The sequence below is a fragment of the Pseudomonas retamae genome (assembly GCF_043496865.1).
GTDB lineage: Bacteria > Pseudomonadota > Gammaproteobacteria > Pseudomonadales > Pseudomonadaceae > Aquipseudomonas > Aquipseudomonas retamae.
The window spans coordinates 738,728-794,828 of record NZ_JBIEIL010000003.1 but is presented as its reverse complement, the minus strand read 5'-3'; the positions used below and the strand labels follow the sequence as shown (position 1 = coordinate 794,828).

Annotated in this window: 54 protein-coding genes (2 of these 54 cut by a window edge); 29 read left to right on the top strand and 25 right to left on the bottom strand. The window is 60.5% G+C overall.

All coding sequences use genetic code 11. The features are described from left to right. Positions 1-514 carry the final stretch of a GMC family oxidoreductase gene (locus tag ACGSLL_RS08755; RefSeq protein ID WP_394504928.1) on the top strand. It extends 1,271 nt beyond the left edge of the window, so only the last 514 of its 1,785 coding nucleotides appear in the window; its start codon lies beyond the left edge, outside the window; its stop codon occupies positions 512-514. A 12-nt stretch (positions 515-526) separates the two neighbouring features. Beyond that, entirely contained in the window at positions 527-1,828 is a 1,302-nt protein-coding gene (locus ACGSLL_RS08750; RefSeq protein ID WP_394504925.1) for a c-type cytochrome, read from the top strand. 64 nt (positions 1,829-1,892) lie between these two features. On the opposite strand, the gene ACGSLL_RS08745 is transcribed toward ACGSLL_RS08750, so the two are convergent. Then, on the bottom strand, positions 1,893-2,195 hold the full coding sequence (locus ACGSLL_RS08745; protein WP_394504923.1) for a hypothetical protein: 303 nt from the start codon (positions 2,193-2,195) through the stop codon (positions 1,893-1,895). 211 nt (positions 2,196-2,406) lie between these two features. Here ACGSLL_RS08745 and ACGSLL_RS08740 point away from each other — a divergent pair, with 211 nt between their 5' ends. The 3 genes from ACGSLL_RS08740 to ACGSLL_RS08730 all read left to right on the top strand — a co-directional run bounded on the left by ACGSLL_RS08740 (position 2,407) and on the right by ACGSLL_RS08730 (position 6,044). Continuing rightward, positions 2,407-3,462: a PA0069 family radical SAM protein gene (locus ACGSLL_RS08740; protein WP_394504921.1), complete on the top strand. Its 1,056-nt coding sequence runs from the start codon at positions 2,407-2,409 to the stop codon at positions 3,460-3,462. Positions 3,463-3,698: 236 nt separating this feature from the next. Then, complete coding sequence (locus ACGSLL_RS08735) at positions 3,699-4,427, top strand: carbonic anhydrase (protein ID WP_093096212.1); 729 nt, start codon at positions 3,699-3,701, stop codon at positions 4,425-4,427. A gap of 90 nt (positions 4,428-4,517) precedes the next feature. Beyond that, on the top strand, positions 4,518-6,044 hold the full coding sequence (locus ACGSLL_RS08730) for a SulP family inorganic anion transporter (protein WP_394504919.1): 1,527 nt from the start codon (positions 4,518-4,520) through the stop codon (positions 6,042-6,044). Between the two features lie 135 nt (positions 6,045-6,179). Here the strand turns inward: ACGSLL_RS08730 and ACGSLL_RS08725 are convergent, their stop codons facing one another. Continuing rightward, positions 6,180-6,830, bottom strand: a complete 651-nt coding sequence (locus tag ACGSLL_RS08725) for a hypothetical protein (RefSeq protein ID WP_093096227.1) — start codon at positions 6,828-6,830, stop codon at positions 6,180-6,182. Positions 6,831-7,199: 369 nt separating this feature from the next. Between ACGSLL_RS08725 and coxB the strand changes: the two genes are divergently transcribed. The 4 genes from coxB (at position 7,200) to ACGSLL_RS08705 (ending at position 11,587) form a co-directional block, all read left to right on the top strand. Beyond that, positions 7,200-8,327 carry a cytochrome c oxidase subunit II gene (gene coxB, locus ACGSLL_RS08720; RefSeq protein ID WP_394504915.1) on the top strand — a complete coding sequence of 376 codons (1,128 nt, stop codon included), beginning with the start codon at positions 7,200-7,202 and terminating at the stop codon, positions 8,325-8,327. Between the two features lie 82 nt (positions 8,328-8,409). After that, entirely contained in the window at positions 8,410-9,996 is a 1,587-nt protein-coding gene (ctaD, locus tag ACGSLL_RS08715) for a cytochrome c oxidase subunit I (RefSeq protein WP_332763733.1), read from the top strand. Positions 9,997-10,122: 126 nt separating this feature from the next. After that, the gene (locus ACGSLL_RS08710; RefSeq protein ID WP_394504913.1) at positions 10,123-10,674 is read left to right on the top strand and encodes a cytochrome c oxidase assembly protein; all 552 of its coding nucleotides are present in this window, start codon (positions 10,123-10,125) and stop codon (positions 10,672-10,674) included. 25 nt (positions 10,675-10,699) lie between these two features. Beyond that, positions 10,700-11,587: a cytochrome c oxidase subunit 3 gene (locus ACGSLL_RS08705; protein ID WP_394504911.1), complete on the top strand. Its 888-nt coding sequence runs from the start codon at positions 10,700-10,702 to the stop codon at positions 11,585-11,587. A gap of 182 nt (positions 11,588-11,769) precedes the next feature. On the opposite strand, the gene ACGSLL_RS08700 is transcribed toward ACGSLL_RS08705, so the two are convergent. Beyond that, positions 11,770-11,973, bottom strand: a complete 204-nt coding sequence (locus tag ACGSLL_RS08700; RefSeq protein ID WP_394504908.1) for a twin transmembrane helix small protein — start codon at positions 11,971-11,973, stop codon at positions 11,770-11,772. Between the two features lie 71 nt (positions 11,974-12,044). Here ACGSLL_RS08700 and ACGSLL_RS08695 point away from each other — a divergent pair, with 71 nt between their 5' ends. From ACGSLL_RS08695 to ACGSLL_RS08675, 5 genes are read left to right on the top strand one after another with little or no spacing between them, the layout of a single operon-like run. Beyond that, positions 12,045-12,785, top strand: coding sequence for an SURF1 family protein (locus ACGSLL_RS08695; RefSeq protein WP_394504906.1), 741 nt, complete (start codon positions 12,045-12,047; stop codon positions 12,783-12,785). Further along, the gene (locus ACGSLL_RS08690) at positions 12,751-13,344 is read left to right on the top strand and encodes a hypothetical protein (RefSeq protein WP_394504904.1); all 594 of its coding nucleotides are present in this window, start codon (positions 12,751-12,753) and stop codon (positions 13,342-13,344) included. The genes ACGSLL_RS08695 and ACGSLL_RS08690 overlap by 35 nt, the downstream gene beginning before the upstream one ends. 10 nt (positions 13,345-13,354) lie before the next feature. Further along, the gene (locus ACGSLL_RS08685) at positions 13,355-14,434 is read left to right on the top strand and encodes a COX15/CtaA family protein (RefSeq protein ID WP_394504901.1); all 1,080 of its coding nucleotides are present in this window, start codon (positions 13,355-13,357) and stop codon (positions 14,432-14,434) included. Beyond that, the gene (gene cyoE / locus ACGSLL_RS08680) at positions 14,422-15,321 is read left to right on the top strand and encodes a heme o synthase (RefSeq protein WP_394504898.1); all 900 of its coding nucleotides are present in this window, start codon (positions 14,422-14,424) and stop codon (positions 15,319-15,321) included. Before ACGSLL_RS08685 ends, cyoE begins: the two co-directional genes overlap by 13 nt. Beyond that, positions 15,318-15,953, top strand: coding sequence for an SCO family protein (locus ACGSLL_RS08675; RefSeq protein ID WP_394504896.1), 636 nt, complete (start codon positions 15,318-15,320; stop codon positions 15,951-15,953). Before cyoE ends, ACGSLL_RS08675 begins: the two co-directional genes overlap by 4 nt. A 288-nt stretch (positions 15,954-16,241) precedes the next feature. Here ACGSLL_RS08675 and ACGSLL_RS08670 read toward each other — a convergent pair whose 3' ends face one another. The 3 genes from ACGSLL_RS08670 to ACGSLL_RS08660 form a co-directional block, all read right to left on the bottom strand. Beyond that, positions 16,242-17,012: a MetQ/NlpA family ABC transporter substrate-binding protein gene (locus ACGSLL_RS08670; RefSeq protein ID WP_394504894.1), complete on the bottom strand. Its 771-nt coding sequence runs from the start codon at positions 17,010-17,012 to the stop codon at positions 16,242-16,244. A gap of 66 nt (positions 17,013-17,078) precedes the next feature. Further along, positions 17,079-17,789 carry a methionine ABC transporter permease gene (locus ACGSLL_RS08665; RefSeq protein ID WP_394505021.1) on the bottom strand — a complete coding sequence of 237 codons (711 nt, stop codon included), beginning with the start codon at positions 17,787-17,789 and terminating at the stop codon, positions 17,079-17,081. A gap of 5 nt (positions 17,790-17,794) precedes the next feature. Continuing rightward, positions 17,795-18,802: a methionine ABC transporter ATP-binding protein gene (locus tag ACGSLL_RS08660; protein ID WP_394504892.1), complete on the bottom strand. Its 1,008-nt coding sequence runs from the start codon at positions 18,800-18,802 to the stop codon at positions 17,795-17,797. A gap of 262 nt (positions 18,803-19,064) precedes the next feature. On the opposite strand from ACGSLL_RS08660, the gene katE reads away from it, so the two are divergent. Then, positions 19,065-21,206 (top strand): catalase HPII, encoded by a 2,142-nt coding sequence (katE, locus tag ACGSLL_RS08655; protein ID WP_394504890.1) that lies wholly within the window; start codon positions 19,065-19,067, stop codon positions 21,204-21,206. Positions 21,207-21,300: 94 nt separating this feature from the next. Here katE and ACGSLL_RS08650 read toward each other — a convergent pair whose 3' ends face one another. Genes ACGSLL_RS08650 through ACGSLL_RS08635 form a run of 4 tightly spaced genes read right to left on the bottom strand, consistent with a single transcriptional unit; the run spans position 21,301 to position 24,100 of the window. Continuing rightward, positions 21,301-22,014: a PA5502 family lipoprotein gene (locus ACGSLL_RS08650; protein WP_394504888.1), complete on the bottom strand. Its 714-nt coding sequence runs from the start codon at positions 22,012-22,014 to the stop codon at positions 21,301-21,303. A gap of 37 nt (positions 22,015-22,051) precedes the next feature. Next, the gene (gene znuB / locus ACGSLL_RS08645) at positions 22,052-22,840 is read right to left on the bottom strand and encodes a zinc ABC transporter permease subunit ZnuB (protein ID WP_090287957.1); all 789 of its coding nucleotides are present in this window, start codon (positions 22,838-22,840) and stop codon (positions 22,052-22,054) included. Further along, complete coding sequence (znuC, locus tag ACGSLL_RS08640) at positions 22,833-23,618, bottom strand: zinc ABC transporter ATP-binding protein ZnuC (protein WP_394504885.1); 786 nt, start codon at positions 23,616-23,618, stop codon at positions 22,833-22,835. The genes znuB and znuC overlap by 8 nt, the downstream gene beginning before the upstream one ends. Next, positions 23,618-24,100 carry a Fur family transcriptional regulator gene (locus tag ACGSLL_RS08635; RefSeq protein WP_090287953.1) on the bottom strand — a complete coding sequence of 161 codons (483 nt, stop codon included), beginning with the start codon at positions 24,098-24,100 and terminating at the stop codon, positions 23,618-23,620. Before ACGSLL_RS08635 ends, znuC begins: the two co-directional genes overlap by 1 nt. Before the next feature lie 66 nt (positions 24,101-24,166). Between ACGSLL_RS08635 and znuA the strand changes: the two genes are divergently transcribed. Next, positions 24,167-25,087 carry a zinc ABC transporter substrate-binding protein ZnuA gene (znuA, locus tag ACGSLL_RS08630; protein ID WP_394504882.1) on the top strand — a complete coding sequence of 307 codons (921 nt, stop codon included), beginning with the start codon at positions 24,167-24,169 and terminating at the stop codon, positions 25,085-25,087. A gap of 130 nt (positions 25,088-25,217) precedes the next feature. On the opposite strand, the gene ACGSLL_RS08625 is transcribed toward znuA, so the two are convergent. Continuing rightward, entirely contained in the window at positions 25,218-26,171 is a 954-nt protein-coding gene (locus ACGSLL_RS08625) for a homoserine kinase (protein ID WP_394504880.1), read from the bottom strand. A gap of 61 nt (positions 26,172-26,232) precedes the next feature. Beyond that, on the bottom strand, positions 26,233-26,523 hold the full coding sequence (locus ACGSLL_RS08620) for a DUF2782 domain-containing protein (RefSeq protein WP_024014988.1): 291 nt from the start codon (positions 26,521-26,523) through the stop codon (positions 26,233-26,235). Positions 26,524-26,597: 74 nt separating this feature from the next. Here ACGSLL_RS08620 and polA point away from each other — a divergent pair, with 74 nt between their 5' ends. Further along, positions 26,598-29,402, top strand: a complete 2,805-nt coding sequence (gene polA, locus ACGSLL_RS08615) for a DNA polymerase I (protein ID WP_394504878.1) — start codon at positions 26,598-26,600, stop codon at positions 29,400-29,402. Positions 29,403-29,803: 401 nt separating this feature from the next. Here the strand turns inward: polA and yihA are convergent, their stop codons facing one another. Further along, positions 29,804-30,451 carry a ribosome biogenesis GTP-binding protein YihA/YsxC gene (gene yihA / locus ACGSLL_RS08610; RefSeq protein WP_093096291.1) on the bottom strand — a complete coding sequence of 216 codons (648 nt, stop codon included), beginning with the start codon at positions 30,449-30,451 and terminating at the stop codon, positions 29,804-29,806. Positions 30,452-30,642: 191 nt separating this feature from the next. On the opposite strand from yihA, the gene ACGSLL_RS08605 reads away from it, so the two are divergent. From ACGSLL_RS08605 to ACGSLL_RS08575, 7 genes are all read left to right on the top strand, one after another. After that, positions 30,643-30,948: a c-type cytochrome gene (locus ACGSLL_RS08605; RefSeq protein ID WP_016772347.1), complete on the top strand. Its 306-nt coding sequence runs from the start codon at positions 30,643-30,645 to the stop codon at positions 30,946-30,948. A 30-nt stretch (positions 30,949-30,978) separates the two neighbouring features. Continuing rightward, positions 30,979-31,590 carry a c-type cytochrome gene (locus tag ACGSLL_RS08600; RefSeq protein ID WP_090287941.1) on the top strand — a complete coding sequence of 204 codons (612 nt, stop codon included), beginning with the start codon at positions 30,979-30,981 and terminating at the stop codon, positions 31,588-31,590. A 199-nt stretch (positions 31,591-31,789) separates the two neighbouring features. Beyond that, the gene (locus ACGSLL_RS08595; RefSeq protein ID WP_090287938.1) at positions 31,790-32,431 is read left to right on the top strand and encodes a thiol:disulfide interchange protein DsbA/DsbL; all 642 of its coding nucleotides are present in this window, start codon (positions 31,790-31,792) and stop codon (positions 32,429-32,431) included. 14 nt (positions 32,432-32,445) lie between these two features. After that, positions 32,446-33,324 carry an endonuclease/exonuclease/phosphatase family protein gene (locus ACGSLL_RS08590; RefSeq protein WP_394504874.1) on the top strand — a complete coding sequence of 293 codons (879 nt, stop codon included), beginning with the start codon at positions 32,446-32,448 and terminating at the stop codon, positions 33,322-33,324. Further along, positions 33,321-35,378: a GGDEF domain-containing protein gene (locus ACGSLL_RS08585; protein WP_394504872.1), complete on the top strand. Its 2,058-nt coding sequence runs from the start codon at positions 33,321-33,323 to the stop codon at positions 35,376-35,378. Before ACGSLL_RS08590 ends, ACGSLL_RS08585 begins: the two co-directional genes overlap by 4 nt. A 101-nt stretch (positions 35,379-35,479) precedes the next feature. Then, the gene (locus ACGSLL_RS08580) at positions 35,480-36,262 is read left to right on the top strand and encodes an N-acetylmuramoyl-L-alanine amidase (protein WP_394504870.1); all 783 of its coding nucleotides are present in this window, start codon (positions 35,480-35,482) and stop codon (positions 36,260-36,262) included. A 76-nt stretch (positions 36,263-36,338) separates the two neighbouring features. Continuing rightward, entirely contained in the window at positions 36,339-37,952 is a 1,614-nt protein-coding gene (locus ACGSLL_RS08575) for an EAL domain-containing protein (RefSeq protein WP_394504868.1), read from the top strand. A gap of 38 nt (positions 37,953-37,990) precedes the next feature. Here ACGSLL_RS08575 and ACGSLL_RS08570 read toward each other — a convergent pair whose 3' ends face one another. Further along, the gene (locus ACGSLL_RS08570; RefSeq protein WP_394504866.1) at positions 37,991-39,781 is read right to left on the bottom strand and encodes an ATP-binding protein; all 1,791 of its coding nucleotides are present in this window, start codon (positions 39,779-39,781) and stop codon (positions 37,991-37,993) included. 10 nt (positions 39,782-39,791) lie between these two features. Next, positions 39,792-41,138: a sigma-54-dependent response regulator transcription factor AlgB gene (gene algB / locus ACGSLL_RS08565; protein ID WP_093096334.1), complete on the bottom strand. Its 1,347-nt coding sequence runs from the start codon at positions 41,136-41,138 to the stop codon at positions 39,792-39,794. 429 nt (positions 41,139-41,567) lie between these two features. Here algB and ACGSLL_RS08560 point away from each other — a divergent pair, with 429 nt between their 5' ends. The 5 genes from ACGSLL_RS08560 (at position 41,568) to ACGSLL_RS08540 (ending at position 46,058) form a co-directional block, all read left to right on the top strand. Then, the gene (locus ACGSLL_RS08560) at positions 41,568-41,855 is read left to right on the top strand and encodes a hypothetical protein (RefSeq protein WP_394504864.1); all 288 of its coding nucleotides are present in this window, start codon (positions 41,568-41,570) and stop codon (positions 41,853-41,855) included. A 74-nt stretch (positions 41,856-41,929) separates the two neighbouring features. After that, entirely contained in the window at positions 41,930-42,094 is a 165-nt protein-coding gene (locus ACGSLL_RS08555) for a DUF1328 domain-containing protein (RefSeq protein WP_003177151.1), read from the top strand. A gap of 2 nt (positions 42,095-42,096) precedes the next feature. After that, positions 42,097-42,561 (top strand): inhibitor of vertebrate lysozyme family protein, encoded by a 465-nt coding sequence (locus ACGSLL_RS08550; RefSeq protein ID WP_258451040.1) that lies wholly within the window; start codon positions 42,097-42,099, stop codon positions 42,559-42,561. A 707-nt stretch (positions 42,562-43,268) separates the two neighbouring features. Then, complete coding sequence (gene gltP / locus ACGSLL_RS08545) at positions 43,269-44,600, top strand: glutamate/aspartate:proton symporter GltP (RefSeq protein ID WP_394504860.1); 1,332 nt, start codon at positions 43,269-43,271, stop codon at positions 44,598-44,600. A 228-nt stretch (positions 44,601-44,828) separates the two neighbouring features. Further along, positions 44,829-46,058, top strand: a complete 1,230-nt coding sequence (locus ACGSLL_RS08540; RefSeq protein WP_394504858.1) for a nucleoside recognition domain-containing protein — start codon at positions 44,829-44,831, stop codon at positions 46,056-46,058. Positions 46,059-46,173: 115 nt separating this feature from the next. Here ACGSLL_RS08540 and ACGSLL_RS08535 read toward each other — a convergent pair whose 3' ends face one another. The 10 genes from ACGSLL_RS08535 to ACGSLL_RS08490 form a co-directional block, all read right to left on the bottom strand. After that, positions 46,174-46,800, bottom strand: coding sequence for an ABC-type transport auxiliary lipoprotein family protein (locus ACGSLL_RS08535; RefSeq protein ID WP_394504856.1), 627 nt, complete (start codon positions 46,798-46,800; stop codon positions 46,174-46,176). Beyond that, the gene (locus tag ACGSLL_RS08530) at positions 46,797-47,735 is read right to left on the bottom strand and encodes an MlaD family protein (RefSeq protein ID WP_090287914.1); all 939 of its coding nucleotides are present in this window, start codon (positions 47,733-47,735) and stop codon (positions 46,797-46,799) included. The genes ACGSLL_RS08535 and ACGSLL_RS08530 overlap by 4 nt, the downstream gene beginning before the upstream one ends. A 1-nt stretch (position 47,736) precedes the next feature. Further along, positions 47,737-48,540 carry an ABC transporter ATP-binding protein gene (locus tag ACGSLL_RS08525; RefSeq protein ID WP_258451043.1) on the bottom strand — a complete coding sequence of 268 codons (804 nt, stop codon included), beginning with the start codon at positions 48,538-48,540 and terminating at the stop codon, positions 47,737-47,739. Then, positions 48,537-49,685 carry an ABC transporter permease gene (locus ACGSLL_RS08520; protein WP_394504853.1) on the bottom strand — a complete coding sequence of 383 codons (1,149 nt, stop codon included), beginning with the start codon at positions 49,683-49,685 and terminating at the stop codon, positions 48,537-48,539. The genes ACGSLL_RS08525 and ACGSLL_RS08520 overlap by 4 nt, the downstream gene beginning before the upstream one ends. Before the next feature lie 54 nt (positions 49,686-49,739). Further along, the gene (locus ACGSLL_RS08515; protein ID WP_394504851.1) at positions 49,740-50,768 is read right to left on the bottom strand and encodes a DUF5924 family protein; all 1,029 of its coding nucleotides are present in this window, start codon (positions 50,766-50,768) and stop codon (positions 49,740-49,742) included. Between the two features lie 88 nt (positions 50,769-50,856). Continuing rightward, complete coding sequence (locus ACGSLL_RS08510) at positions 50,857-52,257, bottom strand: M16 family metallopeptidase (protein WP_394504849.1); 1,401 nt, start codon at positions 52,255-52,257, stop codon at positions 50,857-50,859. A gap of 177 nt (positions 52,258-52,434) precedes the next feature. Further along, the gene (locus ACGSLL_RS08505; RefSeq protein ID WP_258451046.1) at positions 52,435-54,093 is read right to left on the bottom strand and encodes a Na/Pi cotransporter family protein; all 1,659 of its coding nucleotides are present in this window, start codon (positions 54,091-54,093) and stop codon (positions 52,435-52,437) included. Between the two features lie 317 nt (positions 54,094-54,410). Continuing rightward, positions 54,411-55,025 carry a hypothetical protein gene (locus ACGSLL_RS08500; protein ID WP_394504846.1) on the bottom strand — a complete coding sequence of 205 codons (615 nt, stop codon included), beginning with the start codon at positions 55,023-55,025 and terminating at the stop codon, positions 54,411-54,413. Positions 55,026-55,066: 41 nt separating this feature from the next. Continuing rightward, positions 55,067-55,702, bottom strand: coding sequence for a hypothetical protein (locus ACGSLL_RS08495; protein WP_394504844.1), 636 nt, complete (start codon positions 55,700-55,702; stop codon positions 55,067-55,069). Next, positions 55,699-56,101, bottom strand: the end of a protein-coding gene (locus ACGSLL_RS08490) for a DUF2515 family protein (protein ID WP_394504842.1). It continues 743 nt past the right edge of the window; 403 of the gene's 1,146 nt are visible here — the last part of the coding sequence; the start codon falls outside the window, past its right edge — the gene reads right to left on this strand; the stop codon is at positions 55,699-55,701. Before ACGSLL_RS08490 ends, ACGSLL_RS08495 begins: the two co-directional genes overlap by 4 nt.

Sequence of the window (56,101 nt, the reverse complement as noted above, 5' to 3'; positions counted from 1 at the left end):
GTGGAAACGCGCGACCGCCGATTACTACACCCATCAGGTGTCAATGGACGCCCACGGTGCGCATCAGTCCTACCGCGGCAACTACCTCGATCTCGACCCGGTGTATCGCGATGCCTACGGCCTGCCGCTGCTGCGCATGACCTTCGACTGGCAGGAAAACGACATCAAGATGAACCGCTTCATGGTTGAAAAAATGGGCAAGGTCGCGCAAGCGATGGGGCCCAAAGCGATTGCGGTGATCGGCAAGCAGGTCGGCGACCACTTCAACACGGCGTCCTATCAGACCACCCACCTCAACGGTGGCGCGATCATGGGCACCGATCCGAAAACCAGCGCGTTGAACCGTTACCTGCAGAGCTGGGACGTGCACAACGTCTTTGTTCCCGGCGCCTCGGCGTTCCCGCAAGGCCTGGGCTACAACCCGACCGGGCTGGTCGCGGCCCTGACCTACTGGTCGGCGAAAGCGATCCGCGAGCAGTACCTGAAAAACCCCGGCCCGCTGGTTCAGGCATAAGGAGCGATGACCATGAAAAATCTCGTTATCGCGACCCTGGCGCTGCTCGGTAGTGCCTGCCTTCAGGCAGCGGAAGTTGATCAGAATCTGATCAAACAGGGCGAATACCTCGCCCGCGCCGGCGACTGCGTGGCTTGTCACACCGCGAAAAACGGCAAGCCGTTCGCGGGCGGCCTGCCGATGGAAACCCCGATCGGCACGATCTACTCGACCAACATCACCCCGGACAAATCCGGCATCGGTGATTACAGCTTCGAGGATTTTGACCAGGCCGTGCGCCATGGCATCGCCAAAAACGGCAGCACGTTGTACCCGGCGATGCCCTATCCATCCTACGCACGGGTCAACCAGGCCGACATGCAAGCGTTGTACGCCTATTTCATGCACGGCGTGGCACCGGTCGCGCAGGACAATCAGGCCAGCGACATCCCGTGGCCGCTGAGCATGCGCTGGCCGCTGATGGGCTGGCGCTGGCTGTTCGCGCCGAAGGTCGAGGATTACACGACCACCTCGGACGATCCGGTGATTGATCGCGGTGCGTACCTGGTCGAAGGCCTCGGCCACTGCGGCGCCTGCCACACCCCGCGCGCCCTGACCATGCAGGAAAAATCCCTCAGCGCATCGGATGGCAAAACCATTCTCGCCGGCAGTGCGCCGCTGGAAGGCTGGATCGCCAAGAGCCTGCGCGGCGACCACAAGGACGGCCTCGGCAGCTGGAGCGAGGAGCAACTGGTGCAATTCCTCAAGACCGGCCGCAGTGATCGCAGCGCAGTGTTCGGCGGCATGAGCGACGTGGTCACCCACAGCATGCAATACATGACCGACGCCGACCTGACGGCCATCGCCCGCTATCTGAAGTCGCTGCCAGCCAGCGATCCCGCCGATCAGCCGCATCAGTACGATGAAAAAGCCGCCAAAGCGCTGTGGAACGGTGACGACAGTCAGCGAGGCGCTTCGGTGTACATCGATAACTGCGCGGCATGCCACCGCACCGACGGGCACGGCTACACCCGCGTGTTCCCGGCGCTGGCGGGCAATCCGGTGTTGCAGACGGATGATCCGACCTCGTTGATCCACATCGTCCTCAAGGGCGGCACGCTACCGGCCACGCACACCGCGCCATCGACCTTCACCATGCCCGGCTTCGCCTGGCGCCTGTCGGATCAGGAAGTCGCCGATGTGGTGAGTTTCATTCGGGGGAGTTGGGGTAACAAAGGCGCGCCGGTGAGCGCCAAAGACGTCGCCAACCTGCGCAGCAATGACATGGAAAGCATGTCGCCGAATGATCTTGGTCAAGTGACCAAGCATCAATAAAAACAAAACCCTGCATGAACTTTTCATGCAGGGTTTTTATTTAAAGCGTGACAGTAAATCCAACTTACGGATTGACGATACTCACATACGCCTTGGCCAGCGCGATCAACTTTTCCTGGTCATCGCTATCGATATCACCGTCGCCGTCTACATCATTTTTGTTGCTGCGAATAGTAAAGGTCTTGCCACGGTCAGCAGACACTGCGACCACGTAAGTCGAGTCAACCAGTGCCTCGGTGGGCAGCGCCTGCTCGGCGTTCCAGCCCAGTTCCTTGCGCGCCAGTTGCAGCGAAACAATGGTGTTGGGCTCGGAAGCATTGGGCAACATCATTTGCATGAAAACGCCACGTTGATTAAGAAACGACATAACACTAAATCCTTTTGTTTTTGTAACCCATCCTGGGTCCACCTGAGTGCCAAAGATTATCTGCGGCAACTTTGCACAACAACCGGGTATATGTATCGCCGGTTGTCTCTTGTTTGCGGATTGATACAGGCCGTGGCCTCATCGCTGAACGGTACTGGATCAGACACGCGTCACTCGGTACTGTATGCCCATACAGATCGAGAGCAGCATCATGATCACTCCACCGCCTCGCGGTCGCGGCACCGCTACCAACCCGCACAACCGCTTCGCGCCGAACCGATCGGTGGCCGAGGATGACGGCTGGTATCAGGAAGTGCCTGAAACGCAGAACACCGAGGTCCTGATCGAAACCGCAAAAACCATCATCACCCGCAATGCTTCGCCGGACTTGCCCTTTGACCGTTCGATCAATCCCTATCGCGGCTGCGAGCACGGCTGCATCTATTGCTACGCGCGGCCCAGCCATGCCTATTGGGACATGTCGCCGGGGCTGGATTTCGAAACCCGGCTGATTGCCAAGACCAACGCTGCGCAAGTGCTGGAAGAGCAATTGAGCAAGAAAGGCTATCAATGCGCGCCGATCAATCTGGGCTCCAACACCGATCCGTATCAGCCGATCGAACGCGAATACAAAATCACCCGGCAGACCCTCGAAGTGCTGCTGCGCTATCGGCATCCAGTGACCATCGTCACTAAAGGTTCGCTGATTCTGCGCGATCTGGATCTGCTGACCGAACTGGCGCAACAACGGCTGGTGAAAGTGATGATCAGCCTGACCACCCTGGATGACGAACTCAAACGCATCCTTGAACCTCGTGCCGCTGCGCCGAAAGCACGCTTGCGCGCGATCCGGGTGATGCGCGAAGCCGGGATTCCCGTTGGGGTGCTGTGTTCGCCGATGATTCCGATGATCAATGACAGCGAAATCGAAAGCCTGCTCAGCGAAGCCCACGCCGCCGGTGCGCAAAGCGCGGCGTACATGATGCTGCGCCTGCCGCTGGAGGTGGCGCCACTGTTCGAGGAATGGCTGGCCGCACATTATCCGCAACGCGCCGCCCATGTCCTGAGCCTGATCCGCCAGAGCCGTGGCGGCGAACTCTATGACAGCCGTTTCGGTGCGCGCATGCGTGGCGAAGGGGTTTTTGCCGATCTGCTCGCGCAGCGTTTTGCCAAGGCCATCAAGCGACTTGGTTTGAAGCATCGCGAAGGTTACGACCTCGATTGCACCGCCTTCTGTCCGCCGGGTCGCCAGATGTCGCTGATTTAGCGACAATTGACCCAGGGTTGTGGGTTGGAATCCTTCTGCCGACATTGCTCTGTCACGTTTTTTGTGACCTGGAACACACGTTCTAGAGCGTTTGATTCAGTTTGAGTTAAGTTTCGGCAGCTACCTTGTTCATCGAGTGACTGACGGGTCGGGATGACCCGGATGGTTTAAACAGCCACTGGCTTCATACCGGAATACCGGGGAAGACTCCCTGAATCCGCCAAAGAGGATGAATCATGAGTGACAAGGATAAACAGTCGTTGGCTGCCTCGGCGCAAAGCCCAGAAGCGGAATCCGCCGATGCAGCACTGCGACAGATCGTTGATGGCTTTTTACGCTTTCATCATGACGTTTTTCCCCAGCAGGAAGAACTGTTCAAGAAACTCGCGACGGCCCAGGCGCCCAAGGCGATGTTCATCACCTGCGCGGACTCGCGCATCGTTCCCGAGCTGATCACCCAGAGTTCGCCCGGCGATCTGTTCGTGACCCGTAACGTCGGCAACGTCGTGCCGCCCTACGGGCAGATGAACGGCGGCGTTTCCACCGCTATCGAATACGCGGTGCTGGCGCTTGGCGTGCAGCACATCATCATCTGCGGCCATTCCGATTGCGGCGCCATGCGTGCGGTACTCAACCCGGACAGCCTGGAAAAGATGCCCACGGTCAAAGCCTGGCTGCGCCACGCTGAAGTGGCGAAAACCATGGTGCACGACAACTGCAACTGCACCGACGAAAAAGAAAGCATGCCGATCCTCACCGAGGAAAACGTCATCGCCCAGCTGCAGCACTTGCGTACCCATCCTTCGGTAGCCTCGCGCATGGCGAACGGTCATCTGTTCATCCATGGCTGGGTCTACAACATCGAAACCAGCGAAATCAAAGCTTACGACGCAGATCAGGGTCGTTTCCTGCCGCTCGACGGCAGCCATCCGATACCGGTCGCGACGCCCAAAGCGCGCTTCTAACTCTTCCTAAACATCTGTGTGGTTTGACGCCGGCCGCTGATTCAGCGGCTCGGCCTCGCCACGCCTGAAGAAAACTTCGGGAGAATCGCCATGCGTGCGGCTCAATTGAAAGCGGTGTTGCCCCGGGAGCTGCTCGCTTCCGTGGTTGTATTTCTGGTCGCCCTGCCGCTGTGCATGGGTATAGCGATTGCCTCAGGGTTGCCGCCGGCCAAAGGTCTGATCACCGGGATCATCGGTGGTCTGGTGGTCGGTTGGCTGGCGGGCTCGCCATTGCAGGTCAGCGGGCCGGCGGCGGGGCTGGCGGTGTTGGTGTTCGAACTGGTGCGCCAGCACGGCATCGAGATGCTCGGACCAATTCTGTTGCTGGCCGGTTTTCTGCAACTGGTCGCCGGGCGCCTGAAGCTCGGTTGCTGGTTTCGGGTCACGGCGCCAGCAGTGGTTTACGGCATGCTGGCGGGGATTGGCGTGCTGATTGTGCTGTCGCAGGTGCATGTGATGCTCGACGCCAAGCCGCAACCGTCAGGGCTGGACAACCTCACGGCATTCCCGGCCGCCGTAGCGCAAGCCTTGCCGTCGTTTGGCTGGCAGGCCGGTCTGCTCGGGCTGGCGACGATTGCGGTGATGTGGCTGTGGGAAAAATTCCGCCCGCATTCGCTGCGTTTCGTTCCGGGTGCGCTGTTGGGTGTAGGCCTGGCGACGGCCGCGAGTCTGCTGCTGGCCTTGCAGGTCAAGCGTGTGGAAGTGCCGGCGAATCTGGCCGAAGCCATCGATTGGCTCAAGCCTGCCGACCTGATGAGTCTGGCCGATCCAACGCTGCTGATTGCCGCGTTCGCCGTAGCGTTCATCGCCAGCGCCGAGACCCTGTTGTCCGCCGCCGCGGTGGATCGCATGCACAGCGGCGTGCGCTCGGATTTCGACCGTGAGCTGTCGGCGCAGGGTGTCGGCAACATGCTCTGCGGGCTGGTCGGTGCGTTGCCGATGACCGGTGTGATCGTGCGCAGTTCGGCCAACGTTCAGGCCGGTGCGACCACGCGCTATTCGACGATCTTCCATGGCCTGTGGCTGCTGGCGTTCGTGCTGTTGCTGTCGAGTGTGCTGCAGAGCATTCCGGTGGCGAGTCTGGCCGGCGTGCTGGTCTACACCGGGTTCAAACTGGTCGACCTCAAGGCGTTTCGCCGCTTGGCTCGCTACGGGCGGATGCCGATGTTCACCTACGCCGCGACGGCGCTGGCGATCATCTTCACCGACCTGTTGACTGGCGTGCTGATCGGCTTCGGGCTGACCTTGCTGAAACTGGCGTTCAAGGCCTCGCGCCTGAAAATCAGCCTGATCGATCTGCCGCAGGACGGCGAAATGGAGTTGCGCCTGATCGGTGCGGCGACGTTCCTCAAGGTGCCGGCGCTGACCCAGGTGCTGAACACCATTCCCCACGGCACGACCGTGCATGTGCCGCTGAATAACCTGAGTTACATCGACCACTCGTGTCTGGAGTTGCTGGAGGAATGGGGCCGGGCGAATGCGGCGAAGGGCTCGAAGTTGTTGATCGAGTCGCGTGGGTTGAAGCGCAGGCTGGAAGGCAGGGTCAGGACCAATACCGGGATTGGTGCGGCCGGTTAGAACATCGGACCCGCGCAAAACCCTGTGAGAGCGAGCCTGCTCGCGAAAGCGGTGTGTCAGCCAACAGAGATGTTGAATGATCGATCGCATTCGCGAGCAGGCTCGCTCCCACATTGGTTTTATGACATATGGAAATTATGCAGCAGGCTGATCCAGCTCCAGCCCCACACCCAGTCGCCGGCTCATGCACGGCCAGCGTTTCCACGCGGCGCCGGTGTCCGGGCTGCTGAGTTTGTCGCGGTAGGCTTCTACCGACTCCAGGGCAAAACTTTCGTCGTTGAGCATTTCATCAATCGCGTGGTGCACCGCTTCGTCCAGTTGGTTGGCAAATGCCTCACCGATCAATTGGTGAGCAATCAGATTGGCGACCGTCATGTCCAGGGGGATCAGTGGCTGGCCGAAATGCTTGATATACAGGTCGTTGACCTCTTCGACAAAACGGTGCGCGAGATAGGCTTCGTCGAGCAGGCTGTCCAGGCCGACATGCCCGGCCATGATGGCCGGCGGCTGGAGGAAATACTGCTCGGCGATTTTCAGCACCGGTTTGATCTGCGATTCAATTCCCGCTTCCCTGGCGACTTCATTGGCTGCGTCCAGCAGGTCTGGTACTTCGTCGATGTAGGCGGCGACAAAACGCGTCAGCACACCGTTGGCGTCGGCTTCCGGCAACTGGATCGCCGGGTGCAGGTGAGGCAGCTTGCTTTCCAGCTGACGGGTCAGCAGGCCGGTATCCTTTTCGTGTTGTTGGGCTTTTTGGATCTGCTCGCGCAATGCGGCGGTGTTCATGAAAACTCCAGGAAACAAGGCAATGAAATAGGGAAGACATAACTTAGCTGGCTTACGAAAAACGCTAAGACGCATTTGTCATAATTATTTCATCCTTGATGCAGCTGCGTTATATCCATTCGCCACCACTCGTCTGCATCCTTCTCCATTCGTGCCCTCGAACGCAAGCCCGGGCTGTTTTAGATCATTTACGTGCGCGGGTTGCAATTTCCCGACGCTGTCTATACTCGCCAATGAATGGAGTTAGCTGATGACGCCCGACTGCACCCGCAGCAAGGCCCGGCGATTCAAGTTCGTAGTCTGATGCAGCCGCTCCCTTGCCGCAGGCGTATGCCGGCGGGATAACAAGAACGATAAGGGGAACCCGCAATGATGCGACATCCACATGTCTGGATGGGCCTCCTGTTGTGGTCGATATTCAGCCAGGCCAACGCGGCCTGGACGGTGAATATGGCGCCTGGAGCGACTGAAATCAGTCACGCAGTATTCGACCTGCACATGACCATTTTCTGGATCTGTGTGGTGATCGGGATCATCGTCTTCGGCGCCATGTTCTGGTCGATGATGGTGCACCGCCGTTCCACCGGCCAGGTCGCCGCAAAATTCCACGAAAGCACCGGCGTCGAAATCATGTGGACCGTCGTGCCGCTGCTGATTCTGGTGGCCATGGCCGTTCCCGCCACTGCAACACTGATCAAGATGTACGACACCAGTGAGCCGGATATCGATATCCAGGTCACCGGTTATCAGTGGAAGTGGCACTACAAATATCTGGGCCAGGACGTCGAATTCTTCAGCAACCTGGCCACCCCCGCCGAGCAGATCCACAACAAAGAAGCCAAGGGCGAGCATTACTTGCTCGAAGTCGACAAGCCGTTGGTGCTGCCGATCGGCGCTAAGGTGCGCTTCCTCGTCACCTCCGCCGACGTTATTCACTCGTGGTGGGTGCCGGCGTTTGCGGTCAAACGTGATGCGATTCCGGGGTTCGTCAACGAAGCCTGGACCCGTATCGACAAGCCCGGCCTGTACCGTGGCCAGTGCGCCGAATTGTGCGGCAAAGACCATGGCTTCATGCCGATCGTGGTCGAGGTCAAGGAGCAGGCCGACTACGAAAAATGGCTCGCCGAACGCAAGGCCGAAGCCGCGCAGCTCAAGGAGCTGACCAGCAAGGAGTGGACCCTCGACGAGCTCAAGGAGCGCGGCGACAAGGTCTACCACACCACTTGCGTGGCTTGTCACCAGGCCGAAGGCCAGGGCCTGCCGCCGATGTTCCCGGCGCTCAAGGGCTCGAAAATCGCCACCGGACCGATCAAGGATCACCTGGGCATCGTCTTCCACGGCAAACCCGGCACCGCCATGGCGGCGTTCGGCAAACAACTGTCGGAAGTCGACATAGCTGCGGTCGTGACCTACGAACGTAACGCCTGGGGCAACAACAAGGGCGACATGGTCACGCCTAAGGAAGTGCTGGAGCTGAAACAGGCGGAAAGCCAATGAGCCGGTCTATTGCGTACTTCGACAATCGCTCGGGGCCGCGTGCCCCGGCAAACCCCGTCCACTCACTTGAAGGAGACCGGCCATGAGCGCTGTCATCGATGACCACGGTCACGCCGACCACGCCCACGGCCCCGCCAAAGGCCTGATGCGCTGGGTGCTGACCACCAACCACAAGGACATCGGCACGCTGTACCTGTGGTTCGCGTTCTGCATGTTCCTGCTCGGCGGCTCGTTTGCCATGGTGATTCGCGCCGAGCTGTTCCAGCCCGGTCTGCAGATCGTCCAGCCGGAATTCTTCAATCAGATGACCACCATGCACGGCCTGGTGATGGTCTTCGGCGCGGTGATGCCGGCGTTCGTCGGCCTCGCCAACTGGATGATCCCGCTGATGGTCGGGGCGCCGGACATGGCCCTGCCACGGATGAACAACTTCAGCTTCTGGCTGCTGCCGGCGGCGTTCCTGCTGCTGGTCTCGACATTGTTCACACCGGGCGGCGGGCCGAATTTCGGCTGGACGTTCTATGCGCCGCTGTCGACGACCTATGCGCCGGAAAGCGTGACGTTCTTTATCTTTGCCATTCACCTGATGGGCATCAGCTCGATCATGGGCGCAATCAACGTGGTCGCGACCATTCTCAACTTGCGCGCCCCCGGCATGACCCTGATGAAAATGCCGCTGTTCGTCTGGACCTGGCTGATCACCGCGTTCCTGCTGATCGCGGTGATGCCGGTGCTGGCCGGGTGCGTGACGATGATGCTGATGGACATTCACTTCGGCACAAGCTTCTTCAGTGCCGCCGGCGGCGGTGACCCGGTGCTGTTTCAGCATGTGTTCTGGTTCTTCGGCCACCCCGAGGTGTACATCATGATCCTGCCGGCCTTCGGCGCGGTCAGCCAGATCATCCCGACGTTCGCGCGCAAGCCGCTGTTCGGCTACACCTCGATGGTTTACGCGACGGCGAGCATCGCATTTCTGTCGTTCATCGTCTGGGCGCACCACATGTTCGTGGTCGGCATTCCGCTGGTGGGCGAGTTGTTCTTCATGTACGCGACCATGCTGATCGCCGTGCCGACCGGGGTGAAAGTCTTCAACTGGGCCAGCACCATGTGGCAGGGCTCGATGACCTTCGAGACGCCGATGCTGTTTGCCGTGGCGTTCGTGATCCTGTTCTCCATCGGTGGTTTCTCCGGGCTGATGCTGGCGATCGCTCCGGCGGACTTCCAGTATCAGGACACCTACTTCGTGGTCGCACACTTCCACTATGTGCTGGTACCCGGGGCAATCTTCGGCATCTTCGCCTCGGCCTATTACTGGCTGCCGAAGTGGACCGGGCACATGTACGACGAAACCCTCGGCAAGCTGCATTTCTGGCTGTCGTTCGTTGGCATGAACCTGACTTTCTTCCCGATGCACTTCGTCGGGCTGGCGGGGATGCCGCGACGGATCCCGGACTACAACCTGCAATTCGCCGACTTCAACATGGTCTCGTCGATCGGTGCGTTCATGTTCGGCGCCACGCAGATTTTCTTCCTGTTCATCGTGATCAAGACCATCCGAGGCGGCCCACCGGCACCTGCCAAACCGTGGGATGGCGCTGAAGGCCTGGAGTGGAGCGTACCGTCGCCGGCGCCGTATCACACCTTTACCACGCCGCCGGAAGTGAAATGAACATGGAGCTCTTTGTGGGAGCGAGCCTGCTCGCGAAGAACGATCACGCGGTGTGTCTGACGCACCGCGGCGTCTGCTTCGCGAGCAGGCTCGCTCCCACAGAAGTTCTCGGGAGAGGCACGAATAATGGCTGACGCGATCTCGCTGAAGAAACTCGTCACTCGCCTGCTGCTGGTGGTAGTGGCGATGTTTGTCTTCGGCTTTGCCCTGGTGCCGATCTACGACGTGATGTGCAAGGCCTTTGGTATCAACGGCAAGACCGGTGGCCAGTACGAAGGCGAGCAAGTGGTCGACACCTCGCGCCAGGTGCGCGTGCAGTTCCTCTCGACCAACACCGCCGACATGCCATGGGATTTCTATCCCAAGCATGACGAGCTGACCGCCAACCCCGGTGCGGTCAACGAGATGGTGTTCATCGCCCGCAACCCCACCGACAAGCCGATGAGCGCGCAAGCGGTGCCCAGCATCGCGCCGAGCAACGCGGCGGCGTTTTTTCACAAGACCGAATGCTTTTGCTTTACCCAGCAGGTGCTGCAGCCCGGTGAACAGATCGAAATGCCGGTGCGTTTCATCGTTGACCGCGACATGCCCAAGGAAGTGAAGCACCTGACGCTGTCCTACACGCTGTTCGATATCACCGCCCGACATCCACCGGTGGCTGTTAATACCGGCGGTTGAGCGTGGCCGATAAGGAGAACAATAAATGGCAACTCATGAGCACTATTACGTTCCGGCCCAGAGCAAATGGCCGATCGTCGCCACGGTCGGGATGTTCGTCACCGTGTATGGCCTGGCTACCTGGTTCAACGATCTGAAGGCAGCGCGCCCGGAATCCCACGGCCCGCTGATCTTTTTCGTGGGTGGTCTGCTGCTGGCATACATGCTGTTCGGCTGGTTCGGCGCGGTGATCAAGGAAAGCCGCGCGGGCCTTTACAGCCCGCAGCTGGACCGCTCGTTTCGCTGGGGCATGAGCTGGTTCATCTTCTCCGAGGTGATGTTCTTCGTCGCCTTCTTCGGCGCGCTGTTCTATGTACGGCACATTTCCGGCCCGGCGCTGGGCGGCGAGGGCCCGAAAGGCATCGCCCACATGCTCTGGCCAAACTTCCAGTTCACCTGGCCGCTGCTGCACACCCCGGACCCGAAACTGTTCCCGCCGCCCAAAGAGGTGATCAGCCCGTGGGGCCTGCCGCTGATCAACACCATTCTGCTGGTCAGCTCCAGCGTGACCATCACCATCGCCCACCACGCCTTGAAGAAGGGCCATCGCGGCGCGCTGAAACTGTGGCTGGCGATCACCGTGCTGCTGGGCATCGCGTTCCTTGGTTTCCAGGCCGAGGAATACATCCACGCCTACAAGGAACTGGGACTGACCCTCGGTTCGGGGATCTATGGCGCAACGTTCTTCATGCTCACCGGCTTCCACGGCGCCCACGTGACCATCGGCACGATCATCCTGTTTGTGATGCTGATGCGGATCATGAAGGGCCATTTCGACAACGAGCATCAGTTCGGCTTTGAAGCGGCGAGCTGGTACTGGCACTTCGTCGACGTGGTGTGGATCGGCTTGTTCTTCTTCGTCTATGTGCTCTGAAAACAGCTGCAAGTTGCTAGCTGCAAGCTTCAAGTCAAAGCGCGATGGCCTCTAACTTGTAGCTTTCCGCTTGAAGCTCGCCGCTCCCACGGTACGTGGGACAGCAGCTGCAAGTTGTAGCTGCAAGCTTCAAGCTCAAGCGATACAGCTTTTACTTGTAGCTTGTAGCTGACCGCTTGCAGCTACCAAGGTACGTGGGAGACCAGTTGGCCGCTGTAGAAACCCCAGGCCATCAGGCCGACGGTGGCGGCGGCCAATGCCACCCGAACACTCAAGGCGATGACCAGGCGATTGGAGCTGCTGTCGTCCTTGACCAGGAAAAACAGGCCGCTGAACAGGCTGATCACCGTGGCAATCAGCAGCAGTACGATCGCTGCTTTGAGCATGGGAAGAACTCCGAGGGACAGGCGATGCAGTTGAGTATAGCGAGCGCGACGACTGACTTTGTGACGCGGCCATGAAGCGCTTCCGTCCGGGGGTGATACCGACCGTAGTGGTCGCGTTATTGCTGCCGCTGATGATCGCGCTGGGCTTTTGGCAACTGGGCCGGGGGGCGGAGAAAACCGCGCTGCTGGCCAGTTATGCCGAGCGCCGTGCGGCCGAGCCCATGGCCAGCAGTGAACTGCTCGGCAGCGCGGACCCGGCTTACCGTCGCGTACGCCTGCGCGGCCAGTTCGACCCCGCCCACACGCTGTTGCTCGACAACCGCCAGCGTGGCGGCAAAGTCGGCGTCGAGTTGCTGCAACCGTTTCAGGATCAGCGCAGCGGACTGTGGCTGCTGGTCAATCGCGGCTGGCTGCCGTGGCCGGATCGCCGTGTCGCGCCGCAGTACTCCACGCCCGCTGATGCCCTGACGCTCGACGCCTGGGTCTACGTCGCCCCCGGCGCGACGTTCCAGTTGCACGCCGATCCGGTCAGCAGCACATGGCCGCAAACCGTCACCGCCGTCGAACCAGGCAAGCTCTGGCAAACCCTTGAGCGCGACGGTTTCGCCTATGAACTGCGCGCCGAACCCGGCCCGGCCAGCTACCAGACCGATTGGCCGGTGGTCGCCATGGGCCCGGAAAAACACCTCGGCTACGCCGTGCAGTGGTTCGCCATGGCGACCGCCCTGCTCGGTCTCTACGTTTATTTGGGCTTGCACAACGCAAAGGAGAAGCACCATGCGAACGGCCATGAATCCACCCAGCATGTCTGAGGCCAAACCTGCCGTCAGCCGCCGCCGCGGACGTATCCAGTTGCTGTTGATTGTGCTCGGTGTGGTCGGGCCGATGATCCTCGCCACCGGCATGTACAAATTGCAGTTCTGGGTGCCCGAAGGCCGCAGCTATCACGGTGAGCTGATCGGCAACGGCCAGACCCGCGCCGACCTCGGCGTGCAGGCGGACGAGGAGCGCTGGCAATTGCTGGTGACCGCGCCGACAGCGTGTGCGGTGGATTGCCAGCAACTGGTGTATCTGGCGCGGCAGATCCAGATCGGTCTCGGCCGCGAAGCCGGGCGCGCCAGCCATGCCCTCGCCGCGACGCAACCGCTGAGCGCTGACTACGAGGCCAAGCTCACACGCGAATATCCGCAACTGCAGCGCTATCCGCTGGACCCTGCCGCCTTTAGCAAGGCCTCCGGCGACAAAGCCACGCCACAACTATGGATCATCGACCCGCACGGCAATCTGGTGCTGCGCTACGAGCCGAACGTGAAAGGCAAGGATTTGCTCAACGACCTGCGGCATCTGCTGAAACTGTCCAACATCGGATAAGGGCATCGTCATGGCCAAACCTGGATTTCGCCTCGCGCTGTTTGCCACTCTGCTGGCGCTGATCGTGGTGCTGCTCGGCGCCTATACGCGCCTGACCCATGCCGGCCTCGGCTGCCCCGACTGGCCGGGTTGCTACGGGTTTATCAGCGTGCCGAAAAGCGAGGCGCAACTGGCCCATGCCGAACTGCATTACCCGGACGCCCCGGTGGAAGCGCACAAGGGCTGGAACGAGATGATTCACCGCTACTTCGCCGGCACACTCGGGTTGCTGATTGCCGTATTGGCCGGGCGCGCCTGGGTCAATCGCCGCCATCCGGGGCTGCCGTTGAAGCTGCCGTTGTTTCTGCTGGCGGTTGTGTTTGCGCAAGCGGCGTTCGGCATGTGGACGGTGACGCTCAAGCTCTGGCCGCAAGTGGTCACCGGGCATTTGCTCGGTGGCTTTGCGACCTTGAGCCTGCTGTTTCTGCTGACGCTGCGTCTGTCCGGCGTGTTGCCAGCGCTGACCGTGCCCCGGCGCTTGCAATATTGGGCCACGGCCGGACTGTTGCTGGTGATCGGCCAGATCGCTCTCGGCGGCTGGGTCAGTTCCAACTACGCCGCCGTGGCGTGCATCGACTTCCCGACCTGCCACGGGCAATGGCTGCCGCCAGCGGATTTCGCCAACGGTTTTCACCTGACGCAACACATCGGCCCGAATTATCTGGGCGGCCAACTCGATAGCGATGCGCGTACAGCCATTCATCTCACCCATCGCATCGGCGCGCTGCTGGTGACTGTCGTGCTGCTCGGTCTGGCCTGGCAGTTGAAAGTGGTCGGCATGACGCGTCTGGCCGGGCTGGTGCTGGTGGCCCTCAGCGCACAGATCACTCTCGGGATCAGCAATGTGCTGTTCCATCTGCCGCTGGCGGTGGCGGTGGCGCACAACATCGGTGGCGCGGCGCTGTTGCTGAGCATGGTGCTGGTCAATTATCACGCGCGCACCAGCCTGGTCCGGGTCACGCAACCGGTGCTTGCACGCTGGCACCTCAGCCCGCGTAAACACGCGGTCGCGCCCATTGCCTTGAAAGGAGAAACGCCATGGCGAGTCTGACCGGCACGCGCGCGACGCAAGCGCTGTGGCGCGATTATCTGGAGCTGACCAAACCGAAAGTCGTGGTGCTGATGCTGATCACCTCGCTGGTCGGCATGTTTCTCGCCACCCGCGCCGGCGTGCCGTGGACGGTGCTGGTGTTCGGCAACCTCGGTATTGCGCTGTGCGCGGGCGGCGCGGCGGCGGTCAATCATGTGGTCGATCGGCGCATCGATGCGGTAATGGCGCGAACACACAAACGGCCGCTGGCAGAGGGCCGGGTTTCACCGGCGGCAGCGCTGACCTTTGCGCTGGTGCTGGCGCTGCTCGGTCAGGCCTTGTTGTTGACCTTCACCAATCCGCTGACGGCGTGGCTGACCCTCGCCTCGTTGCTTGGTTACGCGGTGATCTACACCGGTTTCCTCAAACGTGCGACGCCGCAGAACATCGTCATCGGCGGCCTCGCCGGCGCCGCCCCGCCCTTGCTCGGCTGGACCGCCGCTACCGGCCATGTCAGCGCCGAACCGCTGCTGCTGGTGCTGATCATCTTCGCCTGGACGCCGCCGCACTTCTGGGCGCTGGCGATTCATCGCAAGGAGGAATACGCCAAGGCCGATATTCCGATGCTGCCGGTAACCCACGGCGAGCACTACACCAAAGTGCACATTCTGCTGTACACCTTCGCGCTGCTGGCGGTGAGTCTGTTGCCGTACGTGATTCACATGAGCGGCATGCTCTACCTGATCTGCGCCCTCGCCCTCGGCGCGAGGTTTCTGCAATGGGCCGTGGTGCTGTACCGTGGCACTCGGCCGCACGCGGCGATCAACACCTTCAAGTACTCTATTTATTACTTGTTCCTGTTGTTCATCGCCCTGCTCGTAGACCACTACTTACTGTTGAACCTATGACCCGAACCCAGAAAACCGTTTTCATCCTCGTCGCCGTGATCGCGCTGATCCTGGGCCTGACCGTCAACAAAGTGCTGAGCGGCAAAGGCCAGGGCGACCCGACCGCGCTGATCGACGCCGGGATCATTCTGCTGCCGCAAAGCCGCACCCTGCCGGACGTGACGATGACCGATCAGGACGGCAAACCTGTCGCCATTGATGAGTTGCAGGGCAAATGGAGCCTGTTGTTTTTCGGCTATACCTTCTGCCCGGACATCTGCCCGACCACGCTTGCGCAACTGCGCCAGATCAAGAGCGAATTGCCCAAGGATGCGGTGGATAAATTGCAGATCGTGCTGGTCAGTGTTGACCCGAACCGCGATACGCCGAAGCAGTTGAAGCAGTACCTGGGCTATTTCGATCCGCAGTTCATCGGCCTGACACCGTCGTCGATCGAGGAGCTGCAGAAGGTTGCCAATGCGGTGAGCATTCCGTTTATTCCGGCCGACACCAGCAAACCGAATTACACGGTGGATCACAGCGGCAACCTCGCGGTGATCGGCCCGGATGGCAGGCAGCGCGGGTTTATTCGGGCGCCGCTGAATAATGCCAAGCTGGTTGCGCAGTTGCCGGTGATGCTTGAGCGCAAGTAAGGCGTTAGTGCCTAAAAGCAAAAGCCCCTCACCCTAGCCCTCTCCCAGAGGGAGAGGGGACTGATTGGGGGATATTCAGGAGTTACGCCGACCTGTAAAGCCCGTGCTGAATCCATAATCGACCCGATCTTCCAGGTCGATGTATGACGCAAGACATATCGGTCGGCCCCCTCTCCCTCTGGGAGAGGGCTGGGGTGAGGGGAAGCTTCAAAGCAGGTCGCAAGCCAGGCACCAGATACAAAAAAGGGGACGCTCATGGCGTCCCCTTCTTCATTGCAGCAACCGAAATCAAAACGCCGGCAATACCGCGCCCTTGTACTTCTCGGTGATGAACTGCTTCACCTCCGGGCTGTGCAGCGCTGCAGCCAGTTTCTTCATCGCGTCGCTGTCCTTGTTGTCCGCGCGGGACACGAGGATGTTCACGTACGGCGAGTCGTTACCTTCGATCACCAGCGCATCCTTGGACGGATCAAGCTTGGCTTCCAGCGCGTAGTTGGTGTTGATCAGTGCCAGATCGACCTGGGTCAGCACACGCGGGATGGTTGCCGCTTCTAGCTCACGGAATTTCAGGTCTTTCGGGTTTTCCGCGATGTCTTTGATGGTCGACAGAATGTTGGTCGGATCCTTCAAAGTGATCACGCCGGCCTTGGCCAGCAGCAACAGCGCACGACCGCCGTTGGTGGCGTCGTTCGGGATGACCACGTTGGCGCCGCCTGGCAACTCTTCGATTTTCTTGTACTTGCTCGAATAGGCGCCCAGCGGCTCCAGGTGTACTCCGGTCACGGCAACCAGGCTGGTGCCCTTGGCCTTGTTGAACTCATCGAGGTACGGCTGGTGCTGGAAGAAGTTCGCGTCCAGGCGCTTTTCCGCCACCTGCACGTTTGGCTGAATGTAGTCGGTAAAGACCTTGACCTTCAGATCCACGCCTTCTTTGGCCAGAGCCGGTTTGACGAACTCGAGGATTTCCGCGTGCGGCACTGGGGTGGCGGCGACGGTCAGGGTTTCGGCGTGGGCCGAGAATGCTGCAACGGCAGCGAAAGCAGCGATCAGTTTTTTCATTCAGCGAACTCCTTGTGAGGGCGCCCGCCAGCGAATGGCCCGCGCCTCTCTTGATTAAAAAACCGCTTATTTGCGCGAGAAATGCACGACCAGTCGGTCGCCGACCATCTGCAACACCTGCACCAGAATCAGCAGCAGCACGACGGTGACGATCATCACGTCGGTCTGGAAACGCTGGTAACCGAAACGGATCGCCAGGTCGCCCAGCCCACCGGCGCCGACCACACCGGCCATTGCCGTGTAGGACACCAGTGTAATCGCTGTCACGGTAATCGCCGCGAAGATGCCCGGACGGGCTTCCGGCAGCAAGGCGTTCATGATGATCTGCCGCGTGGTCGCGCCCATCGACTGGGTCGCTTCGATGATGCCGCGATCGACTTCGCGCAGCGCGGTTTCAACCAGGCGCGCGAAGAACGGTGTCGCACCCACGACCAATGGTGGAATCGCCCCGGCCACACCCAGCGAGGTGCCGGTGATCAGCACGGTGAACGGGATCATCACGATCAGCAGGATGATGAATGGCAGGGAACGCAGGATGTTCACCATAACCGACAGGATCGCGTAGAGGACTCGGTTCTCCAGCAACTGACGTGGGCTGCAGAGAAACAGCAGCACGCCCAGTGGCAGACCGAGCAGAACCGTAAACAACAGCGAGCCACCGAGCATCAGCAGGGTGTCGTTGGTGGCGAGGCCGATTTCGAGCCAGTCGATGTTCTGAAAGAACAGCTTGATGGCTTCTATCGCGGCGTCGTATTGCTTGATTGCAGCGTCAAACATTTCCATTAGCGCAATACCTCCATGTGAACGTCAGCGGCGGTGAAGCGGGCGAAAGCCGCTTCCATGTCGCCACCGGTGACGGCGAGGGTCAATTGCCCGTACGGAATGTCTTTGATGCGGTCGATGCGGCCGGCAAGGATGCTGTAGTCGACGCCGGTCTCCCGGGCGACGGTACCGAGCAACGGCGCGTAGGTCGCTTCGCCCTGGAAGGTCAGACGCACGATGCGGCCCGGCACATGGGCGAAATCGTCACGCTGCTCGCTTTCGTCGATCTGCTCGCTTTCCTGGACGAAACGCTTGGTGGTCGGGTGCTGCGGATGCAGGAACACATCGGCCACCGAACCCTGCTCGACGATCACACCGGCGTCCATCACCGCCACCTGATCGCAGACGCGACGGATCACATCCATCTCATGGGTGATCAGGACGATGGTCAGTTTCAGTTCGCGGTTGATCTCGGCCAGCAGTTGCAGCACCGAGGCGGTGGTCTGCGGGTCGAGGGCACTGGTGGCCTCGTCGCACAGCAGAATTTTCGGCTTGGTCGCCAGGGCGCGGGCGATGCCGACGCGCTGCTTTTGGCCACCGGACAGCTGCGCCGGATACTTCTTCGCGTGATCGGACAGACCGACCCGCGCGAGCAATTCGGCGACGCGTTTGTCGATATCGCTGCCCGACAGTTCGCCAGCCAGGGTCAGCGGCAACGCGACGTTGTCAGCGACGGTCTTCGACGCCAGCAGGTTGAAGTGCTGGAAGATCATCCCGACTTGCTGGCGGAAACGGCGCAAGCCGTTGGCGTCCAGCGCGGTGACTTCTTCGCCGTCGACAATGATCTGGCCGCCGCTGGAATCTTCCAGGCGATTGATCAGACGCAGCAGGGTACTTTTTCCCGCACCGGAATGGCCAATCAGGCCGAATACCTGACCGTTCTCGATGGTGAGACTGGTCGGGTGCAGCGCGGGGATGTCCTTACCGGCGACGCGGTAAGTCTTGTGCACGTTTTGAAACTCGATCACGTAGCGAACCTTGTGGGGCGCGTTGGAAAAGGATCAGCGGTTAGCCGGGCGCGCATTTTAGCCTGTCCGTATAGAGGTTCTTAGCATTTATTTCGCAATTAACCTTCGATTTGGCAATAACACGATCAAAGGTCAGATAAACGGAACGGCTGAAACGCTCGCCAGTCACTAAGTAAGCGACTTCAAACCCTGGGTGCCGTGCCCGGGAATCACTCAAGGGTCTGCGGAAGGCATCCGGGGCCAAACGAGGAGTTTACGTCTGATGAGCATCAAAAAGCCTGCACCCGCTAAAAGCGAACTGGCCGGGACCGATACCCCGGATCGCGCCAACACCAACGCCAAGCTCGACAGCCTGGAAGAATTCCGTTCCGACGCCACCGGTCAGGCGTTGCGCACCAATCAGGGTGTGAAGATCGCCGATAACCAGAACACGCTCAAAGCCGGGCCGCGCGGGCCGTCGCTGCTGGAAGACTTCATCATGCGTGAGAAAATCACGCACTTTGACCATGAGCGCATTCCCGAGCGTATTGTTCACGCCCGCGGCACCGGGGCCCATGGTTTCTTCCAGAGTTACGAGAACCATGCGGCACTGACCAAAGCTGGTTTCCTGCAGGACCCGGGCAAGAAAACCCCGGTATTCGTGCGCTTTTCCACGGTGCAGGGCCCACGTGGTTCCGGCGACACCGTGCGTGACGTACGCGGGTTTGCGGTGAAGTTCTTTACCGACGAAGGCAATTTCGATCTGGTCGGCAACAACATGCCGGTGTTCTTCATTCAGGACGCGATCAAGTTTCCCGACTTCGTCCACGCGGTGAAACCTGAACCGCATAACGAAATTCCTACCGGCGGCTCGGCTCACGACACCTTCTGGGACTTCGTCTCGCTGGTGCCGGAATCGGCGCACATGGTGATCTGGGCGATGTCCGACCGGGCGATCCCGAAAAGCCTGCGCAGCATGCAGGGCTTCGGCGTGCACACCTTCCGTCTGATCAACGCCGAGGGCAAATCGCGCTTCGTCAAATTCCATTGGCGTCCGACTGCCGGCACCTGCTCGCTGGTCTGGGACGAGGCGCAGAAGCTTGCTGGTAAAGACACCGACTACCACCGTCGGGACCTGTGGGAGTCGATCGAAATGGGCGACTACCCGGAATGGGAGCTCGGCGTACAGATCGTCGAGGAGGAAAACGAACATGCCTTCGATTTCGACATCCTCGACCCAACCAAGATCATTCCGGAAGAAATCGTACCGATCACGCCGCTGGGCAAAATGACCCTCAACCGCAACCCGGACAACTTCTTTGCCGAAGTCGAGCAGATCGCGTTCTGCCCGGGGCATATCGTGCCGGGCATCGATTTTTCCAACGACCCGCTGCTGCAAGGCCGGCTGTTTTCCTACACCGACACGCAAATCAGCCGACTCGGCGGGCCGAACTTTCATGAGTTGCCGATCAACCGCCCGGTCGCGCCGTTCCACAACGGCCAGCGTGACGCGCAGCATCGCACCACCATCGACAAGGGCCGCGCCTCCTATGAGCCGAACTCGATCGATGGCGGCTGGCCGAAAGAGACCCCGCCGGCCGCGCAGGACGGTGGTTTCGAAAGCTATCCGGAGCGCATCGACGCCGCCAAGATCCGCCAGCGCAGCGAATCGTTCAGTGATCACTTTTCTCAGGCGCGGCTGTTTTTCAACAGCATGAGCGATCACGAGAAGGAGCACATCATCGCCGCCTACAGCTTCGAGCTGGGCAAGGTCGAGCGTGAGTTCATCCGCGCACGGGAAGTGAACGAGATTCTCGCCAATATCGACCTGACCCTGGCCAAGCGCGTCGCGGAAAACCTCGGGTTGCCAGCGCCAAGCAAAGGCACCGTCGAGGTGCGCAAAACCTCACTGGAACGCTCGCCAGCGCTGAGCCAGGCCAACCTGCTGCCAGGTGATATCAAGACGCGCAAAGTGGCGATCCTCGCTGCCAATGGCGTAGACAGCGCGGCCATCGATGCGATGAAAAAAGCGCTGAAAGCCGAAGGCGCCCACGCCAAAGTGCTCGGCCCGACGTCAGCGCCGGTGAAAACTGCGGACGGCAAGGCATTGCCAGTGGATGCGTCGATGGAGGGCATGCCGTCGATCGCCTTCGACGCGGTGTTCGTGCCGGGTGGCGCGGCGTCGATCAAGGCGCTGAGCGCTGACGGTGTGGCGTTGCATTACTTGCTCGAGGCCTACAAGCACCTGAAGGCGATTGCGCTGCATGGCGACGCCAAGCAATTGCAGGACTTGCTCAAACTGGAGGCGGATGCCGGGTTGTTGCAGGGCGCGGATGTAGGGGCGTTGACCAAGCCGTTCTTTGCCGCGATTGGCGAGCATCGGGTTTGGGCGCGGGAGCCTAAGTCGAAAGCCATTCCGGCTTAAGATCTTTATAGACTGGGAGGGCGCTTTCGCGAGCAGGCTCGCTCCCACAGGTACTACATCAGACCTGTGGGAGCGGGCTTGCCCGCGATGCTTTTTATGGCTTGCGCGGGCTTAACACCATCTGCGCAGGCACCGTGCGCAAAATCTGCTTCTCGATCTGCAGATCAAAATCCGGATTCAGCTTTTTAACCCTTTTGCTCAGCAACGTCGCCAGCCACGGATAATCCGCTGTGCGCGGCGCCTGAATACTCACGGCACATTCATAATTCACTACATCGGCGGCGATCGCATCGAGTTGCCGCTGCAGCTTGTGAATATCGTGGATGTTCAGCGCAACCGTGGTGCTTTCGGCGGACGGATCGATCACCTTGGCTTTCGGCCGGGCTTCGGCAGCCAGCAGCGCCGCTTCGGCCTTTTCCAGCTCGGCCTTGCGCGCTTCGGTGATGGCGCCGTTGACGCCACCGGTCAGCGCTGGCGCCTTGGGCATCAGCACACGGGCGCGGCTTAACGCGGTCGCGGCGGCGTTGACATCGCCCTTTTGCAGCACGATCTGACTGCGGCGCAGGTACGCCTCGGCCAGTTGCCGCTGGTATTGCTCAAGGGATTGATCATTCGGGGTTTCAGCCTGCAAAGCGGCCAACTGGTCTTCGGCGGTGGCCAGTTCGCTGCTGGCCAGGCTTTGCTCCAGCTGTGCGATGGCCGTAGCCCGCGCGTCGGGGACTTCAGCCACCGGCGGCGTGCTTTGGCAGGCGCCCAGCAGCACGGAAAATGCGACAAGGAGCAGATAACGGGAGGCGAACGGCTTCATTCCTGCGACTCTCTAATTGCGCAAAAAGCGAGCAAGTCTACACCCCTCGACGGGGCAGAACAAAACTCAGCAGAAACAGTGCGGCGGCCGTCACAACGATTGACGGCCCCGCCGGGGTGTCCTTGAACCACGACAGCGCCAGCCCGCCGCACACCGCGAGCATGCCCAGCAGGCTCGCGCCCAGCGCCATTTGCTCGGGCGAACGGGCGTGACGCTGTGCCGCAGCCGCCGGGATGATCAGCAGCGAAGTAATCAGCAACACTCCGACGATTTTCATCGCCACCGCGATCACCACCGCGATCAGCAACATCAGCGCCATGCGCAGGCCGGCCACCGGCAGGCCTTCGACTCGCGCCAGTTCTTCGTGCACGGTGACCGCCAGCAAGGGCCGCCACAGCGTGACCAGCAACACCAGCACCGCTGCCGTGCCGCCGAGAATCCACGCCAGATCGGTCGGGCTGATCGCCAGCAGGTCGCCGAACAGATAGGCCATCAGGTCGATCCGCACTTCATGCATGAAGCTTAGTACCACCAGACCGAGCGAGAGGGTGCTCGGCGCAAGAATTCCCAACAGCGTGTCGGAGGCCAGCGGCTGGCGCTGCTGCAAGGTCACCAGCAGCACCGCCAGCAGCAGGCAACCGACCGTCACCGCCACCGTCGGGCTGACATCCAGCAAAAAGCCCAGCGCCACGCCGAGCAGCGCGGCGTGGGACAGGGTGTCGCCGAAATAGGCCATGCGCCGCCACACTACGAACGAACCCAGCGGCCCCGCCACCAGCGCCAGTGCCAGACCTGCAAGCAGGGCGTACAACAGAAAATCAGCCATGCTTGCAGTGGTCTCCGTGAACATGGGGTTGCCCGGCAACCGGGCCTTTGACCACCGAACCGTGCAGGTCGTGAGCGTGATCGTGGTGGTGCTGATAGATCGCCAGGCTCGGCGCGTTCTTGCCGAACAGCTCGACGAACGCCGGATCGCCGCTGACCTGCTCGGGATGCCCGGAGCAGCAGACGTGACGATTGAGGCAGACCACCTGATCGGTGGTGCTCATGACCAGATGAAGATCGTGGGAAACCATCAGCACGCCGCAACCGTGACGGTCGCGCAGGCGGGTGATCAGGCTGTACAGCTCGGCCTGCCCGGCAACGTCGACGCCTTGTACCGGCTCGTCGAGTACCAGCAGCTCCGGCTCGCGCAGCAATGCCCGAGCGAGCAATACGCGCTGCATTTCCCCGCCGGAAACACTTTGCACCGGGCTGTCGATCACATGTTCGGCGCCGACCTCCTTCAACGCGGCCAATGCACGCGGACGATCAACGCCGGGCACCAGACGCAGAAAGCGCAACACCGAAAGCGGCAGGGTCGGATCGACATGCAGTTTTTGCGGCATGTAGCCGACGCGCAGTTTCGGCTTGCGCCAGACACTGCCGCTGTCCGGTTTGAGCAAGCCGAGCACGGCGCGCACCAGTGTGGTCTTGCCGGCGCCGTTGGGCCCGATCAGCGTGACGATCTGCCCCGGTTCGACGCTCAGCTCGATGTTGTCCAGCACGGTCTGCCCGGCAAATGTGACGGCGACCTGTTCCAGACGGATCAGCGCGTTGCTCATCAAGCCCCCTGGCAACCGGAGCAGAGGCCGACGACTTCGACGGTCTGCGCTTCAACGATGAAGCCAACATCCCTGGCGCTGTTGATGATCGCGTCGCTGATCACTTTTTGTTCAAGCTCGATGGCGGCGTGGCAAACCCGGCAGATCAGGAACTGGCCCTGATGCGCGTGTTCCGGGTGGACGCAGCCGACGAAGGCGTTGAGCGAAGAGATGCGGTGCACCAGACCGTTTTCCAGAAGGAAATCCAGCGCCCGATAAACGGTCGGTGGCGCGGCGCGGCGGCCGTCCTGCTCGCTCAGCACGGCCAGAATGTCATAGGCACCCAGCGGCTTGTGGCTCTGCCAGACCAGTTCCAGCACCCGCCGGCGCAAGGCAGTCAGGCGCAAGCCTTTCTGGGCGCACAGGGTATCGGCCTCGGACAACGCGCTGTGCACGCAATGTGAGTGGTCGTGGGGACGGCTGGCAATCGGTGTAATAGGCATGGGCGGCGACGAGTTTTGATAGAGACGTTATTATGTTACCCGTTCTCGCCTCCTTGAGTGGTCATCGTGTCCCGACTTTTTTCTGTTTTTGTGGCTTTTATCGCCAGTTTCCTGCTGATCGGCTCGGCTCAGGCCGAAGTCAAAGTGCTCACCAGCATCAAGCCGTTGCAGCTGATTGCCGCAGCCGTGCAGGACGGTGTGGCGGTTCCCGAAGTGCTGCTGCCACCGGGCGCCTCGCCGCATAACTATGCGCTACGCCCATCCGACGTACGGAAGGTGCAGTCGGTCGATCTGCTGTACTGGATCGGTCCGGACATGGAAGGTTTCCTGCCACGCGTACTCAATGGCCGCAAGCTGCCAAGCGTCGCGGTGCAGGATCTGCCGGGGCTGAAACTGCGGCATTTCGCCGAAGACAACCATTCCCACGCCGAAGAAACCGACGACCATGATCACGATCACCGCCCCGGCTCGCTGGATGCGCACCTGTGGCTGTCACCGGTGAATGCCCGGGTGATCGCCGACAAAATGGCCGCCGACCTGAGCACTGCCGACCCGACCAATGCCGAGCGTTATCAGCACAATGCCAAGGCGTTCGATGAGCGTCTGGATGCCTTGGATCAACGCTTGAAGAAGCGTCTGGCCAATGTCGAGGGCAAGCCGTACTTCGTCTTTCACGAGGCGTTTGATTATTTCGAAGACGCCTATGGCCTGAAGCACGCCGGGGTGTTCGCGGTAGCGGCTGAAGTGCAGCCAGGCGCCCAGCATGTCGCGGCGATGCGCACGCGCTTGCAGGAAGTCGGCAAGACCTGTGTGTTCAGCGAACCACCGCTGCGTCCGCGTTTGGCGGAAACATTGGTCGCCGGCCTGCCGGTGAAGCTGGCGGAGCTGGATGCGCTGGGTGGTTACACGCCGGCGACGGCTCAGGGTTATGAGCAGGTGCTGGAGAAGTTGGGGAATGATCTGGCGGGTTGCCTGGAATCGCTCTGACCGACATCCTTGTGGGAGCGAGCCTGCTCGCAAAAGCGCTGGGTCAGTCAACATACATGCTGAATGGACCTCCGCCTTCGCGAGCAGGCTCGCTCCCACAGGAATCAACGAAACCCTGCTCGCGAAGCTTTTAAAGGGCAAAGGGCAACGGTGTATTGACCTGCTGCCGCTGCGCCAACCGCTGCTCGAATTCCTGCGGATCGTGAATCAACACGTCCTGCCCGGCAAACTGCTCGGCGGCGATCAACCGCGACAGCCAGAACCGCACACAGGCGACGCGCAGCATCGTCGGCCACAACTCGGCCTCCGCTGCAGTGAACGGGCGCAGCGCCGCGTACGCACCGAGAAACGCTCGGGCACGCGGACCATCGATTACGCCTGCCTCATCCGAACACCAGTCGTTCAGGGCAATCGCTACGTCGTAGAGCATCGGCCCCGAGCAGGCGTTGTAGAAGTCGATCAGCCCGGTCAGGTGCGTGCCTTCGAACATGGCGTTATCGCGAAACAGATCGGCGTGAATATTCGCCCGAGGCAGCGCGAGGATCAGCTCCTTCTGCGCGGTGATTTCATCCAGAGCTTTTTGCAGCAGGGCCTGCGGTTCACCGCTCAGGTGCGACAAGAATTCGCCACCCTCCTCCAGCATCCAGTCCAGGCCGCGATCAGTCTTGCGCTTGATCATGCGCTCGCCCTGAGTGGCCAGGTGCAGATGCGCCTGCAACTCGCCGACCTGCGCGCAATGCTGGGCATTGGCGACCTTGATGTGCTTACCGGCCAGACGCGGTTGCAGCAGCGCCGGTTTGCCTTTCAATTCGCGCAACGCCACGCCGTCCGTGGTGCGCAGCGCGTAGGGCACCGGCAGATCAGCTTGGTGCAGCACATCGAGCAGGTCGATGAAAAACGGCATTTCCTGCACCGGCCCGCGCTCAACCAGGGTCAGGACAAACTCGCCCTGCTCCAGGCTGACGAAGAAATTGGTGTTTTCGCTGCCGGCGGCGATCCCCTGGAAATCGAGCAGACGGCCGAGCCCGTAAGGGGCGAGAAAGGTTTCCAGCTCGGGCCGAGCCAGGGGCGTGAACACAGACATGGTTAAAACTGCTCAGTTCAGGCGCCGCGCTCAGGCGACGCCGATTAAAAAGTCGGGAATCTTACTTCCAGGTAAAGATTTCCCACGACGGAATCAGCATATCCGGCTGGTCAGATCGGATGTAATTGGCGTCCGAACCATCGGCGCGCACCAGGAAATACGGTTTGCCTTTCTTGGGCGTGACCTTGATCGCATAGACAAAGCCATTTCGGCTGTATTCCTGAATGGTCTTGTCGCCCTCCGTGCGGATGGTGACCTCGGGGTCTCCCCCCGGCGCATCATCCGCCGCCATCGCGGCCAACGGTGAGACAGCAATCAGACCGACCAGCAGCAAGCGATTTAACGTACGCATGATAACCTTGTCCCTTTGTCGTCAACGGTCCCGCTATTCTAGCCCCGGACCCGCCGAAAAGGTTGATCCTGCTCATGAGCCAAGCCCCCCTCGTCCTGGTGGACGGTTCGTCTTACCTGTACCGCGCCTTCCACGCACTGCCACCGCTGACCACCTCCAAAGGCCTGCCGACCGGTGCGGTCAAGGGCGTGCTGAACATGCTCAAGAGTCTGCGCAAGCAGTACCCGGACAGCCCGTTCGCCGTGGTGTTCGACGCCAAGGGCGGGACATTTCGCGATGCGATGTACGCCGAATACAAAGCCAACCGCCCAAGCATGCCCGACGACATGCGCGTGCAGATCGAGCCGCTGCACCAGAGTGTGATCGCCCTCGGTTTCCCGCTGCTGTGCGTGGACGGCGTCGAGGCCGACGACGTCATCGGCACCCTCGCCCGCAGCAGCGCGGCGGCGGATCGTCCGGTGATCATCTCGACCGGCGACAAAGACATGGCGCAACTGGTCGACGGGCACATTACCTTGGTCAACACCATGTCCGGTAGCTCGATGGATGTGGAGGGCGTGAAGGAGAAATTCGGCGTCGCTCCGGAACAGATCATCGATTATCTGGCACTGATGGGCGATTCGTCCGACAACATTCCGGGCGTTCCCGGCATCGGCCCGAAAACCGCATCCGGCCTGCTGGTCGGGGTCAATGGCGGCCTGACTGAGCTGTACGCCAACCTCGACATCGTCCCGAGCCTGCCGATTCGCGGCGCCAAGACCCTGCCGGCCAAGCTTGAAGAGCACAAGGAGATGGCATTCCTCTCCTATCAATTGGCGACCATCAAGATCGACGTGCCGCTGGATATCGGCCTCGATGACCTGCAGATGGGCCCGGAAGACCCAGCCAAACTGTACGAGTTGTACACCCTGCTGGAATTCAAGAGCTGGCTCAACGACCTTGATCGCGACGCCAAGCGCCTGGAACTGAGCGCGGCGGCCCAACCGGCGCCCGCGCATGATCTGTTCAGCGCGGCCGCCGCCGAGGCACCCGCCGCGCCTGCTGAAGCCGCGTACGAAACCATCCTTGATCAGGCACGCTTTGACGTCTGGCTGGAAAAACTGCGCAACGCCAAGCTGTTCGCTTTCGACACCGAAACCACCGGCATCGACGCGCAGCAGGCGCAACTGGTCGGCCTGTCGTTCGCCGTACAGGCCAACGAAGCCGCCTATATCCCTCTGACCCACTCGTACATCGGCGTGCCGGAGCAACTGGATCGCGACAGCGTGTTGCGCGCACTCAAACCGATTCTCGAAGATCCGAACAAACTCAAGGTCGGCCAGCACGCCAAGTTCGACATGAACATCCTCGCCAACTGCGCTATCGGTGGCGATCAGAGTGAAGGCATCAACGTGCGCGGCATTGCCTTCGACACCATGCTCGAGTCCTACGTTCTCAACTCGACCGCGACCCGCCACGACATGGACAGCCTCGCGCTGAAATACCTGGACCACACCACCGTGAGCTTCCAGGACATTGCCGGCAAAGGCGCCAAGCAGCTGACCTTCGACCAGATCGCGCTGGAACAGGCCGGGCCCTATGCCGCCGAAGATGCCGACATCACTCTGCGCTTGCATCAGGCGTTGGTGGAAAAACTCAATGCGATTCCGAGTCTCGCCAGCGTACTCACCGATATCGAGATGCCGCTGGTGCCAGTACTGGCGCGCATCGAGCGCCAGGGCGCCTTCGTCGACGCCGAACTGCTGGGTATCCAGAGCATCGAGCTGGGCAACAAGATGGTCGCGCTGGAGCGCGAAGCGTTCGAAATCGCCGGTGAAGAATTCAATCTCGGTTCGCCAAAGCAGCTTGGCGTGATCCTCTACGAAAAGCTCGGCCTGCCGGTGCTGAAGAAGACTGCCAAAGGCCAGCCGTCCACCGCCGAAGAAGTGTTGGCGAAACTCGCCGAAGACGATCACCGCTTGCCGAAGGTGCTGATGGAGCACCGTTCTATGAGCAAGCTGAAAAGCACCTACACCGATCGCCTGCCGGAGCAGATCAACCCGCGCACCGGACGTATCCACACCTCGTACCATCAAGCCGTGGCATCGACCGGTCGCCTGTCTTCCAGCGATCCGAACCTGCAGAACATCCCGGTGCGCACCGCTGAAGGCCGGCGCATCCGCCAGGCTTTTGTGGCGCCGAAAGGTTATAAACTGCTGGCGGCGGACTATTCGCAGATCGAACTGCGGATCATGGCGCACCTGTCGCGCGACGAAGGCCTGATGAACGCCTTCCGCAACAACCTGGACGTGCACACCGCCACCGCTGCCGAAGTGTTCAAGGTTGAACTGCATGAAGTGAGTTCCGACCAGCGTCGCAGCGCCAAGGCGATCAACTTCGGCCTGATCTACGGCATGGGCGCGCAGAAACTGGGCAAGGACATCGGCGTCGACACCAAGACCGCCAAGGCCTACATCGACACCTATTTCGCCCGCTACCCGGGGGTTCGCGAATACATGGAGCGCACCCGGGCGCAGGCGGCGGATCAGGGTTACGTCGAGACCTTCTTCGGCCGTCGCCTGTACCTGCCCGAGATCAACTCGAACAAGCCGCAGGAACGCGCCGCCGCCGAGCGCACGGCAATCAACGCGCCGATGCAGGGCACGGCCGCCGACATCATCAAGAAAGCCATGGTCGCGGTGGACAATTGGCTGACGACGTCCGGGCTCGATGCCCGGGTCATCCTGCAGGTGCACGACGAACTGGTGCTGGAGGTGCGCGAGGATCTGGTCGAGCAGGTCAGCGCCGAGATTCGTCAGCACATGAGCGAAGCGGCGACCCTGGATGTGCCGTTGCTGGTGGAAGTGGGTGTAGGCAACAACTGGGATGAGGCGCACTGAGACGCGTGCCCTGCCGCGACCAGCGTCGCGGCAAACCCTTTGAAAGCGGGCTTAGACCTGAAAATGCCGGGAGCTATTCCAAAGTTTTCGAAAAAAATCTGAACTAATCTGGCGACCGAGCACTCAGAGGTACTGAATGGCTGGTGAAGCCCTTCGATGCTCCTATGTTGTGTTAAGTGTTGGCAGATATCTGAACCCCGCCCTAGCGGTTCGGAACTTGAACCCCGGAATTCGACCTCCCCACTGAATCCCGGGGCTTTTTTTTGCCCCAAAACTGGCTGTGATGCCGTCATGCTGCGTTAAAGGCACCGCTAAAAATGCTCATTTAGGTCCCCTAAACTCCGCTTTTTAGCGATGCCTTTGCCTTGCCTGACAGCGCCACAGCCAGTTTTGAACTCGCCTTACTCCGCAGCAGCGGCCTCGGTGTTTTTGTCGGCCAGTTCCATCCAGTCGGCCAGGACGGTGTAGGCCTCTTCCAGGCCCATGCGTTTTGGCGCGGAGAACAGCTGGATGGTGATCGAGTCGCCCCAGCCTTTGCGGATTTCCGACTGTACTTTCAGCAACGTGTTTTTTGCCGCGCCGTAGGTGAGCTTGTCGGCCTTGGTCAGCAGGATGTGCATCGGCATGCCAGCGGCGACGGCCCAGTCGAGCATCAGCAGGTCGAAGTCGGTCATTGGATGGCGGATGTCCATCATCAGAATCAGACCTTTCAGACTCTCCCGGCCACCGAGGTAAGCCTCGAGGTGACGCTGCCAGTGTTGCTTGAGCGGGATCGGTACTTTTGCGTAACCGTAGCCCGGCAGGTCGACCAGACGCCGATCATCGTCTAGCTTGAAGAAATTCAATAGCTGCGTGCGACCCGGGGTTTTCGAGGTCCGCGCCAGGCTGGCGTGGGTCAAAGTGTTCAATGCGCTGGATTTACCGGCATTGGAACGACCGGCAAACGCCACTTCGAAGCCTTCGTCGTCAGGGCATTGATCGACTTTGGCGGCACTGAGCATGAACGTGGACTGTTGGCACAGGCCGAGGATGGGATTCTTGAGTTGCATGGGATTTCCGATGTGGGCGGCGCCGGGATTGGGCGCGGAACGCGGTGTCGCTTCCGTTTCAGTGACGCCAGTATATAATGCCGCAGATTTTGTGTGTGCTTTGTCCCAGCGAAGGATGAAGTTCACGAGAGCGACGAACCTTGATTGCGCACTAGAACGCAGATCGCTCTCAACCCTGAAAAGGTCGTTTTATGACGAAATGGCTGCTGGCTGCCGGAGTCTTGATGCCGCTTTACAGCGCACAGGCTACACAGGATCCGGAAGCAGTGTACAACCGTGTTTGTGGTGCCTGTCATTCCGGCCAACTACCCATGGCGCCCGCAAGAGGCGATCAGGAAGCTTGGACGCCGAGGTTGGCGAAAGGTATGGGGACGCTGGTGCAACACGTGACCCAGGGTTTCAAGGCGATGCCGCCGCGTGGTTTGTGCATGGACTGCAGTGCCGAGGATTACCAGGCCATCATCCTGTGGATGAGCGAGAGTAAACCCGGTCCATAACTTAACCCTTAGCCGTAGTTGGATTAGCTGATGAACAAACTGATCGTGAGTCTGCTGTTGACCGTGGGAATTTCAGGCTTCGCCCATGCTGCCGGCGATGCCGCAGCAGGCCAGGCAAAAGCCGCCGTATGCGGAGCCTGCCATGGCCCGGACGGCAACAGCATGGCACCAAACTTTCCGAAACTGGCCGGGCAAGGCGAACGCTACCTGACCAAGCAACTGAAAGAAATCAAGGATGGCAAGCGGGTCGTGCTGGAAATGACCGGTTTGCTGACCAACCTCAACGATCAGGACCTGGCTGACCTCGCGGCGTACTTCGCCAGCCAGAAAGGCAGCGTTGGCGCCGCCGATCCGAAACTCGTCGCACGCGGTGAAGCGCTGTTCCGCGGCGGTAATCTGGACAAAGGCCTGCCTGCCTGCACCGGCTGCCACTCGCCGAACGGTTCTGGCAACGCCGCCGCCGGCTTCCCGCACCTGGGTGGTCAGCACGCGCAATACATCGCCAAGCAACTGACCGATTTCCGTAAGGAAGAAGGCGGTCGCGCCAACGACGGTGACGCGATGACCATGCGCACCATCGCGCGCAAGCTGAGCGACGAAGACATCGCGGCCGTTTCCAGCTACATCCAGGGCCTGCACTGAGGCCTTGTTTCGGGCGTTGGGCGAGACGGACATCTCCGGCAACGTTAACGCTCGATTAATCCGTCGCAGCAAGTATAAAAAGGGTGGCTTTGGCCGCCCTTTTTTGTGGCCGCTGCCGTTACACTACAGCACTCATGCCCGCCAGGACCTGTCTGAAAACAGGTCGAGCGAGGCGACCCAAATTGTTCAGGAGTAAAGCATGCGTAATCTGATCATCAGCGCCGCCCTCGTCGCTGCCAGCCTGTTCGGCGTCACCGCCCAGGCCGCTGAAGCCCCTGCCGCCCCTTATGTCGAACTGGCCAACCCGGTTCCGGTTGCAGTGCCTGGCAAGATCGAAGTGGTCGAGTTGTTCTGGTATGGCTGCCCGCACTGCTACGCGTTCGAGCCGGTGATCAATCCATGGGTTGAAAAACTGCCTTCCGATGTCAACTTCGTGCGCATCCCGGCCATGTTTGGCGGCCCTTGGGACGCTCACGGCCAGATGTTCCTGACCCTCGAAGCCATGGGTGTCGAGCACAAGGTTCACGCGGCGGTATTCAACGCGATCCAGAAAGAACACAAGAAGCTGACCGACAAGAACGACATGGCTGACTTCCTCGCCACTCAAGGTGTGGACAAGGACAAGTTTCTTGCCACCTTCGACTCGTTCGCCATCAAAGGCCAGATCGTGAAGGCCCGTGAGCTGGCCAAGAAGTACGAAATCACTGGCGTGCCAACCATGATCGTCAACGGCAAATACCGTTTCGACATCGGCTCGGCCGGTGGTGCCGAACAAGCGCTGAAACTGGCTGACGATCTGGTAGCCAAAGAGCGAGCGGCGACCAAGGCGGCTGCCAACTAAGCGCGGCCATTGCCATGCGCCGCTGGAAGTCTGAACGCAGCGTTGGCCTGCATGATCCGCAGGTCAACGAGCATCATCTGGCGTCCACGGGCTTGCCCGCGGACCAGCGTCTGCGTTTGCTCAGCTTCAACATCCAGGTCGGCATCAGCACCGAGCGCTATCGGCATTACCTGACCCGCAGCTGGCAGCATCTGCTGCCGCACACCGGGCGCTCAGGCAATCTGCAAAAGATCGGTGACCTGCTCGGCGACTTCGATCTGGTCGCCCTGCAGGAAGCCGATGGCGGCAGCCTGCGTTCGGGCTACGTCAATCAGGTCGAACATCTGGCCCAGCTCGGCGCCTTCCCCTATTGGTATCAACAACTCAACCGCAACCTCGGCCGACTGGCCCAGCACAGCAACGGCGTGCTCAGTCGTTTGAAGCCGTGGGCGATCGAGGATCACCCGCTCCCCGGCCCGAAAGGTCGCGGCGCGATTCTGCTGCGCTTCGGCGAAGGCCCGGAAGCGTTGGTGGTGGTGATGATGCACCTGGCCCTTGGCGCGCGTACGCGTAGCCTGCAACTGGCCTATATTCGTGAGCTGATCGGCGGCTACAAGCATCAAGTCTTGATGGGTGACATGAACACCCACGCCAGCGATCTGCTGCAACACTCCCCGTTACGCGATCTTGGCCTGCTGGCCCCGCAGGTGGAAGCGACCTTCCCCAGCTGGCGTCCTCAGCGCTGCCTTGATCACATTCTGCTCAGCCCGACCCTGACCCTGGAAAAGGTCGAAGTGCTGGCCCAACCGATTTCCGATCACCTGCCGGTCGCGGTAGAGATTCGTCTGCCGGGTTCGCTCACGGCCGATGCATTGCCCACGTTGAGTCCTGACCTTCGCGGAAGCCCTGAATGAGCGACGACGCCCAGCGCTGGAAAGAGAAATACCTCAAAAGTATCGAACAGCAGGACAAGCTCGAGCGGCGCTGGGCCGCCCGCCTCGATTTGCTGCGTCGCGGTCTGGTGCGCAGCACCCTGGCGGCGGAAGGCACCGACAAGGCTGTCGATCAGTGCATGAAAGAGATGCGCGACGTGGTGCGCACCGACGACATGGACGCCGGCCTCGCCGCCCTGCTGCCACGCCTGGAAAAAGCCGTGCTCGACTCCGAGCAGCGCCGGGAAACCCGTATCGAACAGGTCAGCACCGCACTGACGTCGCTGGTCACGCAGCTACAGGCCTTGCCGCTGCCGCGTGAAGTCGCGCAGCCTTTGAAGAAATTCGCCAAGCAACTGGACGGCCGCGTCAGCTCGGCGCGGGAAATGCCGCTGTTGCTCAGCGAACTGAGTGGTCTGCAGGGCAAGGCGCTGAGTCAGTTGGAAACGCCGGCGGAAACCGGTCGTCCGGGCTTGCTGCAGCGCTTGTTCGGCAATCGGGAGAATCCTGAGGCGCCTGCACCAGAAGCAGCCGCATCGACGGCGGAAGCTGGGGCGCCCATCGAGGCACAAGCAACAGTACAGCCCGAACCAGAGTTGGCGCCACCATTACCGGTTGCGCCGATGACCGTCGCGCCTGCTTCCCCGATCATTGAACCGGTTGACGAAACGCCTCCGCCGGCCGCGCAGACCCCGATCAAACCGGAGGAAGTGGTGGCTTTCGTGCCGCCAACTGTTTCCAGCATTGTCGCCGCTCACTCGACCGAGCCGCCAGCGCAGCCCTTCGAACCCGTGCAGGTGTTCGCCACGGCTGCCTCTCAGGCGCCGGACGCGTTCAACCCTGACGAACTGATCCATCCCGGCGACCCGGTGCCGCTGATGCTCGACAGCCTGCCCCTGCCCGAGCCGATCGCCCAGGCGCTGGCCGCAATCGACCCGGAGCAATCCGAGCAGGACATCCTGTTCGCCCTGCCGGATTCCCCGGAGCCGTCCTACAGCTCCGTCGCCCGCCACATCGAAGACACCCTGATCGGTCTGCTCGACGATCTGACCCTGCCGGAGCGTCATCGTCCGCAAGCCGAAGCGATGCGTGACCGGCTCAAACATGGCTTGAACTGGTACGAGTTGATCCCGATCCTCGACGATCTCGCGACACTGATGCTGGCAATCACCGACAGCGGCCAGCATGAATTCGAAGCGTATCTCCAGCAACTCAACGAGCGCCTCGAAGCATTTCAGAGCAACCTGCAAGCCGCCAGCGAAGGGCATGCCGACAACAGCTCGGCGGCGCGGGCGATGGACACACAGATCCGCGAGCAGGTCGACGGTTTGCAGACCAGCGTGCAGGAGGCGGCAGACCTCGACGACCTCAAGCAAGTGTTGGAGAACCATCTTGAAGGCCTGCTCGGCACCATGGACCAGCACCGCCAGCAGCGTGACGCCCGCGAACAGGAAGTGGCCGCGCGGCTCAAAGGCTTGTCCGAGCGAGTGGCGCACATGGAACAGGAAGCCCTGGGCTTTCGCGAACACCTGGAAGAGCAACGCCAGAAAGCCCTGATCGACCCGCTGACCGGCCTGCCCAATCGCGCCGCCTGGAGCGAACGCCTCGAACACGAAATCAAGCAATGGCAGCAGCACGGCAACACGCTGAGCCTGGCGATGCTCGACCTTGACCACTTCAAACGGATCAACGACAGCTATGGCCATCTGGCCGGTGACAAAGTGCTGAAAATCATCGCCACGGTGTTGCGCAAACGCCTGCGCGGCTCTGACTTCATCGCGCGTTTTGGCGGTGAGGAATTCGTTTTGCTACTGCCCGCCACACCACCAGCAGTCGGCGCAAAATTGCTGGAAGGATTGCGAGCGGCGGTCGAAGCCTGCCCGTTTCACTTCAAAGGCGAGCGAGTGACGATCACCATTTCCATGGGCCTCGCGTCATTCAGAGCCGGCGAACATAGCGATCTGGTGCTGAAGCGCGCCGATCAGGCGCTGTATAGGGCAAAAAATGCAGGTCGCAATCGAGTCGAGCTGGGTTGAGCAAATTGTTCCATTTTGTTTAATTCCGCTCGCTGGCCGTCGATACGCAAGGCATTACGTTACACTGTTGCATTATCGTCTCCCGTGTACTCTTTTCTACCATGAAATTTTTCGCCCTTATTGCTTCTTTGCTCGTTCTGTCCGGTTGCGCCAGCGGCCCGCGTTACGACACCAGCCATCCGTCGGCCAACTACGACAGCCGCATCCAGTTCGTCGTTGTTCACTACACCTCGGCCTCGCTGGAGCGCTCCCTGCAACTGCTGACTCACGGTGAAGTCAGCAGTCACTACCTGATCGGCGACGACAAGGGCGGCACGATCTACAAATTGATGGATGAAAACCAGCGCGCCTGGCACGCCGGTGAAAGCCAGTGGCAGGGCCGTACCTGGCTCAACTCCAGCTCGATCGGCATCGAAATCGTCAATCCCGGTTTCAAGGACACCCCGACCGGGCGCCTCTGGTATCCGTACAGCGAAGCGCAGATTCAAGCGCTGATTGCCCTGCTCAAGGACATCAGCAAGCGCAACGGTATCAGCCCGCAGCACATCATTGGTCACAGCGATATCGCGCCGCTGCGCAAACTCGATCCGGGCCCATTGTTTCCATGGAAACGTCTCGCTGCCGAAGGCCTTGGCCGGTGGCCGAACGAACAAGCGGTAGCGCGTCAGCAAGCAATATTCAACAGCGGCGAATTGCCGAGCATCAGCTGGTTTCAGGCACAGCTGGCGCGCGTGGGCTATGACACACCGCAAACCGGCGAACTGGATATCGCCACCCGCCATGTCCTCGCGGCCTTTCAGATGCACTACCGCCCTGAGCGCTTCGACGGCACGCCGGACGCACAAACGGCGGCGCTGTTATTGGTCCTCAATCAGACAAAATAATGACGCCCGCCCGACGGTCAGGGCAAATTCGCAATCAGCAGCTATAACTCATTGGTAATTCTTCGGATATCCCCTGATGGCTGCTACCCGAGAGACGCTGCGTAGCTGGTTCTATCGCCCGGTATTTTTGGCGATGATCGCGGCTGTCCTGAGTACGACCGTGCTGATCTCCGGTGCAATGTTCGTCGCAATGCGGCAAGTCGAGCAGAATGAAAGCCAGGAAATGAACGCCCAGGGCGAGCGTTTTCTGGTGCGCCTGGAACAACTGTTCGGCCAGTTGCGCGAAAGCCTCGATGATCTCGAAGCTCAGCCGTTGCGCAGTTGCGACGAGGAAATGATCGCGACGCTGCAGCAGGTCACCTTCAACTATCGCTTTGTTTATGAAGCGGCTTACATGGATGCCTCGCGCACCTGCTCCAACCGCCCGCGCCAGGAAGGTCTTTCGAGTGCCCGGGCGCCGGATATCACCGGCCCGACCTATAGCTATTGGCTGAACACCACCACCGAACCTGATGAAAACCGCGCGGCGCTGATGCTCGGGCGCGGCAATTTCCGCGTGGCCACCTCGCGCGGGCACCTCACCGACATGGTCGACCTGTCGCCCGGCAGCAGCCTGCTGGTAGTACTCGACCACGGCACTCGGGCCATCCCGGTGCTGGGCCAGCCGCAGATATGGCCGCCTACCGAGCCGTGGCCGCTGAAAGCCAGCGCTGCCTTGCAGGTCACGCAAACCCGCCTGATCTACCGCATGCCCACCGACAATCCGGAATATCAGCTGGTGTTGATCGCGCCACGCACCGGCATGCACATTCCCATCGTATGGTGGTGGGTGGTCCCGCTGTGCCTGGTCCTCGGCGGCTTTGTCGGGTTCTGCGTGTTTTTGCTGGTGCGCCAACGCCAGTCGCTCGATGCCGAATTGCACGGGGCGATTCGGCGCGGTGAATTGCAGGTGCTCTATCAACCGATCTTCGATCTCGACAGCCGCAACTGTGTCGGCGCCGAAGCCTTGCTGCGCTGGCGGCGGCCAGACGGCACGCTGACCAGCCCCGACCTGTTTATTCCAATGGCAGAAAATACCGGGCAGATCCGGCAGATGACCGACTTCGTCCTGCAGCGTTTGCTGGAGCAACTGGGCCAGTTATTGCGGGCCAATCCGCAGCTTTATATCTCCGTTAACCTCGCCGCCTGCGACGTGATGGTGCCGCGCGTCGGCCAGGTCATGGCGCGTCTGCTGACCTTGCACCGAGTTGCCGCGCGGCAGATTGCCTTCGAAGTTACCGAGCGCGGCCTGATCGATGTGGTAGTAGCCCGGGAGAACCTGCAAGCCTTGCGTGACGTCGGCCACCAGGTACTGATCGACGATTTCGGCACCGGCTATTGCAGCCTCGCCTACCTGCAAACGTTGCCGGTCGATTGCCTCAAGATCGACAAGGCGTTCATCGATGCCCTCGGTCATGACGCGGCGAGCAGCGGCGTCGCGCCACATATCATTCATATGGCCCAGGCACTGGATCTGAAGGTGATTGCCGAAGGCATCGAGCTCGAATCGCAAGCGCAATTGCTCAGCAGTGAGGGGGTGAAATTCGGCCAGGGCTGGCTATTCGCTCATGCACTGAGCGCGGTGCAATTCATCGAACTGATCACCCGGGGCCGCCGCCTCGTCGGGCGGCGCATGGACGACGAAGCCTAAGGTTCATTCAAAAGCGCCCAGGCAGTGTCGAACAGTGCCTAAACGGCGAGGGCCATATAAAACTGCGTGCCCTGGCCCGGCCGCGAATACACGCCCATGCGGCCGCCGTGCAGCTGAACGATCTCCTTGCACAGCGCCAGCCCGAGCCCGGCGCCGCCCTTCTTGCGGCCGACCTGCACAAACGGTTCGAAGATTCGCCCTTGCTGGCCGTAGGCGATGCCTTCGCCGTTGTCTTCGACACTGATGATCACCCGCTCGCCGTGCCGACGCGCCTGCAAGCGGATCTGCCCGTCGCGGGCGGTATGGCGCAAAGCATTGTCGATGAGATTGTCCAGGACCCGATCCAGTTGCACCTGATCGGCCTGCAAGCGTGGCAACGGTCCCTGCACTTCGACCTTCAAGGCAATGCCCTTGGCCTCTGCCGCCTCGCCGAAACGCAGCTGCGCCTGTTCCAGCAGGTCTTCGATGGAGCAAGGTGCGAGCGTGAGCTTCTGCAAACCGTTCTGGTAGCGCGAGAAGTTGAGCAGGTCGTTGATCAACTGCATCAGGCGCTGCATCTCTTCGTTGACCGTGTCGAGCAAGTCCGCTTCGCGCGACTCTTCGGGGAATTTCGCCCGCTCACGGAACAGGCCGAACGCCATGTGCATGCCGGTGACCGGCGTGCGCAGCTCGTGGGAGGCGCGCAGGACGAACTCGCTGCGCACCCGTTCGAACGCACGCTGCTCGGTGACATCATGCAGCACCATCACAGCGCCAAGGATGTGCCCTTGGGTATGGCTGACCGGCGTCAGGCTGTAGGTCAGCAAACGCGATTCGCCGTCGACTTCGATGCTCAGATCGTCTGGCGCGCGCTCGAGCGTGCCACCGCGCAACACCAATTGCAGCTGCGCATCCAGTTCGGGCCTGCCAAGTGCGGTGCCCAGGCCTTGACCGAGACGGTCGTCTTCCCAGCCCAATTGCCGCTGGGCGACCGGATTGAGGTGCTCCAGTTGACCTTGGCGATCAATCATCAACAAGCCGTCATCGATGCTGTCGAGTACCGCCTGCAGCCGTTGCTGCCCGGCCAACAGCTCATCGACATTGGTCGCCTGGTGCTCGCGCAAGGCCTCGGCCATCTGGCCGAAACGCTTGGTCAACTGATTCAGTTCCAGCGACGAGGACACCGGCAGGGTCACGTCGTATTTGCCTTTGCCGATTTCGTCCGCCGCCTGCGCCAGCGCTTCGATCGGCGCACCAAAGCGCCGGGCCACGCCGTGGGCCGTGACAAATCCGATGATCAGTACGGCGAGCCCTACCAGTCCGAGCAGGCCGGCGATCAACAGGGCGCGGTCGCGTGCGTCGTTCTGCACGCCATTGATCTTATCCAGGGCGTGTTTGTGTTCGGTGATCAGCCCGTTGCGCAGAATATTGAAGCGCTCCCTGAAATCGGCGCTGGAGCTTGCGGCGTTGGTGGGGTCGCGAGACAGATCGAAGGCTTGCAGGAAACTCAGGTAGTCGGCCTTGGCCTGGCTGAAGCCATATTGGCGCTCGCCATCGTGCTGCTCTTGGGCGATACCCTCGTCGAGCAACTGGAAGTAATGCTGTTTGGAGGCCTCGAACGCTACGGGATCGGGCTTTTCCGCGAGCATGATGATCAGTTGATCGCCCAAGGTCTGCCGCAACTTGAGCCCCAGCTCAAGGGTGACGAAGTTGCTGCGCACCAACGCTTCTTGCGTTCCGGCCATCTGCATTACGCTGACCAGCCCGAGCAGCAGCCCGAGCAAGGCCACGGTGATCAGTGCGGAAATGCTCAGGAACAAACGGGTCCGCAACTTCATCGCCAGTTTCATCGTCGGGCGCTCACAGGTTGTACTGCTTGCGCTTGCGATACAGGGTCGAGGCGTCGATACCCAGGGTCTTGGCGGCTTGGTCGAGGGTGCCGGCGGTCGCGAGGACGGCGCCGATATGGGCTTTTTCCAGTTCGTCGAGGCTCAGTGCTGCGCCGACTCGTGGCGCGTTGTTGGCCGGTTGCTCGGCCATGCCCAGGTGGCTGATCTCCACACGTTCCTGCGGGCAAATGATGCTGGCCCGCTCGACCACGTTGCGTAGCTCGCGAATGTTGCCGGGCCAACGGTAGCCGAGCAGCGCCTCGCGGGCCTCGTCGCTGAAACCACGCGCCGGGCGCGCGTACTCTTTGACGAAACGCGCCAGGAAGCGGTCAGCCAGGGTCAGGATGTCCTCGGCGCGCTCACGCAGTGGCGGCAGATGCAGCGTGATGACGTTGAGGCGATAGAGCAGGTCCTCACGGAAGCGCCCGTCGCGCACCATGTCTTCGAGGTTAAGGTTGGTCGCCGCCAGAATCCGCACATCGGCGCGGCGGGTGACCGGGTCACCTACCCGTTCGTATTCCTTGTCCTGAATGAAACGCAGCAATTTCGGCTGCAAAGTCAGTGGGAAATCACCGATCTCGTCGAGAAACAGCGTGCCGCCATCCGCCTGATTGACCCGGCCCAAGGTGCTCTCGCTGGCGCCGGTGAAGGCGCCGCGGCTGTGGCCGAACAGTTCGCTTTCCATCAACTCGGCGGTCAGCGACGGGCAGTTGATGGTCACGCAGGATTTCTTTTCGCGCTTGCTCCAGCCGTGAATGGCGCGGGCCAATTCGCCCTTACCCGTACCGGACTCGCCGAGAATCAGTATGTTGGCATCGGTGCTGGCAACCTGGCGAGCGGTTTCGAGCACAACTTTCATGGCCGGGCTGTGAGAGTCGAGGCCGTCCTTGGGTTTGCGGATTTCGCCTTCGAGTGCTTCCAGGCGCGCCGACAGTCGGCGTACCTCCAGTTGCTTGGCGGTGGCCAGACGCAATTGGTCAGGGCTGCACGGTTTCACCAGATAGTCGGCCGCGCCGGCCTGGATGGCATCCACCGCGGTATCGACAGCCGAGTGCGCGGTAACGATGACAACGCGCATCCAGGGCGCCTGAATACGCATTTGCGCCAGTACATCCAGACCGTTGTCTTCACCCAGACGTAAATCAAGGAAGCACAGATCGAACACCTGGCGTTGCAGCAATGCCTCGGCCTGGGCCGCGCTGTTGGCGGTGGCCACCGTATAACCTTCGTCTTCGAGGCAATAACGGAAGGTACGCAGGATGGCGGATTCGTCGTCCACCAGCAGAATGCGGCCTTGATGCTCAGTGGCAGATTCCATTTTTCCTACGCTCCATAGTGATTGGTCTTGGGTTAGTCCCGGAAAAATCGGGCAAGTTGCATGGTTTATTCTGAACGATGCCAGCCATAGGAGGGTAGCCCTCTCCAGCCGATACGGCCAATACGTTGATTTTGTTGATTTTTTAATCCGCCACGGTTTTGCAGGGCTTGTCCTGCGTACATCTCTGACATCTGCGGTGTGCTCTTCATTCCGTAAGACCGAAATCTCCTACGAAATAATCGTGCAATCCGCACGACGCTGGATAACCCCATCGTGCAGGATGCGTCGCCGGGGCTTTGCTAAATATCCATAACTCGTTGATTTTAAATATATTTTTAAAGCACGAAAAACTGGCATGCAGGCTGCAATACCTGTTTCAGCCCGGGCAGATCAGTACTGCCCCAACCGAACAAGAGTGAGGAACCCAGGATGACTCGCCAACGTGCCGCCCACATGCGTCTCTCGCCACTGCATATCCAGCAAGGTCTGTTCGCTGTGCTGGCGCTGCTGATCACTCTGATCGCCTGCCAGCAATACCTGCGCTGGGAAAACAGCCAGCAGCCGGAAGCGCCACTGGTGTCGATGCAGCATGCAACGCAGAGCCATTTCAGCGCCGTCAGCAGCACGCAGGACGAGCGCACCACGATGCGCATGATGGAAGTCGATCAGGCACAACCGCTGGATCAACTGCCGCGTGAAGAACGTTGGGTTTTCTGACTCGCTAAAACCGATTCGGGCGCGCCGCGCCGGAACACGTAACACCCCTAAATAGAGAAGTAAGGAGAATCACCATGTTGAGCTGGGCAATTACATTCTTGATCATTGCCATCATCGCCGCCGTACTGGGCTTCGGTGGTATCGCGGGCACCGCCACGGGTATCGCCAAGATTCTCTTTGTCGTGTTCCTGGTGATGTTCATCGCTTCCTTCTTCTTTGGCCGCCGCGGCCGAGGTTAACGATGACAGTCTTGAAGACGCTGGCCGCCGCCCTGCTTCTGGGCGGCAGCGCCATGGCGATGGCGGCCAATGACGGCCAGACGCGGGTCAACGAGTTGCTCGCGTCCGATGCGCAATACCGGGAAACCTGGGAAGGCGTGATCAAAAAGGAGGAGCGCGTACCGGAATGGGTGATCAACCTGACCGGCACATCGGAACAACAGATGAACGCGGTCACTGAAGACGGCGATAAATATCTGGTGGGCCCGCTCTGCGAAAGTCAGGACAAATGTCTGAACCATCGCTTGATCGTCGCCTTCAGCTTCGACAAGGACGACGCTTACGCCATGCTGGTCGATGTGCCGGAAGGTCTGCCGCAGGACAAGTCGCCGACGCGACATGCCACCTACCGCTTCTTCGGCAAACCCGACCAGGGCATGCAGGATCTGCTGATGGAAACCCTGAAGAAAGATCCGAAGTGGTACTGATTCGAACATGAAGGCAGCAGCCCTGCTGCTTTCCATTGCACCCACCCGAGGAGGGTCGGTGCATGACCAGGGGGCCGGGACGTTCTGACTGCAACAGGGTCGGAGTGACCTACGGGTACAGGGAGTGCCTGCGCAAGGGCCGGGTCAGGGCAGGTAAAAGCTGCGTCGCAGGTTCGTCGACCGATCATGGCTCGACGGACTTGCGCTGAGCTTCCCAATACGTAAGAGCTTGATCCAGCGCGCCCTTCACAGCCATTTAATCGTCAACACTGCGATCGCAAATATTACGCGGTGTTTCCTGACGACCGTATATCGATAAAGAAACCGTTTAAACAGTGGGACTTCTAGTCTCTCTGCGTAGGCTTTTTCGCAAGTTTTTCGTCGATTTTTTACGGCTGCCGATTAGCGCCATCTACGCTGGAATGGCCGGTTCACGGCACTTATGGCGGCTGAAATGTCACAATCGAACCGGTTGGGACGCCAGTTTCAATTGAAAAAGCTCATGCCGATTCGGCATAGGGTAGGCGTTTACGGCATTAGACGGCGCATCCTTGCATCGGAATAGTTGCGCCTTTTTTCGCCTGCCGAAGAGCCGTAAACGCGCGCTTCCGGGCACCTTATACGGAGGCAGATGCACAGACTTTTCCGCTGATGAGCGTTCCAGTTCCTGCATGTGCCTGAGTCAAACGCAAGTAAGGGTAAAGATAATGAAGAAGGCAAAGCTTAGCCTCGCCTGGCAGATCCTCATCGGTCTGGTATTGGGGATTGCAATCGGTGCGTTGCTCAACCACTTCAGTGCCGAGAAGGCGTGGTGGGTCAGCAACGTCCTGCAACCGGCAGGCGATATCTTTATCCGTCTGATCAAAATGATCGTGATCCCGATCGTCATTTCTTCCCTGATCGTCGGCATCGCCGGCGTCGGCGACGCCAAGAAGCTCGGGCGGATCGGCCTGAAGACGATTCTCTACTTCGAAATCGTCACCACCATTGCCATCGTCGTCGGCCTGCTGCTGGCCAACCTGTTCCATCCGGGTGCCGGCATCGATATGAGCACCCTGGGCACGGTGGACATCTCCAAGTACCAGGCGACCGCCGCCGAAGTGCAACATGAACATGCGTTCATCGAGACCATCCTCAATCTGATCCCGTCGAACATCTTTGCGGCCATGGCCCGCGGCGAGATGCTGCCGATCATCTTCTTCTCGGTACTGTTCGGTCTCGGTCTGTCGAGCCTGCAGTCGGACCTGCGCGAGCCACTGGTGAAGATGTTCCAGGGCGTGTCGGAAAGCATGTTCAAAGTCACTCACATGATCATGAATTACGCGCCGATCGGTGTGTTCGCGCTGATCGCGGTGACCGTCGCCAACTTCGGTTTCGCATCCCTGCTGCCGCTGGCCAAACTGGTGATCCTGGTTTACGTGGCCATTGCCTTCTTCGCCTTCGTGGTGCTGGGCCTGATCGCCAGGCTGTTTGGTTTCTCGGTGCTCAAGCTGATGCGCATCTTCAAGGATGAGCTGGTGCTGGCCTACTCCACCGCCTCCTCGGAAACCGTGCTGCCGCGGGTGATCGAGAAGATGGAAGCCTACGGCGCACCGAAGGCCATCTGCAGCTTCGTGGTACCGACCGGTTATTCGTTCAACCTCGACGGTTCGACCCTGTATCAGTCGATCGCGGCAATTTTCATCGCCCAGCTGTACGGCATCGACCTGTCGATCAGCCAGCAACTGCTGCTGGTACTGACCCTGATGGTGACCTCCAAAGGCATCGCCGGTGTACCGGGCGTGTCCTTCGTGGTGCTGCTGGCAACGTTGGGCAGCGTGGGTATTCCGCTGGAAGGTCTGGCCTTCATCGCCGGTGTCGACCGTGTCATGGACATGGCCCGTACTGCGCTGAACGTGATCGGTAACGCTCTGGCGGTACTGGTGATCTCGCGTTGGGAAGGCATGTACGACGATGCCAAGGGCGAGCGCTACTGGAACTCCCTGCCGCACTGGCGCAGCAAGGAAAAATTGCCGGCTGGCGAAATCTCCAAGAACTAATGCAAAACCCTGTGGAGATTGGCTTTTGTGGGAGCGAGCCTGCTCGCGAAGGCGAAATGTCATTCAGCATTAATGTGACTGACAGGACGCTTTCGCGAGCAGGCTCGCTCCCACAAAGGACTTGAGCCAGGCCACAAGTAACGTACCAACAAACCCCGGAGCAATCCGGGGTTTGTCGTTTCTGGCCACCCCGCTATCATTCGCCGCATTCTTCGGGGGATTTGACTGATGCTTAATGGCCTGTGGCTTGGCTTCTTCATCGTGGCAGCCGTGTCGGCGCTGGCGCAGTGGCTGATCGGCGGCAATGCCGGGATTTTCGCGGCGATGGTGGAAAGCATTTTTGCCATGGCCAAGCTTTCGGTCGAAGTCATGGTGCTGCTGTTCGGCACCCTCACCCTCTGGCTGGGTTTTCTGCGCATTGCCGAGAAGGCCGGGATCGTCGAATGGCTGGCAAAAGTGCTCGGGCCGCTGTTTCTGCGGCTGATGCCGGAAGTCCCGCGCGGCCACCCTGCCCTCGGCCTGATCACCCTGAACTTCGCCGCCAACGGTCTGGGCCTCGATAACGCCGCGACGCCGATCGGCCTGAAAGCCATGAAAGCGCTGCAGGAACTCAATCCCAGCGCCACCGTCGCCAGCAACGCGCAGATCCTGTTTCTGGTGCTCAACGCCTCCTCCCTGACCCTGCTGCCGGTGACGATCTTCATGTACCGCGCCCAGCAAGGCGCGCCCGACCCGACGCTGGTGTTCCTTCCGATCCTGCTGGCGACCAGTTGCTCGACCATCGTCGGTTTCCTCTCGGTGGCGTTCATGCAACGCCTGCGCATCTGGGATCCGGTGGTGCTTGCCTACCTGATTCCCGGCGCGCTCGCCCTCGGCGGCTTCATGGCCTTGCTCGGCACGCTTTCGGCTACCGCACTGGCGGGATTGTCGTCGATCCTCGGCAATCTCACGCTTTTTGGCTTGATCATGCTGTTTCTGGTGATCGGTGCGCTGCGCAAGGTCAAGGTCTACGAGGCGTTCGTCGAAGGCGCGAAGGAAGGCTTCGACGTGGCGAAGAATCTGCTGCCGTATCTGGTGGCGATGCTCTGCGCGGTGGGCGTGTTGCGGGCATCGGGCGCGCTGGATTTCGGCCTCGACGGCATCCGTCATCTGGTCGAGTGGGCCGGTTGGGACACGCGCTTCGTCGAAGCGCTGCCGACGGCGATGGTCAAACCGTTCTCCGGCAGCGCCGCACGGGCGATGCTCATTGAAACCATGCAGACGTCAGGCGTGGATAGCTTCCCGGCGCTGGTGGCGGCGACGCTGCAAGGCAGTACCGAAACGACGTTCTATGTGCTGGCGGTGTATTTCGGCGCGGTGGGGATTCAGCGCGCGCGGCATGCAGTGGGGTGTGCATTGCTGGCGGAATTTGCCGGGGTGGTGGGCGCTATCGCTGTCTGCTACTGGTTCTTCGGCTGAGCAAAATTCCCATGTGGGAGCGAGCCTGCTCGCGAAGACGGAGTGTCAGTCAACGCTTAAGTGACTGATACACCGCTTTCGCGAGCAGGCTCGCTCCCACAGGGATTGCGGTGTATCAGCGCGGATGCGGCGCGAGTTTCTGGCCTTGCTCCACGGCCCAGGCCACGACTTTGGCAGTAAGCCGATCACTGGCCTGACCGAACCCGGCCACCACCGCCGGCACCTGCACAGCGCTCAACGGCTGGCGCTCTTCAAAGCGCCGACTGGCGAGAATCCGCTGGTCATAGCCGCGCACCAGCAACGCATCGACGCGCACCACGACGCTGGCCTGGGTTCCCTGATACTCGGTCTGGAATGCTTGCAGACTGCCGCCCAGTTCCAGATCCGCCTGAAAATTGCTGTCATCGGTGCTGAGCAACGTCACCCGGCCGTCACGCTGAAAACCGTCGAGCAGACGGTTGCGCAGCAGCACCGGGGCCGGATCGCTCCAGCGCGAACCCTTGTAGCTGCTGATCACGTCACCCTGTGGAATCACCGCGATGCTCGGTCGATTCAGCGCTTCGCTGGCCTGCAGTTTGTTCAGCCGCAACGACCACGACTGAATGGCCGCCGGACCGGCCGAGGCGGGTGCCGGCGCGGCGGGCAGGCGATAGACATCCGAGGGTTCCGCCTGCGGCAGGATCGAGCACGCACCGAGCAAGGTCAGGCCTGCGCCAAGAAGGGCGATTCGGGTCAGTTTCATGGGGTGAATTCCTTGTTCTTGTCGCTGCCCAGCAGGTAGCCGCTGGGGTTGGCCTCAAGGCGTTGGGAGATGGCGCGCAGCGAGGTCAGGGTCTCGCGCAATTCGCGGATCGCCGGCGCCAGGCCATTGAGGCCCTGCATGCCGTTATCCAGCGAATTCTGGTTTTTGCTGAGCAGGCCATTGATGGTCACGCTGCTTTGCTCCAGCGACTTCATCGCCTGCTCGGCGCTGCCCAGGGCCTGCTTGCCCTGATCGTTGAGCAAGCCATTGGCGTTGCGCATCAGCAGCGAGGTCTGTTCGAGCATGCTGCCGGCCTGTTTGCCGACACTCGCCAGTTGCTGCATGGCCTGCTTGATGTCACCACGCTGGTCGTTGATGGTGCCGGTGGTCTGTTCGAGATGGGCGAGGGTCTTGCTCACACGCTCGACGTTCTCGGCGGAGAACATGTGATTGGCGTTTTGCAGCAACGCGCTAATGCCGGTCATCAAATCGCTGCTGTCGTTGAGCAGGCGCGAGATAGGCGAGGGCGAGGCGATGAGGGTCGGCAATTGACCGTCATGCCCGCGCAGTTTCGGACTCTCGGGCGTGCCGCCGCTGAGCTGGATGATCGAGGTGCCGGTGATCCCGGTCAGCGCCAGTTTGGCCTGGGTGTCTTCCTTGACCGGCGTGTCGCCCGCCAGACGAATCCGCGCCAGCACCCGGCGCGGGTCTTGCGGGTCGAGGCGCAGGCTGACCACGTCGCCGACCTTGATCCCGCTGTACTGCACCGAACTGCCCTTGGACAGGCCGCTGACCGCCTCGTTGAACACCACTTCGTAATCCTTGAACTCGGTGTCGACGCTGGACTTGGCCAGGAACAGACCGAAGAGCAGGGCGCCTGCCACCACGATCACCGTGAACAGGCCGATCAACACATGATGGGCTCGGGTTTCCATGTCAGACCTCGTTGAGCAGTTTGGCGGCGTCCAGCGCCGAGCGGCCACGCGGGCCGTGGAAGTATTCGTGAATCCACGCGTCGTCGGTTTCCGAGACTTCGTCGATCGGCCCGGCGACCAGCACTTTCTTCTGCGCCAGCACCGCCACGCGGTCAGTGATGGTGTAGAGCGTGTCGAGGTCGTGGGTCACCAGAAACACGCTGAGGCCGAGCGCATCGCGCAAGGTCAGGATCAACTGATCGAAAGCCGCCGCGCCGATCGGGTCGAGGCCGGCGGTGGGTTCGTCGAGAAACAGAATGTCCGGATCCAGTGCCAGGGCGCGGGCCAGCGCCGCGCGTTTGATCATGCCGCCGGACAGCGACGCCGGATATTTGTCTGCCGCCGACAACGGCAGCCCGGCCAGCGCCAGCTTCACCGCTGCAAGATGCTCGGCGTCGTGGCGGCTGAGGCCGGCGTGTTCGATGAGGGGCAGGGCGACGTTTTCGGTGACTGTCAGCGAAGAAAACAGCGCGCCTTTCTGAAACAGCACGCCAAAGCGCCGTTCGATCAACGAACGTTCATGTTCGGCCAGATTCGGCAGGTTCTGCCCGAACACTTTGACCACGCCTTCGCTGGGCCGGTTGAGCCCGACGATGCTGCGCAGCAGCACCGATTTGCCGGTGCCGGACCCGCCAACCACGGCGAGGATTTCGCCTTTGTACACATCCAGATCAAGGTTCTCGTGCACGCTCTGGCTGCCAAAGCGATTGCACAGGCCACGCACTTCAATCACCGCCTCGGAGGGCGCGCGGGGTAGACGACTCACCAGCCCATCTCCATGAAAAACAGCGCAGCCACCGCGTCGAGCACGATCACCACGAAAATCGACTGGACCACACTGGAAGTGGTGTGCGCACCGACCGATTCGGCGCTGCCGCTGACCTTGAAGCCTTCCAGACAACCGATCGCGGCGATCAGGAAAGCGAAGATCGGCGCCTTCACCATGCCGACCAGAAAGTGCTGCACACCGATGTCCGATTGCAGCAGCGAGAGGAACATCGCTGGCGAGATATCCAGCGACACCGCGCAGACCACACCGCCACCAATGATCCCCGAAAGCATTGCCAGAAAGGTCAGCATCGGCAGCGCTACGAGCATCGCCAGAACCCGCGGCACCACCAGCAGCTCCATCGGGTCGAGGCCGAGGGTGCGGATCGCGTCGATTTCTTCGTTGGCTTTCATCGAGCCGATCTGCGCGGTGAACGCACTGGCGGTGCGCCCGGCCATCAGGATTGCCGTCAGCAGCACGGCGAACTCGCGCAAGAACGAGAAGCCGACCAGGTCGACGGTGAAGATCGTCGCGCCAAAACCGGCCAGCACCGTCGCGCCGAGAAACGCCACCACGGCGCCGACCAGAAACGTCAGCAGCGCCACGATCGGCGCGGCGTCGAGGCCGGTCTGTTCGATGTGCGCGATCATCGGCGTGATGCGCCAGCGCTTGGGCCGGAACAACCCGCGCGCCAGGGTTTCGAGAATCAGGCCGACAAAGCCGAGCAGTTGCAGGGTGTCTTGCCACACGGTGTCGACCGCGCGGCCGATGCGCGTGAGCAATTGCACGCTGACGCTGACTTCCGGTTCCTTGAGCGGCACGCAGAAATCGCTCAGCGAGCAATACACCGTCTGCAGCAAGGCACGATCAGCGGCGGACAGGGTGCAATCGGGATGTTCAGCGGATTTGCCGAGGCGTTCGGCGCCGAGCAATTCCACCAGCAGCGAGGCGCCGGCGGTGTCGAGCGCGCCGAGGTCGTTGAGATCGATCGGGGTGTTGGTGTCGTACTGGCCGTGGAGCTTTTCGCTCAGGTGCTTGAGCGCCGTGTAATGGGCGAGCGTCCAGTCGCCGCTGACCCGCAAGCGGGCAGGGCTGAGCGAGGTGTCCAGGCGGGCACTGCCGGGCGTTGGGCTGCTGATCATAAGCTCCGTGCTTGTACGGCTGTTACGTGAGCCTACGTAATAGCACGAACCGGATTACTTTTCTTTGGCCGGTGTGCTGTCGGTTATGGCGAAGCGCAGCACACCGATCAGCTGACCGTCCTCGGTCAGCACCCGCACCTGCCACTTGCCCGCCGGGTTGCCGGGGAAGTTCTGCTTGTGTGTCCACGCCCGGTAACCTTCCTTGCGCCCGCCGTGAATGTCGAGGGCGATGCGGTCGACCTCTTTGCCGTTGAACTGCCAGACGTGGTAGATCCGCTCATCGAGGCCGCGCGGCGCGTTGATCGCGGTGTAGGCATAGAGCCCGTCGTTGCGGATCTGCTCGGCGCTGACCGTGTCGAGGCTGGCGCCCGGGGTGCGATCCTGCAACGTGGTGCTGATCGCCACGTCGGTCATCCACAGCGTCGCCGGCGGCACCCACGAACGCAACACCCAGCCCACGCCGCCAATACCGACGGTAATGCACAGAATGGCCATTGCGTTGCGCAGCGTGCGGATCGGGAAGATCGACGCCAGACTCGGAAACGACAACAACACGGAAATGCCCAGCGCCCATTTGAAACTCTGCGCGGTGGTCAGGTGCATGATCACCGGTAACGCGGTGAGCAGGGCGGCGAACAGGGTCAGGGTGTGCAACGCCAGAAACGCCCAGCGCCGTGGCGCCAGCCACTTGTAATACAGCGGATCGACGATGGAGATCAGGGCGGCGACGCTGAGCAGGCCGGTGAAAAACAACTGGCCGCTGTTCCATGTCGTCGTGATGAAGAAAAACGGCAGGACGAAAAACAGGCTTTCCTGATGGATCATCTGCGTCGCGTAACGCAACAGCGGCTGGGGAATTTCGCGTTTGAAGATCCGCGTGAACAGCCCGGTCAGGGTGTTTTCCAGCATCAGCCAGATCCAGCTCAGCAGCATGATCACCGTGATCCAGCTCGCCAGCCCCTGTTGGCGATCGACCAGCATGAAACTGCCGACCCCGGAGATGAAACCACCCAGCGCAATGACCCCGGGATAGCGCTTCATCAGTTCGAGGAGGCGCTGGATCAGGAGCTGTAATTTCGGCATGGAGGCGGTTCACGGCAGAGTGGGGAAAGACTTCGACAGAGTAGCGTCCGCCGGGCGATGTGGCGAGTTTGGGCTCGCTCCCACAGGGTTATGTGTCAGGTTGCGACGAGCGTTTGCGGCGGTGATGCACACGCCAACCGATCAGTATCAGCAGCACCACACCCAGCCCTGCGGCACTTATCCACAGCACCTGATCATCACCGATCAACGGTTTCTCGATCCTGAAATAGCCTGGCTGCAACAACAACTCGCGCATGGCCTTGTTTGCCGCTTCCAGCGTTACGCCTTGTAGTTCACGCGCGGGATTGGCGAAGCGCCCGTCCTGGTAGTCGGCCAATGCGCTCCAGTAATAATCGGCCATCGCGCTGTTGCCTTGCACGGCCCAGGCCTGGTGGGCGATGGAGGCCTGTTTGATGCGGGCGAAGGTCGTCGGATCGAGGCCGTTTTTCAGCAGATCGGCCTTGAGGTCTTCGAGCACCTGAATCGCTTCGTCGACGTCGTCGCGGTCCAGATCAGCGTTGAGACTCATGAAGCCGACACCGCCGAACACTTCGCGCTCGGCCCACGGCCCGTAGGACAAACCGTGATTGAGGCGGATCTGCCGGTACAGCGCCCAGTCGAGATAATCCTTGAGAATGTCGAAAGTCTGGTCGTACTGATCGTCCAGCACCGGTTCCGGCACCAGCCAGTGCAGCTTGGCGTTGTCGCCGATAACGCCGCGGGTGAGGGTGCGTTCGTGGGCGGCGCTGGCGCGAATGTCCGGCAGCGGCCGATGCTCGCTCGGGTCGACCGCTTCGAGCGCGCCCCAGGTGCGTTCGAGATAGGCCGGCAGCAGCTTGTCGAGTTCGCCAACCACGATCAACGTCATGTTGTTCGGTGCGTACCAGGCTTTGCGGACCTGCTCCAGTTGCGCCTGGGTCAGGTGCTCGACTTCGGCGCGTTGCGGGCATTTGAGACCCAGCTCCACGGCGAGTTGATTGCTCGCGGAATGCCCCAGATCCTGGCGATCGAGAAACCGCCGCAGTTTGGTGTAATGGCCGCCGTCCTCGCGCTCGACCACGCGCTTGGCGGCGTTGATCGCGTTGTCATCAATGCGTGTCTGGGTCAGCAGATCGAGCAACAGGTCGAGTACCTTGCGCTGGTTTTTCGCCGGCGCCTCGATGACGAAAGTGGTGTCGGCATTGCTGGTAAACGCGTTCCAGTCGCCGCCCAAGGCCTGCATGCGTTCTTCCAGTCCGCCTTCGCCGGTCGCGTCGATGCCGCTGAACAGCAGATGCTCGAGCAGGTGCGGCAATTCTTTTTCGTCACAATCGAAATCGTCGAGACCGACGCCGACCACCAGCCGGATCGCCACATGGCCACGTTCGGTGCCGGGTTTGAGCAGCAACTGCAAACCGTTGGGCAGCGCATAGCCTTCGACCTGAAACCGATCCAGGGCAAGGGCGGGCAGGGAACCAAGCAGCAGACAGGCGAACAACAGGCAACGCATAACAGGCTTCCATACGGCTGATTTGGAGATCCGTGTCGTCAGTGGCGACCCCCATCGCTGGCAAGCCAGCTCCCACAAGGATCTGCGAGGTTCACAAAACCCTGTGGGAGCTGGCTTGCCAGCGATGACGGTCTCAAGGCTGAACCACTGTAACTGACTGACCCCAGCCCCAGTCGTTCAAGGCGAATGCGTAATGTCAGTCATATCGTCCACCGCCAAAGCCCCGGTGTCGGCCGTTTCCAGCACCACATAGGCGCTGCCGCAAAACAGCGAATTCAAGCGCTTCATGTCGGCGATCAGCTCAAGGTGCAGCGAGCTGGTCTCGATACTCTGCACGATCTTGCGTTGCAAACGGCTGACATGCGCATGGGCCAGACGCCGTTCCTGGGCGCGAAAGCGGCGCTTCTCGCGTAACAACTGGCGGGCGCTTTCGCGATCGCCGCTGAGGAACACCGACAGCCCCAGGCGCAGATTGGCGATCAATTGCTGGTGCAACCCGGCCAGATCCTCCAGACCCTCTTCGGAGAACGAGCGGCGCTGGGAGGTTTTCTGCTGCTGGATCTTGCGCAGCATGCGCTCGATCAGATCGGCGGCGAGTTTCAGGTTGATCGCCAGCTCGATGATCTCGGCCCAGCGCCGACTGTCGCGCTCGCCAAGATCCTCGCGGGGCATTTGCGCCAGGTACAGCTTGATGGCGCTGTACAGCGATTCGATGTCATCGGTGAGCCGGCGTATCTCCTGAGTGACGGCGGTCTGCTTGCCGCGCAGCACATCGAGGGTGGCATCGAGCATGTTGTCGAGCAGGTCGCCGATGCGCAGGGTTTCTCGCGCGGCGTTGGCCAGCGCCAGGCTCGGTGTGACCAGTGCTGTCGGATCGAGATGCCGTGGTTTGGCCGTGCCGTTGACCTCCGGCCGCTCCGGCAGCAACCAGGCACATAGCCGCGCCATCGGCCCGACACTCGGCAACAGAATCAGGCAGCGCGCGGTGTTGTACAGCAGGTGGAAGCCAATGACCATTTCCTGCGGGCTGAAATCGAGGCTGTCGATCCAGTGCACCAGCGGATCGAGTACCGGAATGATCAAAAGCAGGCCGATCAGTTTGTACAACAGACTGCCCAGCGCCACCTGCCGGCCGGCGGCGTTCTGCATGCTGGTGCTCATGAACGCGAGAATGCCGCTGCCGATGTTGGCACCGATCACCAGACCAATCGCCACTGGCAGGCTGATCACGCTTGCCCCCGCGAGGGTGGCGGTGAGCAGCACGGCGGCGAGGCTGGAATAGGAAATCATCGCAAACAACGCGCCGACCAGGGCGTCGAGCAATATGTCGCCGGTCAGCGAGGCAAAAATCACCTTCACCCCTTGGGCTTGAGTGATCGGCGCCGCCGCTTCGACAATCAACTGCAGGGCGAGAATGATCAGCCCCAAACCGATCGATACCCGGCCCATCTGCCCGAGCCGTGTCTGTTTGCGCGACAGGAAGAATATCACCCCGAGAAAGATCAGCAGCGGCGACAACCACGACAGGTCAAACGTCAGCACCCGCGCCATCAACGCCGTACCGACATCGGCCCCCAGCATGGTCGCCAGCGCCGGCGTCAACGCCATCAGGCCCTGACCGACGAACGAAGTCACCAGCATCGCAGTAGCGTTGCTGCTCTGCACCATCGCCGTGACCAGAATACCGGCGACGAACGCCAGCCATTTCTTCGACATGTTCTGGCCGATGACGTGCCGCAGGTTGGTCCCATACACCCGCAGAATGCCGGTTCGGACGATATGCGTGCCCCAGATCAGCAAGGCCACGGCAGAAAGAAGATTGAGCAGGGTGAGCATGCAGACCCCCTGTAATAGCAGCGCCCCAGAGGGGCAAGTGGACGGCACCGCGCGGTTTCTACGTTCTTGATACTTAAGCTGTAGTTGGCGAACGGTCTCGGCGCCAGCATTGCACAGCTAAAGCGTGGATTGAAACAAAAGTGTCATGAAAAACGGGTTTGTCGGTACCTTCTGAATCCAGCACAAACAAATGTAGGAGTGAGCCTGCTCGCGATAGGGTCGTCAGCCTCAACATCGTTGTTGACTGACGGACTGCTATCGCGAGCAGGCTCACTCTTACAGGTTTCGGCGTGGCAGGATCAGCGTGTCGCGATTTCTCATGCTCCGCTTCGATCCCGACCCACACTGATATCAATCAAATATTTCGCAGTCGTCGGATCTTCCCTGTCACAGCTTGAGGAGCACTTAATCAAGAGCAGTAAGCTGTACTTTCCCGGTACGTACAAATCAATGCCCACAGGCCGATCAAAGAGTTTGGCCTGCAGCCGCTCACGCTTGGGAGCGGAGTCCAAGCTGAACCAGTCATTGTCTACCAAAGGCTCAACCTTCCACCCGCGCGATTTGAGGATATTTTGCGTAGCAATCAACCGATCCAGAGCTTCTGCAAACGGCAAGGTTTCTGTCATCGGCGATGTCGTCAGTGTCGAGACTTTCTGACTCGCATAAGTAACAGCACCGAACACAGTCAGGGGAAGCTTGAAACCATGAACGGGGTCGTCGAACTCAATGATCGTCGGGCTGCTGATCCATGTAGAGCCGGGACGAGGGGGATCCGTCGGGTCATTAGGATCACCAGGATAGATCGCCGTTTTGTCTTCAACGTCAAATGTCGAATCCCTCTCGACACTTTGGTAAGGCTTACCGATGTGGACACGCAAAACGTCCTTCGGAGAATGAAACGATGTGATGCAAAGAAACAGCGCAAAAAACAACGCTCCCTTCCAAAATCTCCAATGAGACGAATGGCAGATCCTCATTCGCTGTAGTGATCCTTTCCTACGCTGACATCGATCAGATATTTCGCCGTTTTCGGATCACGCTCGTCGCACCGGGCGTAGCATTTGACGTTGAGCGCGAGACTGTACTTATGGGGGATCAATAGCACCGTCACCATGACGTGATCAAACAACTCGGCCTGAAGCGTCTTTCGACTGGCCTCATCAGCCGTGTTCAACCAAGGATTCGTCTCAGAGTTCCACTCTGCCCAACCGGCGTTCCTTAATTGGCTCTGTAGTTGATCAAGCACGACGATTAGTTGGTCGAAGGGCAACGTTTCGAGCATCGGAGAGGTGGTCATGTTCGAGACCTTCCCCTCGTCAAATCCGATTGAACCGAACTTGGTAACAGGCAGCGTGAAACCGTGCTCCGGGTCATCGAAATGAATAATGACCGGTGTGGAAATCCAGGCTGAGCTGGGGTGCGGAGGATTCCCGGGGTAAATCACAGTGTGGGCTGGCACGCCAAACGTTGAGTCTGCAACCGTCTCTTCGTAAGTCTTTCCGATATGAACTCGCAAAGTATCCGTACTCCAGTTGGAATACGCGATTGCCGTACCAGCCAACGCAGCAGCAAGAATTATCAGGAAACGTTTTCTCGACAACTGGATCACTGGACTCCTCCACCCTTTGATATCTCTGTTATGGATTGCGTGAGCTTGCCTCGTGAAGCAGGGTCTTTGAGCAATGAATCGAACTGACTAGCCGCTCGGATAACGAACTCCATCCGCTGATTTTTGTCAGCCAAGTTAGCCAATGGGTTGCTACCAAATGCGACTTTTCTTCCGTCCGGGGCTTTGCATTGACTTGCAAGGGTCAACTGAATTTCCTCAGCGGCTCCCGACATTATTCCCGTGACCACAGATACAGCGTTGCCTGCATGTGTGCCGCGCATCAGGTAGGCAAAGTGCGCATCGTCGTACATTGCTGGCTGCAAAATATTGATTTGTTCGTGCTGAGCCATGAGCTCAACACTTTTAGAAATCCTTCCTTCATCAATGGCTTTGAACGTG

Bases quoted from the DNA above. Each gene is read 5' to 3' on its own strand.
- ACGSLL_RS08750 (WP_394504925.1), top strand. From the start codon at position 527: ATGAAAAATCTCGTTATCGCGACCCTGGCGCTGCTCGGTAGTGCCTGC.
- ACGSLL_RS08745 (WP_394504923.1), bottom strand. From the start codon at position 2,195: ATGTCGTTTCTTAATCAACGTGGCGTTTTCATGCAAATGATGTTGCCC.
- ACGSLL_RS08740 (WP_394504921.1), top strand. From the start codon at position 2,407: ATGATCACTCCACCGCCTCGCGGTCGCGGCACCGCTACCAACCCGCAC.
- ACGSLL_RS08735 (WP_093096212.1), top strand. From the start codon at position 3,699: ATGAGTGACAAGGATAAACAGTCGTTGGCTGCCTCGGCGCAAAGCCCA.
- ACGSLL_RS08730 (WP_394504919.1), top strand. From the start codon at position 4,518: ATGCGTGCGGCTCAATTGAAAGCGGTGTTGCCCCGGGAGCTGCTCGCT.
- ACGSLL_RS08725 (WP_093096227.1), bottom strand. From the start codon at position 6,830: ATGAACACCGCCGCATTGCGCGAGCAGATCCAAAAAGCCCAACAACAC.
- coxB (WP_394504915.1), top strand. From the start codon at position 7,200: ATGATGCGACATCCACATGTCTGGATGGGCCTCCTGTTGTGGTCGATA.
- ctaD (WP_332763733.1), top strand. From the start codon at position 8,410: ATGAGCGCTGTCATCGATGACCACGGTCACGCCGACCACGCCCACGGC.
- ACGSLL_RS08710 (WP_394504913.1), top strand. From the start codon at position 10,123: ATGGCTGACGCGATCTCGCTGAAGAAACTCGTCACTCGCCTGCTGCTG.
- ACGSLL_RS08705 (WP_394504911.1), top strand. From the start codon at position 10,700: ATGGCAACTCATGAGCACTATTACGTTCCGGCCCAGAGCAAATGGCCG.
- ACGSLL_RS08700 (WP_394504908.1), bottom strand. From the start codon at position 11,973: ATGCTCAAAGCAGCGATCGTACTGCTGCTGATTGCCACGGTGATCAGC.
- ACGSLL_RS08695 (WP_394504906.1), top strand. From the start codon at position 12,045: ATGAAGCGCTTCCGTCCGGGGGTGATACCGACCGTAGTGGTCGCGTTA.
- ACGSLL_RS08690 (WP_394504904.1), top strand. From the start codon at position 12,751: ATGCGAACGGCCATGAATCCACCCAGCATGTCTGAGGCCAAACCTGCC.
- ACGSLL_RS08685 (WP_394504901.1), top strand. From the start codon at position 13,355: ATGGCCAAACCTGGATTTCGCCTCGCGCTGTTTGCCACTCTGCTGGCG.
- cyoE (WP_394504898.1), top strand. From the start codon at position 14,422: ATGGCGAGTCTGACCGGCACGCGCGCGACGCAAGCGCTGTGGCGCGAT.
- ACGSLL_RS08675 (WP_394504896.1), top strand. From the start codon at position 15,318: ATGACCCGAACCCAGAAAACCGTTTTCATCCTCGTCGCCGTGATCGCG.
- ACGSLL_RS08670 (WP_394504894.1), bottom strand. From the start codon at position 17,012: ATGAAAAAACTGATCGCTGCTTTCGCTGCCGTTGCAGCATTCTCGGCC.
- ACGSLL_RS08665 (WP_394505021.1), bottom strand. From the start codon at position 17,789: ATGTTTGACGCTGCAATCAAGCAATACGACGCCGCGATAGAAGCCATC.
- katE (WP_394504890.1), top strand. From the start codon at position 19,065: ATGAGCATCAAAAAGCCTGCACCCGCTAAAAGCGAACTGGCCGGGACC.
- ACGSLL_RS08650 (WP_394504888.1), bottom strand. From the start codon at position 22,014: ATGAAGCCGTTCGCCTCCCGTTATCTGCTCCTTGTCGCATTTTCCGTG.
- znuB (WP_090287957.1), bottom strand. From the start codon at position 22,840: ATGGCTGATTTTCTGTTGTACGCCCTGCTTGCAGGTCTGGCACTGGCG.
- znuC (WP_394504885.1), bottom strand. From the start codon at position 23,618: ATGAGCAACGCGCTGATCCGTCTGGAACAGGTCGCCGTCACATTTGCC.
- ACGSLL_RS08635 (WP_090287953.1), bottom strand. From the start codon at position 24,100: ATGCCTATTACACCGATTGCCAGCCGTCCCCACGACCACTCACATTGC.
- ACGSLL_RS08625 (WP_394504880.1), bottom strand. From the start codon at position 26,171: ATGTCTGTGTTCACGCCCCTGGCTCGGCCCGAGCTGGAAACCTTTCTC.
- ACGSLL_RS08620 (WP_024014988.1), bottom strand. From the start codon at position 26,523: ATGCGTACGTTAAATCGCTTGCTGCTGGTCGGTCTGATTGCTGTCTCA.
- polA (WP_394504878.1), top strand. From the start codon at position 26,598: ATGAGCCAAGCCCCCCTCGTCCTGGTGGACGGTTCGTCTTACCTGTAC.
- yihA (WP_093096291.1), bottom strand. From the start codon at position 30,451: ATGCAACTCAAGAATCCCATCCTCGGCCTGTGCCAACAGTCCACGTTC.
- ACGSLL_RS08605 (WP_016772347.1), top strand. From the start codon at position 30,643: ATGACGAAATGGCTGCTGGCTGCCGGAGTCTTGATGCCGCTTTACAGC.
- ACGSLL_RS08600 (WP_090287941.1), top strand. From the start codon at position 30,979: ATGAACAAACTGATCGTGAGTCTGCTGTTGACCGTGGGAATTTCAGGC.
- ACGSLL_RS08595 (WP_090287938.1), top strand. From the start codon at position 31,790: ATGCGTAATCTGATCATCAGCGCCGCCCTCGTCGCTGCCAGCCTGTTC.
- ACGSLL_RS08590 (WP_394504874.1), top strand. From the start codon at position 32,446: ATGCGCCGCTGGAAGTCTGAACGCAGCGTTGGCCTGCATGATCCGCAG.
- ACGSLL_RS08585 (WP_394504872.1), top strand. From the start codon at position 33,321: ATGAGCGACGACGCCCAGCGCTGGAAAGAGAAATACCTCAAAAGTATC.
- ACGSLL_RS08580 (WP_394504870.1), top strand. From the start codon at position 35,480: ATGAAATTTTTCGCCCTTATTGCTTCTTTGCTCGTTCTGTCCGGTTGC.
- ACGSLL_RS08575 (WP_394504868.1), top strand. From the start codon at position 36,339: ATGGCTGCTACCCGAGAGACGCTGCGTAGCTGGTTCTATCGCCCGGTA.
- ACGSLL_RS08570 (WP_394504866.1), bottom strand. From the start codon at position 39,781: ATGAAACTGGCGATGAAGTTGCGGACCCGTTTGTTCCTGAGCATTTCC.
- algB (WP_093096334.1), bottom strand. From the start codon at position 41,138: ATGGAATCTGCCACTGAGCATCAAGGCCGCATTCTGCTGGTGGACGAC.
- ACGSLL_RS08560 (WP_394504864.1), top strand. From the start codon at position 41,568: ATGACTCGCCAACGTGCCGCCCACATGCGTCTCTCGCCACTGCATATC.
- ACGSLL_RS08555 (WP_003177151.1), top strand. From the start codon at position 41,930: ATGTTGAGCTGGGCAATTACATTCTTGATCATTGCCATCATCGCCGCC.
- ACGSLL_RS08550 (WP_258451040.1), top strand. From the start codon at position 42,097: ATGACAGTCTTGAAGACGCTGGCCGCCGCCCTGCTTCTGGGCGGCAGC.
- gltP (WP_394504860.1), top strand. From the start codon at position 43,269: ATGAAGAAGGCAAAGCTTAGCCTCGCCTGGCAGATCCTCATCGGTCTG.
- ACGSLL_RS08540 (WP_394504858.1), top strand. From the start codon at position 44,829: ATGCTTAATGGCCTGTGGCTTGGCTTCTTCATCGTGGCAGCCGTGTCG.
- ACGSLL_RS08535 (WP_394504856.1), bottom strand. From the start codon at position 46,800: ATGAAACTGACCCGAATCGCCCTTCTTGGCGCAGGCCTGACCTTGCTC.
- ACGSLL_RS08530 (WP_090287914.1), bottom strand. From the start codon at position 47,735: ATGGAAACCCGAGCCCATCATGTGTTGATCGGCCTGTTCACGGTGATC.
- ACGSLL_RS08520 (WP_394504853.1), bottom strand. From the start codon at position 49,685: ATGATCAGCAGCCCAACGCCCGGCAGTGCCCGCCTGGACACCTCGCTC.
- ACGSLL_RS08515 (WP_394504851.1), bottom strand. From the start codon at position 50,768: ATGCCGAAATTACAGCTCCTGATCCAGCGCCTCCTCGAACTGATGAAG.
- ACGSLL_RS08510 (WP_394504849.1), bottom strand. From the start codon at position 52,257: ATGCGTTGCCTGTTGTTCGCCTGTCTGCTGCTTGGTTCCCTGCCCGCC.
- ACGSLL_RS08505 (WP_258451046.1), bottom strand. From the start codon at position 54,093: ATGCTCACCCTGCTCAATCTTCTTTCTGCCGTGGCCTTGCTGATCTGG.